This is a genomic window from Mucilaginibacter sp. 22184, from assembly GCF_052045695.1.
GTDB lineage: Bacteria > Bacteroidota > Bacteroidia > Sphingobacteriales > Sphingobacteriaceae > Mucilaginibacter.
This window is the reverse complement of record NZ_JBQEPI010000013.1, coordinates 115344-173014: the sequence shown is the minus strand read 5'-3', so window position 1 is coordinate 173014 and position 57671 is coordinate 115344. Positions and strand designations below refer to the sequence as shown.

Annotated in this window: 47 protein-coding genes (2 of these 47 cut by a window edge); 21 read left to right on the top strand and 26 right to left on the bottom strand. The window is 42.4% G+C overall.

All coding sequences use genetic code 11. The annotated features are described in order from the left end of the window. The 10 genes from ACTJKG_RS25320 to ACTJKG_RS25275 all read right to left on the bottom strand — a co-directional run. A protein-coding gene (locus ACTJKG_RS25320; protein ID WP_440740737.1) for a DUF6443 domain-containing protein crosses the window boundary here: on the bottom strand, window positions 1-1108 show its start. It extends 2831 nt beyond the left edge of the window; only the first 1108 of its 3939 coding nucleotides appear in the window; the start codon lies at window positions 1106-1108; its stop codon lies off the left edge, out of view. 13 nt (window positions 1109-1121) lie between these two features. After that, window positions 1122-5039, bottom strand: coding sequence for a PKD domain-containing protein (locus ACTJKG_RS25315; protein WP_440740736.1), 3918 nt, complete (start codon window positions 5037-5039; stop codon window positions 1122-1124). Between the two features lie 38 nt (window positions 5040-5077). Further along, window positions 5078-6049 (bottom strand): hypothetical protein, encoded by a 972-nt coding sequence (locus ACTJKG_RS25310; RefSeq protein ID WP_440740735.1) that lies wholly within the window; start codon window positions 6047-6049, stop codon window positions 5078-5080. 861 nt (window positions 6050-6910) lie between these two features. Further along, window positions 6911-7621: a hypothetical protein gene (locus ACTJKG_RS25305; RefSeq protein ID WP_440740734.1), complete on the bottom strand. Its 711-nt coding sequence runs from the start codon at window positions 7619-7621 to the stop codon at window positions 6911-6913. Between the two features lie 452 nt (window positions 7622-8073). Beyond that, window positions 8074-8907, bottom strand: a complete 834-nt coding sequence (locus ACTJKG_RS25300) for an IS3 family transposase (RefSeq protein WP_440740739.1) — start codon at window positions 8905-8907, stop codon at window positions 8074-8076. 56 nt (window positions 8908-8963) lie between these two features. Then, window positions 8964-9230 carry a transposase gene (locus tag ACTJKG_RS25295; protein WP_440740733.1) on the bottom strand — a complete coding sequence of 89 codons (267 nt, stop codon included), beginning with the start codon at window positions 9228-9230 and terminating at the stop codon, window positions 8964-8966. An 871-nt stretch (window positions 9231-10101) separates the two neighbouring features. Further along, window positions 10102-13578: a DUF6443 domain-containing protein gene (locus ACTJKG_RS25290; RefSeq protein WP_440740732.1), complete on the bottom strand. Its 3477-nt coding sequence runs from the start codon at window positions 13576-13578 to the stop codon at window positions 10102-10104. A 21-nt stretch (window positions 13579-13599) separates the two neighbouring features. Beyond that, on the bottom strand, window positions 13600-16854 hold the full coding sequence (locus ACTJKG_RS25285) for a hypothetical protein (RefSeq protein WP_440740731.1): 3255 nt from the start codon (window positions 16852-16854) through the stop codon (window positions 13600-13602). Between the two features lie 479 nt (window positions 16855-17333). Continuing rightward, window positions 17334-17630, bottom strand: coding sequence for a hypothetical protein (locus ACTJKG_RS25280; protein WP_440740730.1), 297 nt, complete (start codon window positions 17628-17630; stop codon window positions 17334-17336). A 451-nt stretch (window positions 17631-18081) separates the two neighbouring features. Further along, window positions 18082-18507, bottom strand: a complete 426-nt coding sequence (locus tag ACTJKG_RS25275; RefSeq protein WP_440740729.1) for a hypothetical protein — start codon at window positions 18505-18507, stop codon at window positions 18082-18084. A 290-nt stretch (window positions 18508-18797) separates the two neighbouring features. Here ACTJKG_RS25275 and ACTJKG_RS25270 point away from each other — a divergent pair, with 290 nt between their 5' ends. Beyond that, window positions 18798-20048 (top strand): TPR end-of-group domain-containing protein, encoded by a 1251-nt coding sequence (locus tag ACTJKG_RS25270; RefSeq protein WP_440740728.1) that lies wholly within the window; start codon window positions 18798-18800, stop codon window positions 20046-20048. A 307-nt stretch (window positions 20049-20355) separates the two neighbouring features. On the opposite strand, the gene ACTJKG_RS25265 is transcribed toward ACTJKG_RS25270, so the two are convergent. Then, window positions 20356-20865, bottom strand: a complete 510-nt coding sequence (locus tag ACTJKG_RS25265) for a hypothetical protein (protein ID WP_440740727.1) — start codon at window positions 20863-20865, stop codon at window positions 20356-20358. Between the two features lie 797 nt (window positions 20866-21662). On the opposite strand from ACTJKG_RS25265, the gene ACTJKG_RS25260 reads away from it, so the two are divergent. The 5 genes from ACTJKG_RS25260 (at window position 21663) to ACTJKG_RS25240 (ending at window position 29195) form a co-directional block, all read left to right on the top strand. Beyond that, complete coding sequence (locus ACTJKG_RS25260) at window positions 21663-22835, top strand: chondroitinase-B domain-containing protein (RefSeq protein ID WP_172335693.1); 1173 nt, start codon at window positions 21663-21665, stop codon at window positions 22833-22835. 120 nt (window positions 22836-22955) lie between these two features. Continuing rightward, complete coding sequence (locus ACTJKG_RS25255; protein ID WP_172335694.1) at window positions 22956-23132, top strand: histone H1; 177 nt, start codon at window positions 22956-22958, stop codon at window positions 23130-23132. A gap of 78 nt (window positions 23133-23210) precedes the next feature. Then, window positions 23211-23525, top strand: coding sequence for a DUF6660 family protein (locus ACTJKG_RS25250; RefSeq protein ID WP_172335695.1), 315 nt, complete (start codon window positions 23211-23213; stop codon window positions 23523-23525). Window positions 23526-23605: 80 nt separating this feature from the next. Beyond that, on the top strand, window positions 23606-27982 hold the full coding sequence (locus tag ACTJKG_RS25245; RefSeq protein ID WP_172335696.1) for a CusA/CzcA family heavy metal efflux RND transporter: 4377 nt from the start codon (window positions 23606-23608) through the stop codon (window positions 27980-27982). 1 nt (window position 27983) lies between these two features. Further along, on the top strand, window positions 27984-29195 hold the full coding sequence (locus tag ACTJKG_RS25240; protein ID WP_172335697.1) for an efflux RND transporter periplasmic adaptor subunit: 1212 nt from the start codon (window positions 27984-27986) through the stop codon (window positions 29193-29195). 372 nt (window positions 29196-29567) lie between these two features. Here ACTJKG_RS25240 and ACTJKG_RS25235 read toward each other — a convergent pair whose 3' ends face one another. The 4 genes from ACTJKG_RS25235 to ACTJKG_RS25220 form a co-directional block, all read right to left on the bottom strand. After that, complete coding sequence (locus ACTJKG_RS25235; RefSeq protein WP_172335698.1) at window positions 29568-30269, bottom strand: NUDIX hydrolase; 702 nt, start codon at window positions 30267-30269, stop codon at window positions 29568-29570. Window positions 30270-30464: 195 nt separating this feature from the next. Next, window positions 30465-31949: a T9SS type A sorting domain-containing protein gene (locus tag ACTJKG_RS25230; RefSeq protein WP_440740726.1), complete on the bottom strand. Its 1485-nt coding sequence runs from the start codon at window positions 31947-31949 to the stop codon at window positions 30465-30467. A 124-nt stretch (window positions 31950-32073) separates the two neighbouring features. Beyond that, window positions 32074-32421: a TfoX/Sxy family protein gene (locus tag ACTJKG_RS25225; protein WP_172335700.1), complete on the bottom strand. Its 348-nt coding sequence runs from the start codon at window positions 32419-32421 to the stop codon at window positions 32074-32076. Window positions 32422-32541: 120 nt separating this feature from the next. Then, entirely contained in the window at window positions 32542-33789 is a 1248-nt protein-coding gene (locus tag ACTJKG_RS25220; RefSeq protein WP_440740725.1) for an RNA polymerase sigma factor, read from the bottom strand. A gap of 170 nt (window positions 33790-33959) precedes the next feature. Here ACTJKG_RS25220 and ACTJKG_RS25215 point away from each other — a divergent pair, with 170 nt between their 5' ends. From ACTJKG_RS25215 to ACTJKG_RS25155, 13 genes are all read left to right on the top strand, one after another. Then, window positions 33960-34436: an RNA polymerase sigma factor gene (locus ACTJKG_RS25215; protein WP_172335701.1), complete on the top strand. Its 477-nt coding sequence runs from the start codon at window positions 33960-33962 to the stop codon at window positions 34434-34436. Then, window positions 34420-35025, top strand: coding sequence for a hypothetical protein (locus ACTJKG_RS25210; protein ID WP_172335702.1), 606 nt, complete (start codon window positions 34420-34422; stop codon window positions 35023-35025). The genes ACTJKG_RS25215 and ACTJKG_RS25210 overlap by 17 nt, the downstream gene beginning before the upstream one ends. An 80-nt stretch (window positions 35026-35105) precedes the next feature. Further along, a complete protein-coding gene (locus ACTJKG_RS25205; protein WP_172335703.1) occupies window positions 35106-35552 on the top strand; it encodes a nuclear transport factor 2 family protein in 447 nt (148 codons plus the stop codon). A gap of 75 nt (window positions 35553-35627) precedes the next feature. After that, complete coding sequence (locus tag ACTJKG_RS25200; protein ID WP_172335704.1) at window positions 35628-36530, top strand: helix-turn-helix domain-containing protein; 903 nt, start codon at window positions 35628-35630, stop codon at window positions 36528-36530. Between the two features lie 656 nt (window positions 36531-37186). Continuing rightward, the gene (locus ACTJKG_RS25195; RefSeq protein WP_440740724.1) at window positions 37187-38194 is read left to right on the top strand and encodes an aldo/keto reductase; all 1008 of its coding nucleotides are present in this window, start codon (window positions 37187-37189) and stop codon (window positions 38192-38194) included. After that, complete coding sequence (locus ACTJKG_RS25190; RefSeq protein ID WP_440740723.1) at window positions 38194-39162, top strand: zinc-dependent alcohol dehydrogenase family protein; 969 nt, start codon at window positions 38194-38196, stop codon at window positions 39160-39162. The genes ACTJKG_RS25195 and ACTJKG_RS25190 overlap by 1 nt, the downstream gene beginning before the upstream one ends. A 20-nt stretch (window positions 39163-39182) precedes the next feature. Beyond that, window positions 39183-39962: an N-acyl homoserine lactonase family protein gene (locus ACTJKG_RS25185; protein WP_172335707.1), complete on the top strand. Its 780-nt coding sequence runs from the start codon at window positions 39183-39185 to the stop codon at window positions 39960-39962. 103 nt (window positions 39963-40065) lie between these two features. Continuing rightward, window positions 40066-41094, top strand: a complete 1029-nt coding sequence (locus ACTJKG_RS25180; RefSeq protein ID WP_440740722.1) for a zinc-dependent alcohol dehydrogenase family protein — start codon at window positions 40066-40068, stop codon at window positions 41092-41094. 82 nt (window positions 41095-41176) lie between these two features. Next, window positions 41177-41581, top strand: coding sequence for a tautomerase family protein (locus tag ACTJKG_RS25175; RefSeq protein ID WP_440740721.1), 405 nt, complete (start codon window positions 41177-41179; stop codon window positions 41579-41581). Window positions 41582-41723: 142 nt separating this feature from the next. Beyond that, the gene (locus ACTJKG_RS25170; protein WP_172335710.1) at window positions 41724-42329 is read left to right on the top strand and encodes a hypothetical protein; all 606 of its coding nucleotides are present in this window, start codon (window positions 41724-41726) and stop codon (window positions 42327-42329) included. Between the two features lie 175 nt (window positions 42330-42504). After that, window positions 42505-42993 (top strand): OsmC family protein, encoded by a 489-nt coding sequence (locus ACTJKG_RS25165; RefSeq protein ID WP_172335711.1) that lies wholly within the window; start codon window positions 42505-42507, stop codon window positions 42991-42993. Between the two features lie 9 nt (window positions 42994-43002). Further along, window positions 43003-43377 (top strand): hypothetical protein, encoded by a 375-nt coding sequence (locus tag ACTJKG_RS25160; protein ID WP_440740720.1) that lies wholly within the window; start codon window positions 43003-43005, stop codon window positions 43375-43377. An 8-nt stretch (window positions 43378-43385) separates the two neighbouring features. Next, window positions 43386-43694: an isochorismate lyase gene (locus ACTJKG_RS25155; RefSeq protein WP_172335713.1), complete on the top strand. Its 309-nt coding sequence runs from the start codon at window positions 43386-43388 to the stop codon at window positions 43692-43694. A gap of 111 nt (window positions 43695-43805) precedes the next feature. On the opposite strand, the gene ACTJKG_RS25150 is transcribed toward ACTJKG_RS25155, so the two are convergent. Then, a complete protein-coding gene (locus ACTJKG_RS25150) occupies window positions 43806-44204 on the bottom strand; it encodes a nuclear transport factor 2 family protein (RefSeq protein ID WP_172335794.1) in 399 nt (132 codons plus the stop codon). A gap of 263 nt (window positions 44205-44467) precedes the next feature. Between ACTJKG_RS25150 and ACTJKG_RS25145 the strand changes: the two genes are divergently transcribed. Further along, entirely contained in the window at window positions 44468-45478 is a 1011-nt protein-coding gene (locus ACTJKG_RS25145; protein WP_440740719.1) for an AraC family transcriptional regulator, read from the top strand. A 4-nt stretch (window positions 45479-45482) separates the two neighbouring features. Here the strand turns inward: ACTJKG_RS25145 and ACTJKG_RS25140 are convergent, their stop codons facing one another. The 9 genes from ACTJKG_RS25140 to ACTJKG_RS25100 all read right to left on the bottom strand — a co-directional run bounded on the left by ACTJKG_RS25140 (window position 45483) and on the right by ACTJKG_RS25100 (window position 55736). Then, window positions 45483-46409, bottom strand: coding sequence for a hypothetical protein (locus ACTJKG_RS25140; RefSeq protein WP_440740718.1), 927 nt, complete (start codon window positions 46407-46409; stop codon window positions 45483-45485). Window positions 46410-46499: 90 nt separating this feature from the next. Further along, the gene (locus ACTJKG_RS25135; protein WP_440740717.1) at window positions 46500-47684 is read right to left on the bottom strand and encodes a M20 metallopeptidase family protein; all 1185 of its coding nucleotides are present in this window, start codon (window positions 47682-47684) and stop codon (window positions 46500-46502) included. Continuing rightward, window positions 47677-48138, bottom strand: coding sequence for an SPOR domain-containing protein (locus tag ACTJKG_RS25130; RefSeq protein ID WP_440740716.1), 462 nt, complete (start codon window positions 48136-48138; stop codon window positions 47677-47679). Before ACTJKG_RS25130 ends, ACTJKG_RS25135 begins: the two co-directional genes overlap by 8 nt. A 129-nt stretch (window positions 48139-48267) precedes the next feature. Then, complete coding sequence (gene secA, locus ACTJKG_RS25125; RefSeq protein WP_440740715.1) at window positions 48268-51576, bottom strand: preprotein translocase subunit SecA; 3309 nt, start codon at window positions 51574-51576, stop codon at window positions 48268-48270. A gap of 172 nt (window positions 51577-51748) precedes the next feature. Beyond that, a complete protein-coding gene (locus ACTJKG_RS25120; protein ID WP_172335718.1) occupies window positions 51749-52672 on the bottom strand; it encodes a bifunctional riboflavin kinase/FAD synthetase in 924 nt (307 codons plus the stop codon). Window positions 52673-52748: 76 nt separating this feature from the next. Continuing rightward, complete coding sequence (gene truB / locus ACTJKG_RS25115; RefSeq protein ID WP_216650574.1) at window positions 52749-53471, bottom strand: tRNA pseudouridine(55) synthase TruB; 723 nt, start codon at window positions 53469-53471, stop codon at window positions 52749-52751. A 217-nt stretch (window positions 53472-53688) separates the two neighbouring features. After that, entirely contained in the window at window positions 53689-54486 is a 798-nt protein-coding gene (locus ACTJKG_RS25110) for an undecaprenyl-diphosphate phosphatase (RefSeq protein WP_172335719.1), read from the bottom strand. 27 nt (window positions 54487-54513) lie between these two features. After that, a complete protein-coding gene (locus ACTJKG_RS25105) occupies window positions 54514-54771 on the bottom strand; it encodes a DUF3098 domain-containing protein (protein ID WP_172335720.1) in 258 nt (85 codons plus the stop codon). An 86-nt stretch (window positions 54772-54857) separates the two neighbouring features. After that, on the bottom strand, window positions 54858-55736 hold the full coding sequence (locus ACTJKG_RS25100) for a cell division protein FtsX (protein WP_172335721.1): 879 nt from the start codon (window positions 55734-55736) through the stop codon (window positions 54858-54860). A 328-nt stretch (window positions 55737-56064) separates the two neighbouring features. Between ACTJKG_RS25100 and ACTJKG_RS25095 the strand changes: the two genes are divergently transcribed. Then, a complete protein-coding gene (locus ACTJKG_RS25095) occupies window positions 56065-56298 on the top strand; it encodes a hypothetical protein (protein ID WP_172335722.1) in 234 nt (77 codons plus the stop codon). A 44-nt stretch (window positions 56299-56342) separates the two neighbouring features. On the opposite strand, the gene ACTJKG_RS25090 is transcribed toward ACTJKG_RS25095, so the two are convergent. Further along, window positions 56343-57671 carry the 3' portion of an ABC transporter ATP-binding protein gene (locus ACTJKG_RS25090; protein WP_440740714.1) on the bottom strand. 471 nt of this gene lie beyond the right edge of the window, so only the last 1329 of its 1800 coding nucleotides appear in the window; its start codon lies beyond the right edge, outside the window; its stop codon occupies window positions 56343-56345.

Sequence of the window (57671 nt, the reverse complement as noted above, 5' to 3'; positions counted from 1 at the left end):
CCGCGATCGTAGTGCTTACATAGTTCTGCATCGCCGCCCGGGTGGTATTGGTAGCATCAGTATAGATGCCCTGGCTGATGGCATGATCCTTCGCATCGTATTTAATATAGTTCCATTGATTAGAAGCTCTTAACTTTGCGTCCTGGATAAGCACCGGTCTGCTTAGGGTATCATACACCATATAAACCACTCCCGCGCCGGGCTGCGTTCTTTCCGCCAGCCTGCCATGGCGATCATACACGTATTTAAATACAAGTTTACTAACCACGGCCTGATTGGGATCGTAGTTCCCATTGGTGACCATAGTTTTAAGGGCTAATGGCGGGATAACATAACTGATCATCCCTCCATTATTGTAAACATAATAAGTATCCAGGTTACCGGATCCGTTTTTTTGCCGCTTGAGTACCGTTTGCCCTTGTAAATTGCTAAAACTGATCGTTTCTACGCCATCTTCGTCGGCGCCATCTGTAACAGAGAGGGCATTATCGGTATAATTGCCTGTATTACTGCCATCAGGACCCCACATGATAATATTGCCGTCGGCTGTATTGCTATTAGTCCGGTAGCTTATCGTTTTATAATGCTGGGTTCCTGTTGCCCCGGTTGGTTGAAAACCTGCTCCGACCATTCCTGATCTTAATGTTCGTTGTAAGGGACTGTTTTCAAAAACTTGCTGGCTAAAGGGAGAACTATCATCCGCCACTTTATCTGTATTTCCATTATTATAAAAGGCGGGCTGTTCAGTAACAACTGCATTGGGGCGGTAAGAACCACTGCCGTCGGTGCCTACATAAGGCAAAAGACTTTTTGTTTGTTGTCCCAGATTATTATAAATCACTGGCTGAATGATGTCCTTCTGATTTGGACTGGCTTTTAATGCTACAGTTTGAACCGGCCTGCCCATACCGTCATAGTATGTCGTTGTGGTTTGCTTGTCAGTTGCCGAAAGACTGAATATTTGTGCCTCGGTAACCCCTGCTTTCTTGATAATATCTTCCTGAATATAGGTCAAACTCTGTGCAAAAACTCTTACGGTTAAACCCCCCCACATAGCGATCAGCAGAATAATCCTTAATCTGACCTGATCTGATAATTTGATAATCATTTGTCTTATGATTTTAATGTGAACAGGTTTGGGATGCAAAAATCAGGGTATTAGATGTTCCTGTTTGCCCTAAACTTGAGGTGACAATACATCTGACTTGGTACGATTGGGAATGACGGGTACAAAGCACAGAAAATTGGTTTGAGTTTGTCCCACCATTTACCCAACCTCCACCCTGAAGATCATTTTCCTGCCATTGATAAGACAGTGTTGCTGATCCAGCATTTCCTACAGAGCTTACTGTATAATAACTTATATGGTTGCTGGTAGGGTTGGATCCACAGGTTGCTACTACGATGGCTGTATCCGCACAAGCATCCCAATCTGTTACACCAGATGCGCAAATAATCGGTGCTAATGGAAGTGGCTTAACTGATACAATCTCAGAAGATGATTTTGATCCAAAGGTTGGATGTGTTGCTGTAACGGTAACAGTATAGTTTCCAGAGTTGTTATATGTATGCGTCTGACTATTTACATCAATTGCAGATACAACAGCAGGGCTACCGTCACCGAAATTCCAGGTGTAGGTAATCCCTGTTATGCAGGGGATAGCTCCAACGTTAAAATTATAGGGCGTTGCTATGACGGGATCATTGGTTCCATAAATAAATGGTTCTGGGATTCCCTGAGCAATCCCACTGGATGTAACATACGTTCTTTTTAAGACAATGTTTTTATCCTGATCGTAGGCAAATAATAATCTACCCCAAGAATCATTTTTATAATAAGCAGATACACCATTTGTATTGGTCTCGGCAATTTTAAAATGATTGACCGGATCATACGCCACTGTAGAAGCCTCTGCCGTTTGCGGATAAAACAGGATATCGTCGATAAAGATCTGCTGACTGGTAGTCAGACTCATGGTAAAACCTGGCGTCATTGTATTCACCGGAACTTTCCATTCAAAATATTTGGATACTCCTCCGGTATTCGTAAACGGTTCGGTAAAAGTTGAAGTAGAATTGCTGCTGTTAGTTAGCGCCAGATTGATATTACCGGCTGCCGATGAACTGATCCAGGCTGACAGGATATAATAATTCTCCCCCACTTTTTTGGTCATGGATTTAGAAATGCTTTGTCCCGTATTGAAAGTATAGGCGTTACCGGTATGGCTGTTGGCGCTGACCATACCTGTGGAAACGGATAGCGTATAATTCGTACCTGACGGCAAACCGCTGTCAAAGTCCTCAAACCCAATATCGGATACCGCCGCATTTTTAAATGATGCTACTGTCTGATTGGATTTCTGATCAGTTATTGCCGTTTGTACATGCCTGTAATTATCATCTGCGGTTTGTAGTATCCCCTTCTGATCATAAGCTGTATAATTGGCCGATGGGATATATTGCGGGTCATTGGTAGCTATCCCACCCGTTACCGAAAATGGTGTAAAAGTAGTCCCGTTAGGTGCTATTAGCTTCAGTGACTGACTAGGCAGGTAAGCGTATTGTCCCGAAAAAGAAAACGTCTTGAATTTGGTCAGCTGTGCACTGATCGTTTTTGTTTGGCCAGCCCGTGTCACCTGAGTATAGGTTTCTATCGGCAGATCAATATTTTGATTCTGAAGATGATAAATAGCATTAACCGTTGAATCTGCACCAGGGGCCGGGATCACATAATCCTTGGTATAAGCGGTATTGACAGTGACTATACTGTTATCGCTATTGGTTGTTTGTTGTTTAATCAATTGATGATACGCATTGCCATAGGTATAATTGGTCGCACTGCTTTGTGCCTGGCTCAGCGTTGACGAATCAAACACTTTCCTGGTAACCTGACTGGTTAGTTCACTTGTATTGGCATAAAGATTGTATTTAGCATAGGCATTTACGCCGTTGTTGTCATCAAACTTCAATGCCGGAATAATGAGCGGCGGGCTGGTACGCTGATAGGAATATACTGCTTCACTGACTTCTGTTCCCGCATCATTATAATTGGTGATTTTTTGAACCAATCCTCTTTCCATATCATAATTAGCCGCAGGAGCAAATGGATAGGTATAAGTATCATTTCTTATAGGGCCATAGGACACACAGGTTGGCCTAGCCACATTGGTTAGGGTTGGTGTCCATTCCGCCGTGGTACAGGCTACGCATCCGGGTGTAGCGCTATTATCCCATACTGTGGCCGGGATATAATATTGATAAAGTATAGAGCCTGCCCCTGTTTTGCTTTCTTTACAGTATTTATACATGATCGTGTGATCGTCGTTGGATAGGTCGTTCGCTGATATGACTGTTGCGTTATCCCAATAACTACTACCTGTTGCTGTACCTGTGTAAGGAATAGTAAAGGCGTAAACGGGCAGGGTTACGGGCTTGCCGCTGGAAGTACCGCTGACAGGATCCAGATAGGAATAGCTCCTAAGTATACTGTTACCCGTACCATCATTGTCGGTGATGGTCTTAATCCTTATGCCATTACCCTTAATTACTGTATTTGTTGGCACATCGAGGTAATCATTAGGTTCATATGTCAAGGTTGTTATGCCTCCATTGACGTTGATAATGGAGTCCAGTGAGCCATAAACAATGGAATTGGAATCTACGAACTTGCCATTCCTTCCTAAAAGATAAATATATGTAGCACCTACTGATGCAGGGTCGATATAGTTGGTGTATCTCGGGTAAGCTGGGGTTGATGGGTTAACATAGATGATCGGAATTGGCGAGGTAAAACTGTTGGTGTTCTGATAGCCCCAGTAGTCTGTAAATGTAGAAGAAGAGTCAGAAAGCTTCGTTTGGTAATCATAGCCGGAAGATCCATTAGTGGGTGTTTCTCCATAATACTTAAAATTATAGTTCAAAGGAGAGTTGCAGCCGTAATTGTTAAAGTTTCGAAGAAATAACCTCTTGTACACATTTCCATTTGACGTAAGATACCCTGACCTGCTATAATTGAATATAAATGGTCCGCCTGTCCCATTAATTCCATTCAAAATAGGTGTGCTGGACCCGCCGGCACTAGCAGCATCATATGACCAGCTAAATGATAATACATCGCTTCCATTTGTGATAGAACTGAGGATTTTTTGCGCTACCAATTGCTGTATCGTATATTGTGTGGATTTGGTTGTAGAGCCACCAATATATAACTCAACGGGGTTGCTGCTAGCTCTAAGGGGGCCTTCGTCATAAGTCAACGAAACCGTGTTACCATTAACATCTGTGATCCCGGTAAGAAACCAGTTATCGTAAAAATTCACTCCGTTCTGGTATTGATTAAAAGCATTTTTGAAATAGGTTATGGCCGCACTATTATCAGTTATCGCTTGTTGGGTGACCATCTCAGGTGCGCCGAATACATAACGGGTGCCTTTGTCATTGATAATGGTAAAAGATGTAATCAAACCTGTACCACTATCGATTACATAAGATGCCTGAATATCTTGATAGGACAGTACCTGCAATTTCTTTGATTTATCAAATACCAACTGACAGGATAATCCGGGAGCGCTTACACTAAATATATCGGGTTCAGTATCCGAGTAGCCGGTAAAATTGGCGTTTATATAATTGATATCAGCTGTTTCATCCGGACATGTGGAAGTATTGTTATCATTCGCGATAGAAAAATTACTGATAATTGTACCATTGTTATTATTTAACCACCCAAGACGGGCGTTGGGAGTCTGTGCATTATCTTTCAGACAATCATCAGGCAGGCCCCTTAACTGCCTGCTGACCTGGCCACCAACTGAAAGATTCCAACCAATGCCCGCTGTACCTTCTACATCTTTCGGTTTGATACCCGTAGCACTGTAGTTCAGGCTTATGGGAACAGATACACTTCCTTTACTGATCTGAATAACCGGGATCGATAACTGAGCTGTACCTGTAAGTGGGTTTACGTTCACCGGGCCTTGAGCGTATAATAATGAATATCCGGATAGACATATGCCTAATAGTAAAAGTAGTTTCTTCATGTAAATGAGGATAGATATAAGATATTTAAACTGCTTCTTTATTCGTTATTGCTGTTTTTCTGTAATGAGGCTACGGTTCTGATCAAAAGATCGATCTGTGTTTGCTGTGTCTTCAGCAGTTTTTCCTGGGTCTCTTTAACTTTAGCGTTTTCTTCTTTTTGTTGGATCAGATACAAGGTCAGTTCTTCCACCTTCTTCATTAACAACTTATTCATCTCTCCCAAATTCAAGCCGTCCTTAGCAATTTGCTGTTCTGATGGAATTTCGGGTAAATGTTGATTTTGATCGATGTAGGCTTTTACCTCTTGAAGCGATGGTAACTGATAATCTTTTTTGAAAACATAATCTGGCCAGTTTGCTGCTAGTTTGACAGTCACAGAGGTGGCTATCATGCTACCATTTACAGCCAGCTTGTATCCACGCGGGTCGGTGGTGCCTATTCCTACGTTACCTAAAGCTTGTACTGTTAATGGGGCTGTATCAACAGAGGCATTCCAAAGTCTGAAATCTGAGTTTTGAGATACATCAAGCCTCCAGGCTTGTACGCCTGTTTTATCTAAGGTCAATACAGGACCGGCGGCCGCCGCTAAATGCAATTGTGTTGCCGGAGCAGTAATACCAATACCAACTTTACCGAGTGCCGTACCATCCGTTTTAGTTCCTAAAATGGTATTGCCATCCAGCGATTTAATAATATCCAGGTCGCCACCATCTGCATTGCCTAAAACACCATTTGGATACTGATATACCCCCCTAAGAGTCCAGTTTTGAGCTCCGGTTGCCCCCGAAAAACCAAGTTGTTTGATGGTAACCACGTTTTTGGCCGGATTATTCGTAGGATCCAATACGCTTCTGATGTTACCAGTCACTACTAGTTTTTCCGTAGGTGCTGTTGTACCAATTCCAATAGAATTAGTAGTTGAAGTAATGGTTCCATTAGTTGTCCATTGAGCGTGTACTAATGGTGAAAAAGCTAAAGATAAGGCTAATGAAAAGATGAGTTTCTTCATGATGCAAGGGGGTTAAAAGTTTAATTAAAAATATATGAGCAGGATCAATCCGTATAGATGATACTGAGTTGTTATGAAACTAATAAATGCTGTTTGACTAATGCCTTTCAAAAGGCTAAGGGCCGGGGGTTTTCTTACTGTGATAATTTCGTCATATACTGTTGTTCAGGTGCTTCAAATATAATTATTTATCATTTAAAATAAATGTTGTGTATAAAATATTCATATTGTTCACTGTAATAATTATCAAACACTTGTGAATTGTTCTGCGAGCCGTTTGTGAAGAAAGAATGCTATCCTTTATTTATAATTTCTGTGCATATTTCGTTGGACTATACAAATATCAATACTATTATTAATTCCGATGGTGACACTACTTTGTCAGTTAAACTTAATTGGGAAAAGTCAGGTATTGAATAATAAGAAGCCTGTTGTTAAGGCAGATTTCTTTGTACTCCATTTATTGGCTTTGATATACTGTAAGTTTGGCCCAATCAAACAAGAAAGAACATAGAGTAAGCAGCCTGCATAAAGATTTATGCTTTACTTGAGAAGCTTTTGCATGCTTCAGAAGCATCAGCCCTAACTTTGCCTAATAATTCATTCTTAACACTACCATCTACCTCAATTCAATTCTATAGACTAACTCATATCAATCCAGGAAAACCAATATTTTACTCTCTATAGGAGGCACTAAAACTTTGGATTACAAAATGAGAATGATCAAGTTCAATCCAAAGAATATTAACTTTTGGACTTTATAGAGGGTGTGAAAATGTTGGATTGGGGTATGTAGATTGGCTGTATGAGTATAGTTAGAATGCCATTTACCTTGACTTCTTAAAAGGTACTGATGTTATATCAAAATCGAGAAATTCCGGGAGCAAAGTGTTCTTTATTTGAGATACAGTATGAGTTAACAACTCTTCCTATCAAATGCTTTAGGTTCGGGTTCCTCTGATATTTGATAACGGCATCAAAGTCATTGCCAAATAAAGTGAAATATTGATACTGGCTCGCCCATCCCCAATACAACTCTATACAAAAGTATGCGCCTCTCGCCGTACGACTTACTGTGTGAAATACAACATGATTAACGATGTCCTGTTCAACTTTCATCTTACCAAGCACATTAGAATTAGGACTATCATGGTAAAACTCTACAGGATATTCTGTTATGTCATTACTGCTTATTGTAATTGAATCTATTGATTGATTATCAACCGATGTTAGTAGTAAGTCAGCATTTAAAAATTTGAAGCTATATGTGTTGGTAAGTATCGCGTCTTCAATTAAATCTGTCATTACTGATTGATGATTAGTGAAGTCTGGAACACCAAGTATATCTTTCATTTTCTCTATAGAGGTACCTGGAAGAAGGTGATCTATTATTCTACTTTCTACGTATTGCAAATGTCTGCGAGGCGAGATTATTAACTTCTTCTGCTCTTCTGTTGTTTTAATAGCATCCTCTTTCCTTTTATCATTGTAATCCCAAACCTTTTGAAATAATAAAACTATCAATCCGCCAACAGCACCCAGCACCTTGAATATTTTAAGCTTACTGTACAAATTACTACTAAGATGTGATGTGTTAATCCAAGGATCATTTCTTTTCGTTAGGGCTGCAAAATCCTATTGCTTTACAACAATCCGCTCGCCTGATGCTATCGACGGCGCGAACAAAGCCAAAGACACTATCTCTAGTCTTAGGATTAACTTTTTGCATCGATTCTATGTATTGCAAATCTGTTTTAAACAAACGGTAAAATCTATTCTTCTCAACAAATTCTTTATCGCAGGTAATCCAGGCCTTTCTCATATTGTGCTCTCCGTCATTTTTTCTCATGCAATCACAAAATTCTTTTGCGAATTTTTGGGGATCGTTTAGTTCTCTTCCATTCTTACACGATGACATCGCTGTGTAAACTTACCTTGACTACTCACGCTTAAAAATAGAGTTTTTTGTTTTGGATCATACTTTTTGCCCTATAAACCCTGGAGCCAGGGAAAAGAAAAATCTGTTATACTTTTGTGGCATTTACTAAGCTTTCCCAATTGCATTGCTCGTCTGCTATGAAAGTGGGGAAGTTTGTTTGCTTCTGATGTTGTACTAAAAAAGTGACCGGCGGCTTATAATTTAAGGATTGGTGTGGTCGTTGATTATTGTAGATCCACATCCATGCATGGGCCATTGCCTGGGCTTCTTTTATCCGGCTAAAACAATAGGCATCCAGAACTTCTTCCCTGAAACTTCGGTTAAACCGCTCCATAAATCCGTTTTGAAATGGTTTGCCTTTCTCGATAAATTTAAGTTCTATACCACGCTCGTTTGCCCATGAAGCCATAGCCTGCGCCACAAACTCCGGTCCGTTATCAACCCTTATCTTTCGAGGAACACCACGCCAGCCCACCAGTTGATCCAGTTGCCTGATGACACGTTTGCTGTTCAGTGTCGTGTCAATAGTAATACAAAGGCATTCACGGTTATAATCATCTATAATATTCAAAGACCGAAAGTTCACTCCCGTACTTAGCACATCATGCATAAAGTCCATAGACCAGGTGATATTGGGATGAATCGGCTGTAACAAAGGCTCCATAACTCTTGCAGGCAAACGCTTCTTACACTTCCGTTTCAAGTTTAATCCCATTGCTGTGTAGATACGGTATACCTTCTTATGATTCCAATGGTAGTTCAGATGCCGCAGGTGGTAATGCATCATCCAGAATCCCCAACGGTTATGCAGAATCGACAGTTCTGACAACAACACCCTTATCTGATCATCATCTTTAGGTTGTGGCCGGTAGTAATACACCGATGGCTGAATATGGAACCAATTGCAAGCCTGCCGAATACTGGTTTTATAATGCGTACGGCAATAAGAAACCAGTTCCCGTTTTTCGGCAGGCCCTAAAGCTTTTTTTCAATCACGTCTTTCATTACGGTGATCTGAAAAGTTTGCTCTGCTACAATCCGCTTGTATTGGGCCAACTCTGCTTCAAGCTCTTTCATACGCCTGAGCTGGTGGATTTCCAAACCCGAATATTTGCTTTTCCATTGATAGAAGGCAGCCTGGCTGATACCATGTTCACGGCAAATTTCAGCAACGGGTTTTCCCGTTTCCTGCTCCTTTAAAATGCCAAGAATCTGGCTCTCGGTGAATTTTGATTTTTTCATCGCTTCAACTTTAAAATTAGCATTTTTATCTACTTTTAAATGCTACGCTTTAAAGGTGAGCTTACAGCTGCAACAATGATAAATACCAGATAAAATCTTAATCGATTCATTTAATTACTTAATTAATGAATTATTTTTAACTAACATGGTAAATAAATCGTCTCACGATAATGGTTGCCATTCCGCTCCAGCAATTTTTAGTATTAATATCGCTATTCCTTTGGTTGATTATGGTTTTATTTCATAATACCAATGATCACTGAACTTTTTTGCTTTACTGAAAAAATTTAACCAGTATGGACTCAACCCGATTCGTTCTCGCAAATAAAAGCACCTGGTTTTGTCACTAAGTTTAAAAGTGATGAACTTACCGAGTGATGGATTCCCCTCGGTTGCAACGCTTTTATTATTGTAAAATGACGGCGTTTTTATATTATAGTACTCTTTCAATATTCTTTCAACGTAGTTTACATAAGAAAGAAATAAATCGGAATCAGATACGCTTTTGAATTTCTCTTTTAAATACTCTTTTACCTCCGTACTACATTTATTGAAAGCGATCTTCTTCTCGACATCATTTGACCCGCGGAAGAAAACTGGTATGGTTATAAATTGGCTCGCTTTTAGATCGTAATCTTCAACATAGTTAAATGATAGATTATATTGATTCGCAATTTTATCGAATTCACTATTATATCGTCCGCCTATATTTAAACTATATAGTTCTTGAAATTCAATGTCTTTGTTGAGTTTATAGAACTGATAGCATAATTCATTTTGACTAACTTGCGGTTGCTTACAATTCACATTTATGGTCAATGCAAAAAAACACATGGTTAAGATACAAATTGCTTTCATTTTATTTTATAATCTATTTATCTCCGGAAAACGATATTTTTAAAGCTCGCCATTTATATTTAAAATATCCCCCTGCATCATTATATCCTTTTAGAATTGCCCTTTGGTCTGCAACCGCGTCACCTGTCCAAGTTCTGTTTTCAAACCATCTAATCAAGCTATTTCGGGAAGTGCTTCCTTGTCCGTTGCTAGTCTTACCCGACCACCATGCGTTTACGTTTGAGGCAATAGCAGTAAGTGTGCTAGTGAACCCCATTCTGGCCATCGCAAATCCCCAAAGGTAATTTCCCGCGTCATCGCCATTGTAACCAACACCGTTGATTACATACATTGTTCCATCGTGATTAATGCCATGCCCGGCTCTAAAATCCAAAGTACCCTTCCCATAAAGGTTATTTCCGTTACTCTCATGTAAGGCATAACCCCATCTTCCGAAAAAACCCTGTTTATCAGCATCAGTGTTCTTCATGAAATTTTCTACATCACTCCGCGACAAAATTTTCAGTTTCTCATTTCCTGTTTTAAGATCGGCTTCATCTAACTTGATGTCATTAAACTCGAACGATTGACCACCAGTAAATGTTTCCTTACCGTCTTTATCTATTGTAGATTCTTGGTTAAATCCGGTAATTTCCTTCTTCCCATTATCTACGGTAAATTGATAAACTCCGTTCTTAAACATCATCAAACTATCACCATGTACATCAATATTTACTACGGGATTTACTCCTCCGTAACTGTAAGGACTTATACCATCATATCTTTCAGCGAAAGCGTCAATGCTTCCCCATCTTGCGATCGCCGGATCATAGAACCTTGCACCATAATCGTATAACCCCAAGTTCTCCTGTAGCTCTTTCTTATTGTAGAGGTATTCATTCTGAGGACTTATTCGTGCTGAACCAGTTGGGATAATATCCATTCCAAATGGATAATAATCATCTGTTTGCACTGATCTGGCTACTCCAGTAGCAGTATCAAAATTCACTCGACTGTTACCTAAATGGTCTGTAATAGAATATTCATAGTTGTATGGAGAGGAGCCGTTTGGCAAAGCCCTTCCTTCTTCAGTTTGAATAAAACTGATCGTGGTAGCCGCCGCTGTGCCATCGTATTGTATGCCCCCAATATAATCTGTTTTAGCAGTCCCGATCAGCCTCGATAGTTTTTGGCCTGCGGCATCGTAGGTATAGGTGGTATTCTTTCCCGTGATCGTTTGCGGCAGGTTAAGCAGATTGTAATTAATAGCGGTTATGCCTTTACTATCGTCACTTGTTAGGTTTCCATTTCCATCGTATGAATAGTTTGAGATCCCCCCCTTTTGCCCGGCAGTACCGGCGACTGCGTCGTTTACACTTTGCAACTTATTTGTACCAGCTGTATATGTATAGTCTATCTGGTCGATTAAAGTGTTAGCTCTATAGCGTATCAACCTGATTATATTACCCATTGGATCATAGTTGATCCCTAATTCATTATTTCCAGTAGTCGAATTACCTGATATCAACCGGTTTAATTGATCGTACGAATAAATATAGTAATTGTTTAGGTTATCCGCTGTACCCCAATACTGATAGGCGATATTACCATTGTATTGCTTACTACTGTTGGTGTTGTAGTACAAACGCTCTGCGAATAGAGGAGCGCTACTGCTCTGCAGCCAACCACGTTCATTATAACTGTAAGTAATTGATTGTTTAAAGGTTATACTGTCAGTACTATGCAGGTTTTTCTTCCATATCTGTCCTAATTCGTTGTATTCAATTTTGGCCAGAATCGGATTCATATCTGCTGCTTGGCCGATATTCTGAAGCTGCTCCCTGGTTGTCAATTTTCTGTCCATATGATCGTAGCTGTACTGATTAATAATAGTCAACCTAGGTGCAGTCGTCGATGCTTTGGTGAAATGCCTCCTGTTTCGGGTGGTTACTTGGTTATTAAAGTTGTAAGTATTAATCACTACGTCGAAGTTAGAAGAATCGACGGCACCGCTCAAGTAGTGTTGTTTATAGCTTCGGATGCTTCTTCCTTTATCATCATAATAATTTACCCCCCAAAGCATATCCGGACTATTGCCGGAGATCGTATTTAATACAGCGGTTTTACTGGCTGTTTGTAAGCCTTTAGTCATCGTGCTTACCCCGTTGATCACTTTGTAGCCGGACGGCAGCTTCGGGATGTTATAATCGTCAAAATAATTAATTGTCAACGTCTTAGAAAGTACCGGGTAACTCCCTAGTACGTATCCACTTGGATAACTATTTACATTGTTAGTCTGATCACGAGTATCCCATTGCGTGACCGCGTAAATATTTCTTTGTAAGGTGGCCAAAGGAATCACTGAACCCGCATTCCAAATTCCAGTCATGATGATCCGGCCAAATTGATCATACTTAGTGACCATCCATTGATTATTTTGTCTTTGCAAACTATCCTGAGTTAATACTGGCTGATCCAATTGGTTATATACCGTAAATTCCCATCCTTTGCCCGGGATTTTCTTTTGAGTCATCCGGTTACGTTCATCATATCGGTAGAGATAGCCGAGGCTTCCGGCAAAAGGTGGAACGCCCGCTGCGTCGGCATTGACACCTGGGGGCAATATAAATGCCAGGTTACCGTAATCATCATAAACATAATAAGTTGATAAGATTTGTAATTGCGCAGGGTTTGTTGAGACATAGATAAATGATCGTTTTAATACCATGCGACCCTGCTTATCCATGTATTCCTCAATAGTACCCCCTCGCCCTGTCTTCCAATTCTCATTCTTAGAAATGATAACGTTTAATTGTCCTGGATCGTAATTTCCACTCCGGATTAACGTTTGACTTTGATCTGCGTTAACGGTAGTTCTATAAAGGGCAACGAGTCTTGTGTGGGTGGTATCAGTTAAAACAGTATCATTATTTGTCTTGAAATCTATTTTTTGCGTATGTCCTGATGCCGGTTGCCAGTCAGTGCCTGGTGCTCCTTGTTCAATTATTCGATCCAGAGGAGATGGCTCAAAAAGTGTTTGGGAATACGGAGCGGTAATCACTGTGATGCCATTACTTTGTTGACTGCCACTAACGCCACTTCCAGTTGGATTATAAAAGGTATTTACTCCTGCGCCCGTGGTCAATGCGTCAATCTTATAACTTCCGTCGCCAGTAGTTGCGACATAAGGTAGATATTTTTGTGTCTCCCGTTCAAACTCATCATAAAAAAAAGGCTGAACGATGTCTTTTCCTAAAGGAGAGCCTTTTACTTTAATTGTTTGCAGCGGTCTCCCCAATCCATCAAAATATTGTATGCTGACTTGCACTTTCGCTTTGTCAGTTGCATTTGTAGTTAGTGAAGTATTGTTAGGTATTCCAGTATTGGGTAAAAATGTTATGATATAATTTTGGTTTGCCGTTGCACCGGGAATTGTCGACTGGCCGTAAGTCAAACTGCATACGAACAATAATACCAATAGCAGGAGTTTGATTCTAAGTAATGGTTTCATTTGATAAGGATTTATTGTTATCTATTGCCCCGCATAATGATAAGTGTAACTCTTAATGATATTCCCATCCTTATCCTTAATATTCATCAGCCGCTGGAAATTATCATATTCGTATGTCGCTCGCTCTCCTTTCGGATCGGTTACGCTTGTGACCCCATTGATTAAATTGTATGTATTGGTTGTTATCTGAGAAGTCTTTAATGCTGTATTTGTTCGGAGTGGCGCTAAAAAGCTATTGACCTGTGCGTCAGTAGGATTTTTTATATTTCTGAAACTTTCAATTGCGGGTAATCCCCCTAAAGCGGTGGTTAGAGTTGTGTAATCTGCGCTCTCAACCTTAGCGATTGGATACATCCCCCCATATCCCCATATATAGGAGGTCTTGGGACCATTTTCCCTGGAAACATTAAGTACATTGCCTGTTGTATCATATCCATAATAGCGCAGCCTAATTTCCGATAGACTTGCCCCCTTTTTGTATTCAACCGTTTGAGGAGCGAATACATTGTTGCCCCAATTATTGTAATTAGCTTTTGTTATATCTAAAATATTCCCATTTACAGATCTGGTCGTTAGTAAAATTGGATTGACAATATTCAAGCTAACCATGTTATTATAAGGCGCTGTAGTTGCGAAATCAGTTGGGTAATTATAGGTGGTTTTCAGCAAATCCCCATTACTAGCTTGGGTAGAAACAGCGGTAGGTTGCGCATTTGCCAAATTGTTATATTCATAGATGGTATTAACCTGTGAATAATTGGCTCCGTTTAGATCATAAGTCAGTGTTTTTACCGTATCAGCATAAATCCAGGCTTTGTGAATAAAATAATAGCTAGTGTTATAATTGCTGCCATACCAGGTTCGCGCTGCGCCGTCAAGTGGAGGGCCACAATACAATCGATAATGCTCTGTAGCAAGATATCCTGTAAAGTCAGCATTAGATTCCGGATGTTTTACAAAAGGAGGATAAATTCCATCATAATGCGTTAATATCTTCTTTGTATAAACACGCCGACCATTCAATATTTTAAATGTTCCCTGATATAATTCAAATCCATTTCTACAACTTTCATTACCGTTTGGTGCGCCAAATATTGCCTCTCCTTTAAATATGGATGCATCGTGGTCCTGGAAGACAGTAAAAGTGTGTTCAATACCGCCGTTTTCAAAATTTTCACCAAACCCTTCCGTCACATTCGCATAGGACACAGGAGTAGCTGTTTTAAAAAGACTTAACGGCGAATTGGAACTGCTGGTAACGAATGCAAAGGGTACGCCGTTCGAACAGGTACCACCAGCAGTACATGCTACCCATAATTTAATTGCCCTCTCAAAATAAGGGATGTTCACAGTGCCTGCTGAAGATTGATCTGGATTGGAGAATTTATTATAGTAAAATTTCTTGATGATGGGCGTACTTGATGCGCCGCTGTAAGTAAGAATCTTCGCAACCCTCACTCCTCCAACTGGTCTATTAATAATTTGATTGGTTATAGTGCCGGGATAATATGATAATTTAACTGTTGCTTTTACATGGTCGCCATATAAAAGAATACCCAATTTATAAGTGCCGGGATCTAGGCTACGGCTTTTTGTAAAACTTTTACCTGGAAGTATAAGCGCTTGATCAATCACATTGTTATTGGCATCCAAAATTTGAATGGAGGCTTGTCTAGTACTATTGGGATTGGTGGACAGTGCGGTACAAGTGCCCGAAAATGTAACTGATTGCTGGGCAGAAATTACAGCCAAATCAGTCCCAATAAAACTTTGCTCCGAGCCCGTTCCTGTATTATTTTCGGCAGAAAAATTTAAATCTTGAGTGTTTGGATAAATAGTTGTTGTTTGATAAGCTGTATTTCCTTCATATATAATACTATCCCGCCCGCCAGTAGGATAAAAGATAGAATTGAGCAGACCTTTTGCAGCAAATAATGGATCAGGATCTCTATTCGCAGTCGCTTTTGGCAGCATTCTTGCGAAATCAGAGTCTTTGGGCTTTGGGATAGCACTAGTGTTGCTTTTTCCGTTAAAATATCCCCAAATGTCCTGAGAGAAAGAAAGAGCACCAGGAACGGAAAACATATCGTTATATCCAAATTGGTGTTTTCTTAGTAACTGTCCTGCTCCGTTATTTTCGGTAAGGGAAATTAAATAGGGCCTGGACGCAGCATAGGCATATTCAAAGTTGAAAGCCTTATACAAGGTTGTTCGATCAGGGCCATAAATATTTATAGTAGAGACAAGCTTGTCATTATCATCTTGGCGATTCGTATAACTAAATTGAATCTTGTCCCCGTGGATTGACGTAATGCTATCTAACAACACACCCTCCGTTCTAAGTGAATTGGTGCAGTTTACGTCAAGCGGATTGGGGCGACCAACCCGATCGTTTGTAGTACAGGGCTTAGTGGATTGGGAGTCGGTAAAGGAATAGATCGTCTGTGAAATACCGATTGCATAGGTGTAAATCAGCGGAGAATAATAAAATGAAATCACGTCACCATTAGGATGAGCGATTTTTTTCAGATACCAGGCCGTTGAAGTGTTATCATAACCTGGCCCACAGCTACCTACATTTTGAGTAAACTCAGTCGCGTTATCGCCAAAAGTATATTGAATTCCATTGCCGTCTGTAATCTTAAATCCACCGATTAATTGACCGCTATTACCTCCCGATGTCAATTCTATTTTCAGTCCTGTATTAGTAAGCGGTACTGGACGAAGTGTTCTGTTTGGTCCTATGGTATCTAAAATGAACTTCCCATTATAACCGTTAAAACTATAGCTAAAAACATCCGGTTGAGCATCTATCGACCCACCTGGTCCCACTCCTTGCAGCGGTATCGTACTTGCTAAAGCAGCCTCAAACTCAAAAAGAGGAAAATCGTTATTTTGTCCTAAGGGAGGTATGGGTCGGACCCTGGTCGATTTTTCATCGATGCTCCCCAAAATAGTCCTCGTTATAACCCCACCAGAGCTCAGTGCCCACTGGTTTCCTACCCTTGAAGCAATTTCATCGATCTTAAATCCGGTAGTCGTGTAATTAATTGCAATCGGTATACTCAATTCTTTTGACTTATAACCCATCAATGAAATCGAGAAATTTGCGGCTCCTGAAGATAATCCGGTATTAACACCGGCATATTTTCCAAGTGATGCCGCGTTCGGGGCGGGTGGAAGAAGATTAACAAGACTATAGTCCTGGGCATTTGCCAGGTTTATCGTTATAAGAATAGCGGTGATAGAGGACAGGAACGCTTTGTTTTTTTTCATATGTTGATAAGGAATATTGGTGTTTTATTACATACAAGTAATACGCTTTGCGGACGCAATTCGAATTATGATTACAATTCATAATTTCATAAAGTGTTCCTAAAACAATTTAATTGACTCATTTTGTATGTCTTATATAATCAAATATAATATTTATTATAAATATTATATTATTTTAAATATTTTCCATGTCCAGAATTTAAATTTTAGGTAAAATGGCCTTTAACATTGGTGGGGATTTCTACGCATAATTCACTTCTATAAGAGACAGCCTAAAATGTGGGATAAAGATATTTGGAACAAAATCCTTATTGTTATCAGAGGCCTCTCTTAACTTAATCATTCTTATATAGGCAAGGACAATATTGCCTAGGGAGGTTTGTATCGAATGAGGCGAGGGGATAATTATTACGAACGAGGTAATAATGGTTTCCTTTACACAAGAAAAAGATTAGACACAGAATTTGATTTTTGAGATTTTAATCTTTCAAATTATCCAGCTTTTTCTGATCCTCTTCGGAAAACTTTACGTATTTAGATAAATCTTTCACCATCTTCCTCGCAAAAACAGCGCCTTCATCATTACTTTTCATCACATCATCTTCGCCAAGATCAGCATTCTCTCCGTATATTGCTTGCTTCAATTCTTTGCGATGATCTAACGCATTCATTTTTCCTCTCAGCTTATCCACCATAGACAGATCAGGTGTGCCTCTTAGCATCAGGTCTTTAAAATCCTTATAAGGAGCAAGGTTTACATTGATCACTTTTTGCATCACTTCTCCTCACTGAAGTACCTCAGTGGCTGAATATTGTTTGCTATTTCTCAACTGCATTTCCATGACCATCCCAAGAAACATTTCTGGCGTTCCATTCCAACTTGGCTTGAAACTAAAAAGCTTCTGAAAAAAAGTTCGTAAACCCATGATCTTAGATTTAAAACCGTATTATATAAAGTTAGTAAAGAAGAATTGTTATATCAATACTTATATTATAAACATCAGCAAAGGCATTGATATGGAAAAAGTGCTTAAAAAGGCACAACGAATTTTTGAATAACCTTAAAAGCGAAACTCCAAAAAGTTTCTTTGAACGTTGGCGAAAACTAAGACATCTGGCAATTATTTACTTGCTTAATGACGCATTTGTTGAAGGCGATAGTTGTCCTGCTTTTAAAAAGCGGCGAACCTAGCCTGTAAATCCTGTATCTAAACCAATATTTAAGTTTTATTGTCTGACCAATACAATATCAACAAAATGATCAATAGCTGTTATCTGGCTCACTATCATTTGCTTTGAGGAAATCGATAATATATGAAAATTATATGACCCTTGCGAACCTGTTGTAAATATTATCCCGATAGCCACATTGTATGTGATGGCCCCGTCAACACTGGTGGTGCCCTTTCCGTTCTGACCATAACTGTAAGTAATATTTTGCGTGGTTACGTCTCCGGGCGTGGCCGTTAACTTTCCGTTTTGATTAACGTAAGTGGTGTCAAGAGTTGCCTTCCAGGTTCCCATAATATCAGCGGCTGTTACAGTTTCGGGATTAAGACCTGAGGACGGTGGTGGAGATGCCGGCTTGCTGTCCTTTTTTGAACATGCAATCATTAATGAGGCAGCTAACAGTACGGTTAATAATTTCTTCATGCAGCAGTGATTAGTGTTTGAACAAGTGAAATTAGTTAAATGTTTTAGCAGTGCCGACTTAACCCTCGCCCATCAACTATTGCAAATTGCATAGTTCACATTTAAGGTCGGCGATTATTCCCTTTATGTGTTTTCCTTAAGCTGCAAAAGATTTGTCCCATCGCGGTGAAGCATTTAACGTTTTCAGTCGTTATTAATTAATATTCATAGATATTGGTGTTAGCGCTCGCAATTCAGCTAAATTTTTTTGATGCCTCCGGCTTTTTTCTTTAAGATATTTACTTTTGGATATGCTCAAACAAATCTGTTTACTACTGGCCTCATTAGCCGTTCCTGTAATTGTCCGTGCCCAGACCAATTGTAGTAAGAAAGCCGACAGTCTTTATGCAGCCAAGATATATGAAAGCGCAGGCCGCTATTACCTGCTTTCGGAACAGGAAGAGGATTTTTTAGGTGCGAAACAAAACGCATTATATAACGCCGCCTGCTCCTTTGCCCTGGCAGGCAAGGCCGATAGCGCTATGTTATTGCTCAGCCGATCGGTCAAATATGGGAATGATAATGTGGCGCACATAAAAACCGATAATGACCTAAGTTCACTGCATGATCGTGCTGATTGGCAAAAGCTGATAGCAAACATACATCCGCGCAAAAAAAGCACCAATATCCCGACCAAAGCAAAGTTGATCACCACCGACGTCCGCAATTTTTGGGATGCCTATGACCGTGCTCAAAAAGATACAATCAACCGTTTAGCTATTTATCGCAAGTACTATATTGACCGAGGTACACCTGGCCTGCAGGATTATTTTACTTACAAAATAACCAAACTCAAGTACTTTGTTAAAGGGCATGACAGTCGTCCGAAATTCTATGCTGCCATCCGCAAAAACACGTACCAGGTTGAGCAACAAAAACCACAGATGATAGCCAGCTTTGTGAAGCTGAAAGAACTTTATGACAAAGCCATGTTCCCGGATGTATATTTTATAATCGGCGATTTTTCATCAGGCGGTACTTCTACGGATAACGGCCTGCTCATTGGGCTTGATCAATGTGTGCGTACACCTGATATCCCGACGGATGAACTAAACTTATGGCAGCGCAATAACTTCAGTAAACTGGAAAATTTGCCTTATATGATTGCCCACGAGCTGATCCACTTTAATCAGGGCGGCATGGCGAGCGATACAACGCTGTTGCACGCGGTTTTAATAGAAGGCTCAGCTGATTTTATTGGTGAACTGATTTCGGGCAATATCATCAATCAACGGCAGCACGAATGGGCAAAGGGTAAAGAGAAACAAATCATGGCAGATTTTGAAAAAGAAATGTACCTGAATCGTACCCACAACTGGATAGCTAACTCTGATCAGGAAACGGAAGACAAACCTGCCGACCTGGGCTATTGGGTGGGCTACCAGATTTGCAAAGCTTATTACCATCAAGCAGCAGACAAGAAACAGGCAATAACCGATATGCTCAACATCAAAGATTACAGGGCGTTTTATAATAAAAGCGGTGTAAACCTATTGTTTTAAAGCTATCGAAACGTAAAGAAATTTTTTTATAATTCAACATTAGCACCTATCGTGATATTGTTTAGGTAAAACCGTTCGGTAGCCAGTGTTCGGGGGATTTTATTTTTAGATTACTAAATACCGCATTTTTTACAGTCATCAATCCAGTATATGTCTTATTCATAGTAATTGCAATAATGCATAAAACGGAATCTATAGCAAAACTCCTTATCAGCAATTTTAATTTACATATAAATGTGCGTAAGTATCATTGAAAAGCAAATAATTTCAGTATCTCGGCAAGATATTAACCTGTCTTTTATTTAATTTATGCCAGTAAATCCGAAGCAAATTTTTCAATTCTTAGTCGATTTCCTTCTAATAATGCATTATATAGTTGTTTATTTTTACGAGGTAAATCGTCAAACGTATTTAATCCATTTTGATTTAAAAACTCTGTCAAATATCTGACTTTGGCTCCTGATAGTTCATTTAATATAATTTCATCTTTATTGATGCCCACCTTAAAAAAATGGATCCATCTATCAATAGAAATTTTTCTCAACTCTGCTTCAGCTATTGAAACCGCATCCCAAGATCTACCATAGTTGTTTCCAATAAGAACGATTAAATATGCCTGAAAGCAGGGCATTAGTGCAGCGGGAGGAATAACTGTTCCGAGACTGGCAAGTCTTTTAACTACACCAGGTTTGTTGTAAAAATTATTAGATGCAAAATGAGTTTCGACAACCTGTTTCGCAGCCTTAATAAATGTTACAGACCTCAAATTTTCGGGTACATAATCAAACCCGCCAACTTTTAGTAAGGCATTCTTCACTCCAGAAATAGCGATCGAATTTCCGGCAGCAGTTACATCCCGATAAGTTGTTCCAATATTGTATTTATCGTTTTCACTGATTTTCTCCCAAATACTTGGTAAGACTACGTTAAGATTTGAAAGAGCAAACTCTAGTGTTACTCCTGATTCATTCTTAATTGCTGTTATCAGAATAGAAATAACCGTTCTTAAGTAAAATAGGTGGATATTTCAGAGCCGTTGATCAATCCGTTCTGGAAAAGAGTTCAGAGTGTTCCATTACACTTTGACCATGCTATCGTCCTGAATTAGAAATTCAAATTTGTTGTTCAATAACACAATTAATTGGTCTAATGAGCACAGAACAATATGGTCAAGCATTCCGGAATGTCCAGAAAAGGGGCCTAAGAAATTGGTATTTCAGAGAAGTTAAAATACCATGAAAGCTGATTTATTTTTCACAGACCTCTCACGTACCTCCAAAAGTAGTTTTAAAGGGTTTAAAATGGCGAATGCGAAACAAGAGCCGAACCATTAACTTATTGATAATCAAAGAGTCGAATTATAATTAAAACCTATTTAACCGTTGACCAGTTTTGATGGCATGCAAGAGGTCATCGGTTCGACTCCGATATTCTCCACCTTGAAAAAAGGCTTTACAATTTCTTGTAAAGCCTTTTTTGTTTCTATTAAAAATCTGTTTCCCAATACTGATTCAGCACCCGGTACCGCAATCGTTTTCGTAGATAATCCTGTATAAGTCTATATTTTTTTGGTTATTTATTGGTGAAATTCACCAACCATACACCAATTAAAACATGAAGAAAAACACATTAATTATATTATTGGCTTTGCTGTTCAGCCAGGCAGCCATTTGCAAAAACTTTACCGTTCGCTCACAGGAAGAGTTTAAAACTGCAGTCTCACAGGCGGTCGCAGGAGATGTAATCATCATCGCCAATGGTACTTATACCGGCTGGGCCGTAAAGGTGCCGACCGTAGCTAACGCAGCTCACCCTTTAAGCATTCGCGCAGAAACCCGCGACAAGGTGATATTTACAGGCGATACCGATCAGTCGGTATTCGAAATATCCGGGAGTTATATCGTATTACAGGGTTTAATTTTTAAGGGCTGCAATGTGCTTAAAGCCGATGGAAAAGTCGGTGTATTGGTAGAATTTAAAAATTCCACAGACTGTCGTTTAACACAATGCTTATTTACACAAAACGCGGCTAAAGCCCAGTTTACGCCACTGGTTATTGTATCTGGTACAGGGCAGCACAACCGGGTAGACAGTTGCCGTTTTATCTCCAACATCGATAACCAGGAACTACAAATAAAGATCACCAAAGAGGCTTGCCCGGTAAATACCCTTATAGAAAATAATATATTTGAAAACAAGGCAAAGGTTAACTGGAAGGTATTTAATGGCGGCGAATGCGTGCAGATAGGTCAGGATCCGGTATTGTTGGGAACTTCCATTGCCAAATCTATAGTGCGTTACAATCGTTTTATCAATTGCAATGGCGAACCCGAAGTGATCAGCAATAAAAGTTCTGGCAATAGTTATATCCATAACTATTTTGAAAACTGTGAGGGCGAACTGGTTATGCGCGGCGGGCACGACTGTGTGATTGATAGCAATGTAATTAATGGCGGCACCGGCGGCATACGCATTAACGGCACAGGTCATATCATTACTCATAATACCATCAGCAATGTTAAAACCGGCATCAGGTTGATGTACGGTATGGGCAGGGGGAAATCGGAGATTGGCTTTTACATAGCAGCCAGCAATTGTGTTATTAAAAATAACCATATCGAAAAAGCCGCTACAGGAATACTGGTGGGAGATAACAAAAATGCCGATTGGACGGGCAAGTTTAATACTACACGCTACCCATCGCGGGTAATACAGGATGTGGCACCCTTTGACAATACAATTGGTGATAATATTTTTACCGATTGCGGTCAAACGATCAAAGAATGATAGTTCGTTTTAAATAAATGTTAACCTAAGAACACTTTATTGAACTTGATGTCGATAGAAACAAAGTTCAGGTATTTTATTTGCATAAATTTTTTAGTTTAGCCAGCTCAAATAATAATTATGGAAAATTTTCAAAAATTAAAAGAATTAATCGCTGCGGCCGAAGCTGATGCTGCCAGTTTTTATGAAAAAGGTAACAAAGCTGCCGGTACCCGTTTAAGGAATGCTATGCAGGCTTTAAAAGTTTTAGCGAGCGATATTCGTAAAGAAGTAACTGAGAAAAAAAACGCTCAATAATCAAACAACGATTTAAAAAACCCCGACCAAATTGGTCGGGGTTTTTTGTTTGCCCTAAATAGCCTAACTTTGTGCCCGATGAAATATATCGCCATCATCATAAGCTTATACATCTCCCTCCTGTCGGTAATGCCGTGCCAGGACAGGGACGATGCGGCATGGGCTCAAACACACCTGACCATCAGGCAGGCTCATGATGGCAATAAGGATTGCACCCGCGAAGCCTGCACACCGCTTTGCTCCTGCTCCTGCTGTTCAAGCGTTCGGGATATCGACTCACAGGCGCAAGTTCCAACCTTTCAGCAAAACACTTTTGTTCCATATCCCGATCTCATCATCCCTGCCTTATCTGAGCAGGATATAGCAATCTGGCAGCCGCCGCAATTAAGTTAATTCGAATTTCCTTTTTATTTTTTTTGCCTGTCATTACCAATGACGAGGCATGGATTGTCGCATTAATTTAATAAAATTTCATGTTTGATCATATTATCGCGTTCTCTATCCGGAACAAGGTAACTATCGGAATCATGACGTTGTTGCTGGTGATTGCCGGAATTTATTCCGCTGCCCATTTACCGGTCGACGCGCAGCCTGATATTACCAACAACCAGGTACAGATCATTACGCAGGCACCCAATCTGGGTGCACAGGAAGTGGAGCAGTTTATTACTGCTCCTATTGAACTATCCATGGCCAATATTGCCGGGATAGTTGAAAAACGATCTATCTCCCGTTCGGGCATCTCCGTTATAACCCTGGTTTTTAAAGACAATATTGATATATACTGGGCACGCCAGCAGGTAACTGCCCAGTTAAAAGAAGCCGAAAGCAGTATACCAACTGATCTTGGTCAGCCCACACTTGCCCCAATAACTACCGGCCTTGGCGAAATTTATCAGTACGTGATCCATACCAAAAAGGGTTATGAGCAAAAGTACACAGCTACCGATCTGCGGACCATACAGGATTGGCTGGTACGCACACAATTAGCTGGTACAGTTGGCGTAGCCGAAGTAAGTGGCTGGGGTGGTTTTGTTAAACAATACGAAGTTGCGCTGGATAACGACAAGCTCAATTCACTGGGACTTACTATACCCGATGTGTACTCCGCTCTACAAAAAAACAACGAAAACACAGGCGGCTCCTACATCGAGCAACTCAACAACGCTTACTTTATCCGCGGCCTGGGGCAGGTAAAATCACTGGATGATATCAAAAAGATTGTTGTAAAAAATGTAAAAGGCTCGCCCGTTTTAATACGCGATATTGCCATGGTGCAGTTTGGCAGTGCCACCCGCTACGGCGCAGTAACCCGGAATGGCGAAGGCGAAGTTGTTGCCGGTGTTACTTTGATGCTCAAAGGCGAAAACTTTAGCCAGGTGATCAAAAATGTAAAAGAGCGCATGGTGCAGATCAAAAAATCATTGCCCGAGGGTGTAACCATTGAGCCTTTCATTGACCGCACCGAACTGGTTAACCGGGCCATCGGTACCGTAAAGCGTAACCTATTAGAGGGTGCGCTGATCGTTATTTTTGTGCTGGTGCTCCTGTTGGGCAACTTCAGGGCAGGCCTGGTGGTGGCTTCGGTTATTCCGCTGGCTATGTTGTTCGCGTTTCTGATGATGAGGCTGTTTAATGTTTCTGGCAACCTGATGAGTTTAGGAGCTATCGACTTCGGACTTATTGTGGATGGCGCGGTAATTATTGTGGAAAGCGTGGTGCATCACATTACGAGCGGTCGCTACCAAAATAATACTATCGAAAAGCTGAGTACCGAACAAATGGATACGGAGGTACAAAACAGCGCTGGCAAGCTCATGAAATCGGCGGCTTTCGGGCAGATCATTATCCTCATCGTTTATCTCCCCCTATTGTCGCTCATCGGTATCGAAGGTAAAATGTTCCGGCCGATGGCGCAAACCGTGGCCTTTGCCATTTTGGGTGCGTTCATCCTTTCGCTTACTTATGTACCGATGGCCAGCGCCTTGTTCCTGAGCAAAAACACGGTACACAAAACCAATATTTCAGATCGTATCATCACTTTTTTACAGCGTATTTATCAGCACGCGCTGGTGGCTGTATTGAAAGTAAAAACGCTTATCGTTGTGGTGGTTTTTATATTATTTGGTATCTCGATATGGGCATTCAGTCGCATGGGTGGCGAATTTATTCCTACACTGGAAGAAGGCGACCTCACCGTGGAGATCTCGATGATGCAGGGCACCTCACTTTCCGAAGTGGTTAAAACCTTCGGAAAGGCCGAGAAATTATTGAAAGCTCGTTTCCCGGAGATCAAACAAGCGGTTACCCGGATAGGCAGTTCGGAGATACCGACCGACCCTATGCCTATTGAAAAAGCAGATATGATGCTGGCGATGAAACCAAAGAGTGAATGGAAAAACGCCGCGACCAGGGAAGAAATGTCAGCAAAAATGGAAGCCGTACTGGAGGAAATTCCCGGTATCCATGCCTCTATCTCGCAACCCATGCAAATGCGTTTTAATGAATTGATGACCGGCATCAGGCAGGATGTTGCCATTAAGATTTATGGCGAAGACCTGGATGTACTGGCTGATGAGGCTGGCAAGATCGCAAAAGAGATATCGACAGTAAAAGGTGTAACCGAGCCCTATATCGAAAAAGTGATCGGTTTGCCTCAGATCCAGGTAGCCTATAACCGCGACAGGATGGCCCAATACGGCTTAAATATCAGCGATGTGAATATGATACTCAAAACCGCCTTTGCCGGCAATGTGGCCGGTGTGGTATTTGAGGGCGAAAAACGTTTTGATATGGTGGTGCGCATGGACCGCAACCTGCGCGAAAACATTGCCAACGTGGAGAACCTACTCATCCCACTCCCCTCGGGCAATAAAGTTCCGCTGAACCAGGTGGCGGATATCGGTATCAAAGATGCCCCGGCCCAGATATCCCGCGAGGATGGTAAGCGCCGTATCTATGTAGGTTTCAACGTAGAAGGCCGCGATGTGGAATCAACCGTAACCGAGATCCAGAATAAACTGGCTAACCGGATAAAATTACCCGGTGGTTATTATATGACCTATGGCGGGCAGTTTCAGAATCTGCAGGCGGCAAAAAGCCGCTTGGCTATTGCCGTGCCTGCTGCTTTGTTGTTTATACTGGTGCTGCTGTATGTTACCTTTCGCTCGGTTAAGGAAAGCCTGCTCATTTTTACGGCTGTACCTTTGGCTTCTATGGGTGGTGTAGCAGCATTACTGCTTCGCGGAATGCCGTTCAGTATTTCGGCGGGGGTTGGCTTTATTGCCCTGTTTGGTGTAGCGGTGCTCAATGGCATTGTGCTCATTGGCTATTTCAATCAACTGAAAGAAGAAGGCATGAGCAATATTTACGATCGTGTACTCGAAGGCACCAAAACACGGCTGCGCCCCGTACTGATGACGGCCTCTGTTGCTTCGCTGGGCTTCCTGCCTATGGCGCTGTCATCAAGTGCGGGTGCCGAAGTGCAAAAACCACTGGCTACCGTAGTGATAGGCGGCTTGGTTACTGCCACGTTTTTAACCCTGTTTGTATTGCCTTGCCTGTACCTGCTATTTAACCGGAAAGAGGTAAGTAAAATAAAACTACCCAAGGCAGTGTTAACTATTTTGATCATGGGCATGCTGGCAATAGCCGGTGCACCCAAAGCAAATGCGCAGCAAAACGCACCATTAACACTGGATAGCGCGATAGCCAAAGCATTAAATCAAAATCTGAAAGTGCGATCTGCCGGGCTATCGGTTGAGCAGGCCCGGGCTCTACAAAAATCATCGGCCGATTTGCCCAAGACCGAGTTTCTGCTTACGCAGGATCCTACCAGTGGGGGTAACATTGATAACAGTATCGCCGTAACCCAAAACATTGCCTGGCCGGGATTGTACAAAAACCAACGAAAACTGCTGAACCGGCAAACTCAACTGGCCGAAAGCTCGGGCGCTGTAACCCGTGCCGATATCATTAAACAGGTACGTAGTGCCTGGTATGCTTACCTCCTGAACCGGGAAATGCTGCGGGTTTTGGACCACCAGGACAGCATCTACTCAGGCTTTGTAAAAAAGGCGGAGATTCGGCGCAAAACCGGCGAAACATCCGCTCTGGAAGTGATCAGCGCCCGTAATAAATACCAGGAGATTCAAGCGATACGGATCGGCACCCAAGCTGATCTGCGCAGTAATGAATTGGCCCTCCAGCAATTATTGAATATGGATGAGCCTGTGACGGTAAGCGAAAGCGCCTTACCGATACTGCTTGATCTGCGGTCTGATGCCGCTAATGTGGCCGATAACCCGCAGGTAGGCATGGGACTTCAGCAGATTGAGGTGGCCAGGGCAAAAGTGGCCGTTGAAAAATCGCGATTGATGCCCGATTTTACTTTGGGCTATAACCAGCAGCTGCTTATTGCTGGCTTCAATCCGGCCAATATCAACCGGAGCTACTCGCCGGGTACACGCATTGGTGGTTTCCAGGTGGGGGTTGCCGTACCAGTTTTCAGTAAGGCTTATACGGCGCGTATCCGGTCAGAAAAACTGGGGGCACAGGTGGCCGAGATCAATTACCGCCAAACCCGTCAGCAACTCAGCACCCAATATGAACAGGAACTGCAGCAATATCAAAAATTCAGACAGGCGGTGGATTATTACACCTCCGGTGGATTAAAGCAAGCCGATGAGCAATTACGAATAGCACAGGTATCCTTCAATCTGGGCGAGATAGGCTATATCGAATACATCCAGAATACATCCGCGGCTATACAAACCCGGTTGGCTTACCTCGACGCAGTGAGTCGCCTGAATCAATCGGCTATACAAATTCAATATATCAAAGGGAAATAAAATGAAAACTCAACAATATAAATATGCTATACCGGTACTGATTATTTTGGGTGCCGGTTTGCTGGCTGCCTGTTCGGGCAATTCGGCAAAAAAAGAAAATGACAGCCCGCAGGAGGCTGCCAATGTAAAAGCTGTCAAACCGGATAACTTGATACTTACCGAAGCACAAATGAAAAATGTGGGTATTGAAGTAGGTGTTATCCCGCAAAAGAATCTCGACGCGGTGATCAAAGCAAACGGTCAGCTGGCCGTTCCGCCGCAAAACAAGGCGGATGTGAGCATCCTTTCAGGTGGGGTTATCGGCCATATCAGCGTGCTCGAGGGGCAGCAGGTAAAACGCGGGCAGGTGCTGGCTACCATCAGTAATCAGGACCTTATCAAAATACAGCAGGATTACTTGGCTGCAAAAAGCAATTTTACTTATGTACAGGCAGAGTTTAACCGGCAACGCCAGTTACAGGATGCAGGCGCTGGAACCGGCAAATCATTTCAATCGGCGCAGGCTACCTATAATGCGGAGCTTTCGCGCATCAACGCTTTTGAAAGCCAGCTCAGACAATTAAGTATCAATCCTGGCAGGATCAACAGCGGTAATATTGTTTCCAGTTTCCCGGTGGTTTCGCCCATTACCGGAACCGTAGGTAAAATATCTGCCAACACCGGGGCTTATGTTCAGCCGGGTACATCGATTATGGAGGTGGTTGATAACTCCAAGATCCATTGTGATCTTACCGTTTTTGAAAAAGACCTGATGCAGGTAAAACTTGGTCAAAAAGTAAATTTTCAGCTCACCAACCAGGGCGATATGATGATCACAGGTAAGATCAATGGTATCAACAAATCGTTCGAGAACGAAAGCAAAGGCGTTATTGTTCATGCTGAGATCGATAACCGGCAGCACAAAAACCTGATCCCGGGAATGTATGTTACCGCCCTCATCAATATAGGCAGCCACATGGTACCGGCAGTGCCGGTTGAAGCGGTGGTTCGCTCAAGCGGCAGACAATACATTTACATCGTAACCAACGAACAAACAGGCGCAGGTAAAACAACCAGTTACAGCTTTAAAAAAGCAGAAGTAGCAACCGGTGTAATGGAATTGGGCTATATAGAAATTAAACCCATGAGCAATTTACCCGCCAATGCCAAAGCGGCACTAAAAGGAGCGTTCTACCTGGAATCAAAAGCCGAAGGTGGATCGGATGATGATTAATTATTTGGCCTAAATAAGAATAGCTCAGCTGCCGCGGGCTTTCAGCCCGTGGTATGCATGGCTTCAGCTTTCAGCTGAAAGCTTTAATCATGCCATCCACGAGATACGCTAATCTCGCGGAAGCAAAAGAATTTTTCAACCCCCATCGAGGTTAAAGCTTTGTAGAAAAATTCAGCTCAAAATCCAGTGCCGTAGGTACTGCACACAAATGGCATGCTAAATGTTTATTCTCTTTGTTTACTACAAAGCTTTTATTCCTCCAGAGTATCCTTAAATTACCTTTTACAGCTAATAATTGTAGAAATCACTTTTATTCATTTCTTAAAAAGAGTAGTCTCTAATTAAAAAACTTTAAAAAGTATACATATTAAATTATAGCGTATCCGGGTTTGGGATAAAATTCATGAAAGCCTGGAACTTGGCGTAGTAATTTTGCATGTTAAGCTGGTAATAATACGCGCCTCTTTTTGAGCCCGCTTTATCCTTATCGGCCAGCTTAATCAACAAGCCGGTTGCCAATACCCTTTTGCTGAAATTGCGCTTATCAATGGTGGTATTAAAAACACATTCATAAAGTGTTTGCAACTGCGGAATGGTAAACTTAGTAGGTAGCAGCTCGAACAAAATAGGGTGCATAGCGGCCTTATAACGGATGCGCTTTTTGGCCTGCTCCAGCATTTCCTGCTGGTCAAATATCAATTTGGGGGTACGCTTGAGTTGGAACCATTCGGCATGATAGTCTGAACTGATCTGGGTTTGATACTTCTGTATATCAATAAGCGCGAAATAGGCTACAGAAACAGTACGTTCCATAGGGTCGCGGTTAGGTTCGCCAAAAGTATAAAGCTGCTCCAGGTATACACCTTCCAGCCCGGTTAATTGTTTGAGGATCCGGTTTGCTGCCTGATCAATACTTTCATTGCCCTGCACAAAACCACCCATCAGGCTCCAGTTTCCCTTCTCGGGCTGAAATCCTCTCTTGATCAGTAATAGTTTTAAAACCTCTCCGTCAAACCCAAAAATAATGCAGTCCACAGCCAGCAGTAACCTGGTCTGTTTAGAGTATTTTAGCATCTTATATAATCCGAATTATAATAAAAAACAAATATAGAATTACATTCGATATAAGCATAAATAAAAGGATTTCCAAGAAAAAAAATAAAAGGACAAATATTGATTGCAAAAATAAAGTAAGGTCTGTGATTTTGATACGCCACATTAATTGTTTATTAAACGATTAATGTGGCGTATTTTAAACCGACTTGTGAATTAATGTTTGATAAAGATAGGCTTCCTGATGGTTTGATTGCTGTTTTTTATATGAAGGTAATATATGCCATCAGGAATATTCTGAATATTCATTGTTAATGTTCCTCCATTTTTCTTGGAAGAAAAAAGTAAAACTTTCCCTTTGTCATCATACAATGTTGTCGAGAAATCATTGTGTTGATCTGACGATGATGCCTGTTCTTTTATTTTACTTTGATTACTGGCGGTGTTGGTTGGATTGTAAGAAACATTTAGTACGGAATTTGAAGGATTAGGGTAGACAGTAAAATTAGCGCTGCCACTACCACACGCTAACGGATCGGGTGCTAAAGTATATGATTGCGCAGATGTACCGCAGGTGCTAACTGCTTCCGCGGCAAAATAATAATCGTTTCCACATGCTAAATTACCGTTTATGGGCAAAACTATGCGAGGCAGGGTTGTATTGCCTTTATAAACTGCGTTTACGTACCAATTATAAGATGTAGCATTTAGTACCGGGTCTACAGATATCGAAAAACGACCGGGAGGAGCATTTACACCATAAGAAACCAGGCCGGGTACTTGAGTCCCAAAATATAAGGGTATGCTTATCGGGTTTGAATTGCCACAAGATCCTGATAAACCAGTAACTGTTACGGCGCCGTTGGCCGTTGCCGTTGGGCTTGTTATCGTTACAGAGTTTGAAGCGGTTGTAGCGCTGGTGCCCGAGCCATTGACCAGATAACCGGGAGGCACTGACCAGCTATACGATGTCGCCTTGGTTGATGAAACAGTTACCGTATTGCTACTTGTTGAATTACAAAATATAAGATTCGGATTGTTTTGTGTCAGATCAATAGGAGGAAAACTGAGGGAGGGTGATGTTGTCCATTCACCGTAACCATTATAACCACCATCGCAAGCGCTTTTAACCCTAAATTTAACATTGCCCGCATGCACACCATCCGTATGTACAGATATGGTTACACGTGCATAATCTGTGTTAATACACGTAGCATTAGTGTTTCGGGTAACACTATTTACAGACCAACCGGTGGGCAGTGAAATAGTACTACTTGAATTAACTGCAGACCAGAGATTATCATTATAGTTTGAATAAGACACTGGTAGCCAAAATGTTATAGATATGTTTTGGGCCACTCCACAACTCAACGGGGCGATGGCCTGGTCACATGCATTGGTGCCGCCATTGGCAAAACCGGCTGGATAAACGTATTTCTGTATATATAAAACAGCAACCGGCGATCCGCTTATGGCTGTATTGCAGCTGCCCGTAATTGGAAAAACCTCCAGCATACCATCATTACTCATATTTGTATCCCAGGTAACACTTATTGTTGGTGCGGTACATACTTGTGTCTGCCCGCTTACATTACCTTTTGTAATCCTCCATTTATAAAAACTATAAGGGGTACCCTGGTGAATAAAGCCATACTGCACGGTTGACCCGGGACAGGCAATAGCATGTGTTTGATCAGTCATATTTCCTCCCGTTATACGATCCTGAGCCTTGACAATTTGAACCAGAAATAAAAAGAATAAAATAATGTAGATTTTTTTCATGGCAAGTTAGGTTTAGTTTATTTAGTATAATATTACGAATATTTTACTTATTTTTCTTCTTTTTGGATAGTTTTGCGATCTTATTAAATTGCAGACAAAGACTTATCCAATGGTCAAAATCTTTTATCTTCTGCAGGTTTTCCGCTTCCACAAAAACAAAATCTTTCATTACCCGGTTGCCATTTACCATCTGGCGGCAATTATCGTTTTCCAGCGCAATAGCGGCCTGTTCCCTACCTATGCGGCATAACATATCCTTATCGCGAATGCAAACACACATTTTATCGTTAACCATAAAGCATAGGCCCTGAAACATTTTTACTTCATCAACCTGCCCCTGATCGCTAAGAGCCTCGCGGATGCGGTTAGCTAACAATTCGTCGTATGCCATAATGGAGAGTCAAGATATTAAGAGTCAGGAATCAAGATTAAAACCAAGGGGCTAATCATCGCATCACTGGCTGCATTTAAATCAGCTCTTGATTCTTGATTCTAATATCTTGATTCTTTTTTAAAACTGCTCCAATTTTTGCAGATCCTTGCGTATCCGGTTCTTTTCGGTAGTTGTTTTGGCCTGTTTCAGCGCGATCTGTAAATGTTTTATAGCCTCATCCTGGTTAACCCCGGTATACAGATGTCCCAGTAACACATGATATAAATGGTTGTCACCCAACTGCAGCTTTTCGGCTTCGGCTATAGCTTCCTGATTGCCCCGGGCTTTAAAAAGGGCATAAGTTCGGTTTAGCGCTGCAATAGGCGAATACGCGATTTGCAGCAGGCCGTTATATAAGTGTAATATATTCTCCCACTTTTGGGGCGTATCAGTGTTGATGGTATGCCAGTAGGCAATGCCCGCCTCCAGGTGATATTTGCCTAATTGATCACCGTGCGATGCCCGGTTCAGGTAATCATTCCCCCTTGCTATCAGCTCGGCGTTCCATAAGCTGGTATCCTGTTCATCATAGCGTATCATTTCGCCATGCTCATCGGTACGTGCTTCAAAACGCGAGGCATGAAAGCACATGAGGGCAATAAGCGCGTTGGTATCGGGCAAATTGGTGCTTTTGTTTTCGGTTAATAAAACGGCCAGGCGCAATGCCTCCAGGCAAAGGTCTTTACGCAGGGTAGTGTCTTTACTGCTGGAATAATAGCCTTCGTTAAATAATAGATAAAGGGTTGTTAAAACAGGTTGTACCCGGGTACCGATCTGCGACGGTGGCGGAAACTCAATCTTTACATTTTCCTCACGCAGTTTTTCTTTCGCACGGAAAAGCCTTTTGTTGATGCTCTCTTTATTGGATAAAAATGCATCGGCTATTTCGTTAATACCAAAACCGCAAAGGATGCGAAGCGCCAGGCCTATCTGTGCTTCGGGTGGTAGTATCGGCTGACAAATAGCGAACATCAATTGTAGCTGACTATCACGGATGTGCTCGTCCGACAGATCGATCACCATTTCTTCACTACCTTCATAAGCCGCCTGCAAGTTGCCCCTTATTTTTTGGGCAAACAGTTTGTCGCGCCTCAGATGGTCTTTGGCCTTGTTGCGGGCCACGGTATATAGCCAGGCCACCGGATTATCGGGCAAGCCTTTTAAACTCCATACTTCCGATGCTGTTAAAAAAGTGTCGCTGGCAATATCTTCGGCAATTTCGGGGTATTCAAAACCAAAATGCTTATAAAGCACCGAGGCTATTTTACGGTATTCGGTACGGAATAAATGGGGTAATAACTCTTGTTTATTGATATCGGCAGCCATATTGGTTTATCAGGATCCTAATATAAACGGAATTTCTGCACTGCTGTTTAAACTTTTAAAAGCATGGCACAAACTTTACAATCTATCATTAATACTTTTATACAAGTGTAGCATTTTAAAAAAGCCCGTATCTAACAACGCATACGGACTGGCCCAGGGAGTTTCAAAATATGTCATTCGAAGAAATATACGATACTTATTACAGCAAGATATTCCGCCTGTGCATGGGGTATATGAACGATCATGGCTGGGCGCAGGATGTTACGCAGGAAACATTTATTACCGTATGGCAAAAGCTATCGCAGTTTCGTAACGAATCGGCCCTGGGTACCTGGATATATCGTATAGCGTCCAACCATTGTTTAAGGCAGTTGGAAAAGCAAAGTAAAATGCCCAAAGGCGAAATGCCTGTTCAACTGGAAGATAAACCACCACCAGATACCGGCAATCAGGTAGCTTTGCTGTACCGATGTATTGCCGAGTTACCCGAGATCGATCGTATTATTATTTCATTGGAACTGGAGGATGTTAAACAAGCCGAGATAGCCACTATAGTAGGCCTTTCCGAAACCAACATCAGGGTAAAAGTTTACCGCATAAAAGAAAAGCTCTCACAAAAATTTAAAAAGTATGAGCACCAATATTGATTTTAAAGCGCTTTGGCAGCAACAGCATGTTGATGTTAAACCCGATATAAAGGAGGTTATTAAAAAAGCCGGACGGTTAAAGAAAAAGGCCAGAAATAAACTACTTTGGACAAATGGCGTGCTGATAGCAGTAACTATTTATTATATCCTTTTTCTGTGCTGGAGCAACCACCAGATCACCACGCTTATGGGGGGTACGCTTGTAATTATTGGCTTTGTAGGCTATCTGGTAATTTCAAACGGTTTATTAATAGATCTGTTCAAAAGCCATACAGAGGTAGATAGTTTTGCTTATTTAAAAAAACTATTGGCTATCAACCGGAAACAGGAGTTTATTCAAACTAAGGTATTAAAATTGTATATCATAACGTTATCCATAGGCGTAACTCTGTTTATGATAGGGCCGGCTATAAAAATGGGTGTTATTTGGGGAAGTGTTGTGTATATTTGTTTATTCGCATGGATGGCTTTCGCTTATTTTTACCTAATACCGCGGAAAATTAAAAAACAACGCGCCGAATGGGCGGCTATTATCGAAAAACTACAGACTATTAACGATCAGTTAACTCAAACGGGGCATCTGGAATGATATACTGCCTATATTGATAAATTATTAATTAATTAGGCTTAAGTTTGAAACAAATTCAGTATTTTAACATCTAAGGGGTTATGGAAGGTAACAAAATAATACAGGCAATTACACATTTATTCAAAAGCGTTGATAACCGCGATTGGGAATCAGTGCACAACGTAATGGCAGAAACTGTTTTGTACGACTATACTTCGATGATAGGCGGTGAACCTTCTGTACAAACTCCTCAGGAAATTACAGATCTGTGGTCGCATTTTATGCCGGGCTTTGACTCTACGCATCACCAGATTTCCGAGTTCAGGGTAAAATTGCACGGCAACCAGGCCGACGCGGATTATGTAGGCAAGGCCGACCATTTTCTGGACGATGATGTGTGGACAGTTTCCGGATCTTATCATACCAAACTGGAAAAACGAAACGGCGTTTGGCTGGTCACTCATCTTCAATTAAACTACGATAAGCAAAGCGGTAATACCGGACTGCCCCAACGGGCCAAAGAACGGTTAGCCAAGCTGCAATCTTAATGTAAAAATCTATGGTGATGGCTGCATATAAAGTGCGGCCATTTTCGTGCTTATTTGAATTTCATAACTTTGAGTATGCAGCCTACCGAAACAATCGAAGAATTTTATGAAGGTCATCCCGGCATGAAGATGAAGCTCCCGGGCGATAATCAGCGTGGCGCCGGACATTTCAATGTATACCCGAGGGGCGAGATCTGCCATAATCTTACTAGCTATCACCGCCGCGATTTTTATAAAATATCGCTAAGCATTGGTGGCGGTACTTTGTATTATGCCGATAAGGGCATCACGTTTGATAAATGCGCCCTGGTATTTTCAAACCCAACCATCCCCTACTCCTGGGAGGCAGCCCCGGTTGAGCAAACAGGCTATTTTTGCCTCTTTACCGAGGACTTTATCAGCAGCAACAACCGCAGCGAAAGCTTTATCGATTCGCCGTTATTTAATGTGGGGGGTAGCCCGGTTTATTTTGTTAATGATGAACAGGTAACGATCATCAGCGATATATTTTGCAAAATGCTGGATGAGATCGATAGCGATTATATATACAAATACGATCTGCTCCGTAATTACGTAAACCTTATTGTACATGAAGCACTTAAACTAAAACCGGCCGATAATTTCTTCAAGCACAGTAATGCTTCATCGCGTATAGCCAACTTATTTATGGAGTTACTGGAGCGCCAGTTCCCTATTGATTCGCCCAACTATGCTTTGAAGCTGCGTACTCCTGCCGATTATGCCAATCGCTTATCGGTACATGTAAACCACCTGAACCGGGCAGTAAAAGAAATCACCGGCAAAACTACGAGCATGCATATTGCCGAACGTGTGGCCAAAGAAGCCAAAGCCCTGCTACGCTATACCGACTGGAACGTGGCCGATATTGCCTATAGCCTGGGTTTTGAATATCCGGCTTACTTTAACAATTTCTTCAAAAAACAAACCGCGCTCAATCCAAAAGCCTACCGGGTTTAAATTAAGGGCTTCACATTCTCCTCAGTTAAAAGTACTCCGGAGGCGTAAAAGCTTGTAGAAAGCAAAAGCATAAGATTTAGCATGCCGTAGGTATGCAACCTGAGTGCAGTACCTACGGCACTGACCCAGAAATCGTTTTTTCTACAAAGCTTTAACCCCGATGGGGTTAAAAGTACTCCGGAGGAGTAAAAGCTTTGTAGAAAGCAAAAGCATAAGATTTAGCATGCCGTAGGTATGCAACCTGAGTGCAGTACCTACGGTACTGACCCAGAAATCGTTTTTTCTACAAAGCTTTAACCCCGATGGGGTTTACATAAAACCCTAACTTAATTACATTGCTCCCTTATAAGAAGGAGCGTTGAAGCCCTCTCCTTTGGAGAGTAATAGCCCATGGTTAAACAGATACATCAATACTATCGCAAAAAGGGGCTGTCACCCTGAGCGCCGTCGAAGGGTCAAGCGCAGAGGCCTGCCCACCATGCTTCGACGGAGCTCAGCATGACAGCCTTTCTTGGCAAATGTCTAATCATGCGCTATTACTCTTTGGAGAGGATTTAGGTAAGGCGCATTGTTTGAATTTTATAGGTTTTGGTTTGATATGTGTAAACGGTGCAGTTATTGTGTCCATATATTTGTATTATCAAAACAGAAATACCATGGAATACAGAAATTTGGGAAATACAAACGAAAAACTATCGGCCATTGGCCTGGGTTGCATGGGCATGAGCTTTGCCTATGGCCCCGTAGATAATGAAGAATCAATAGCCACGCTTAATCTGGCGCTCGACCTTGGTATCAACTTTTGGGATACTGCCGATATGTACGCCAACGGCAAAAACGAAGAACTGATATCAAAGGTACTTAAAACCAATCGGGATAAAGTATTCATCGCAACCAAATTTGGGTTCAGGTACCGCGACCCGAATGCTCCTTATGCCGGCAGCGGAAACTCAAATGTTTATTTCGACGGATCGCCCGCGCATATCAAAAACGCTGTGGAGGGAAGCCTGAAACGTTTAGGTATCGACACCATCGATCTGTACTATGCTCACCGCATCGACCCTAACGTTCCCGTTGAGGAAATGGTTGGTGCGATGGCCGAGTTGGTTAAAGAAGGCAAAGTGCGTTACCTGGGTTTATCAGAAGCATCTGCAGCCAGCATCCGCAAGGCACATGCCGTTCACCCTATAGCCGCCTTGCAAAGCGAATACTCTTTACTGAGCCGCGAAGTAGAAGGTGAGATCCTTTCTACTCTGCGCGAACTGAATATTTCATTAGTGCCTTACAGTCCGCTGGCTCGTGGCCTGGTGACCAATGCGGTAAGTAAAGACGAATTAGCTGCCGATGATTTCCGCAGGACACTGCCTCGCTTTAGCGACGATAATTGGGACAACAATCAAAAACTAGCGCATGCCTTTGCCGATATTGCCCAACAAAAAAACGCATCCCCGGCACAGCTGGCTTTAGCCTGGGTATTGGCACAGGGCAATGATATTATACCAATACCTGGTACCAAAAAACGTAAATATCTACAGGAAAATGCCGGCGCTGTTGATGTGAAACTGTCCGCGGCTGATTTAGAAGAAATAGGCGCCTTGTTGCTAAAATACCCGGATACCGGTGGTCGTTACAATGAAGCTTCTTTAAAATTGACTAACCTGTAATGAAAGCCATTTATTTTGAAGAAACAGGCGAGGCTCAAAATGTGCTGTTATTAAAGCAATTTGAGAAACCCATTCCAGGAGCCAACCAGGTAATTGTAAAGCCCTTGGGCTGCCCTATAAATCCTTCAGATTTTTTCTTCATCAGTGGTACATACCGGTTTAAGCCCGAGTTTCCGCAAATAGCTGGGCTGGAAGGGGCCGGCATTATTGAAAGTACAGGCCCGGGTGTCGACTTACCGGTTGGCACTCTGGTATCTTTTTTCAGTCGCAATGCATGGGCCGAGTATGTATTGTTGTCAAAAGATGATGTGCTGGTATTGCCCAATGATTTTCCGGTAGATAAAGCCAGCCAGTTTACCCTCAACCCTATTACCGCCTGGGGTTTACTGGAGCGGGCTGATCTGAAGGCCGGCGACTGGCTATTGATCACCGCAGGTGGTTCCGTTGTATCAAGACTCATCATACAAATGGCTAAACTGCGCGGCATCAATGTGATAGCTACCGTACGTGATGATAAAAACACAGCTACCTTAACATCTTATGGAGCCCATGTGACCAATATAAGTAAAGACAACCTGGTTGAATATGTGCAGCAGATAACCGATGGCAAAGGCGCTCATGTGGCTCTGGACGCGGTGGGTGGCAACACCGGCTGCGATGTTTTAAAATGCCTCCAACCTGGCGGCCAGTTAATTATTTACAGCCGTTTAAGTACCGACCCTATACAGCTTTATGGCGCCGATGTACTTTACAAAAATATATCCATCAACGGCTTTGGTATCAGGGCCTATCTGGAAAGCAAAACAGTCGAACAAAAGTCCGGTATTATACAATCGCTGGTAACCATTATTGGCCATCCTGATTTTAAAATGGAAGTCGCCGCAAGCTTTCCGCTTGATGATTACCAGGAAGCCATCAAAACCGCTGTTGAGACAAAAAAAGAAGGAAAAGTGTTGTTTAAATTTTAAACATCTCAATACACCAATGTATGCTAAGTAAAGATCTTGCAGTAAATAAGTTATATATCATCCCGGCAGGTCATGGGATGTTAAAAGCGTTTTTCTTTAATACTGATTTGGGGGCCGATAACCCGCAAATGCTTTATTCGCCGCTTTGCGTGTATTTACTGGATACCACCGACGGGCCAATCCTGGTAGACACGGGCTTTGCCGAAGTTTTCCTCAACAATCCAGATTATTACAAGGGCACGCCGCTCGATGGCCTTTTGTATATGCACATGAAGGAAGAACATCGCTTGCCCGAACTACTTAAACGAGTAGGTTACCGGCCCGAGGATATCAAACTGGTAATAGCTACCCATTTTCATAGCGACCACTCCGGAGGTAATCCTTATTTTTTGGAAACCCAAACGCCAGTTCTGGTACAGAAAAAAGAACTCACTGTTTTAGATGATGATGATTATTCGCCACCGGCATGCCGAATTAAGGATTTGAACTATCAGGTAATTGATGGCGACTATCAGCTTTGCGATAACATCCGCCTGATATCAACACCCGGTCATTCCCCCGGCCATCAGTCGATACTGATCAATACGGCAAGTTCAGGCTATGTGCTGCTTTGTATCGATGCGGCGCTCACAGAAGCTAATTTCAGGAACAATGCGCCTTATGCTGCTGCCGATCCGGAACTGGCGGCCGCGTCATTAAAAAAAATACAGACTACCGCCGCGGAGTATGACGCCTTTCCCATTTTTGGGCATGATGAAAAGCAGGCCAAAGCCATAAAAGTATACCCGGAGTATTATTAATTATCGGGGTCCATTTTGTCGCGAAGTGGTAAATCGCTGTCGTGAAATGGTTGCTGTTTGGTGTGTTGACCAGGGTAGGTTTACATCATCAAACAAAAACACCATGAACGCGTATATTATTGAAAATTTTGGCTCTATCGACGGGATTACCTTAACCGAACGTCCTGTACCAACACCAGGCCCAAATCAGGTTTTAATCAAAGTAAAAGCCGTATCCATTGCCCGGCGGGATATTTATATACTCAACCAGGTTTACCCGCTGCCCCCTAAACAAGGCATTATACCCCTGAGCGATGGCGTGGGCGAAGTAATATCTACCGGCGCCCAGGTTACCCGTTTTAAAACCGGCGACCGTGTTGCGGGTAATTATTTTGCCAACTGGCGCGACGGACAAATTGATATGGATATTATCGATCAGTTGGGTTGTACATTGGATGGCATGCTTGCCGAGTATGTAATATTGAACGAAGATTGGCTGGTCAGTATCCCTGCTAACCTGAGTTGGCAAGAAGCAGCCACATTGCCTTGTGCGGCTCTAACGGCGTGGTCGGCATTAACAGGGCCAAAGCCGGTCTTGGCTGGCGATACAGTACTTACCATTGGTAGCGGCGGCGTGGCTGTGTTTGCCATTCAGTTTGCAAAAATGATGGGGGCCCGCATTATCGCGTTAACATCAAAAGATTCAAAATTTGAAGCCTTGCATAACCTGGGTGCCGATGAGGTGATCAACTATACTACCCATGCCGACTGGCATCAGCAGGTAAAAGAATTAACAGGGGGTAATGGCGTGAGCCGGGTGATAGAAACCGGGGGTATTGACACGTTTGAACAGTCGGTAAAATCAGCAGGCTTTGGCGCCGAAATTACGCTGGTAAGCAGCGCGGGAGTGTTGAACAATTCAACAGTGCTTTTAAAAAGCGTGCTTGCCCCCTTGTTTGTTAAAATGATTAGCATACGACCAATTTTTGTAGGCAGCCGTTTAAGCTTTGAAGCCATGAACCGGGCCATCGAAGTATTCGTCATTAAACCGGTTATTGATAAAATTTATACGTTTAAACAAGTAAAAGAGGCATTCCATTATGTAGCGGCAGGTGAACAATTAGGCAAGGTAATTATCGTGCTAAATGAGTAAGCTTTTGTCATTATGAAGTAACAAAATGCTAAAAAAATTATCTGAAATAAGTTAGTATAATATTTATCCATAATTTAGTTTTATGCCTTTTGTACGAATAAGCTTATTGAAAACATTGGCTGCTGATGCCAAGGATAAAATATCTAAGGCGGTACATGAATCATTAATGGCTGAATTTAATGTGCCCCTTGACGATTACTTCCATGTTATTGAAGAACTGGAGGCATCGCAATTATACTACCCCAAAAACTACCTTGGCATAACACACAGTGGCAATATGGTGTATGTGCAAATAACTGCAGGCTCGGGCCGCACCTATCAGCAAAAAGAAAAACTATACGCAGCCATTGCCGGTAAAATAGCAGCCGAAACCCCGGTACTGATCAACGATGTGATTATAACCCTGGTAGAAAACGGCGGTAAAGAAAACTGGTCATTCGGTGAAGGTAAAATTCAAAACCTGAGCCATATAAAAGCTGCGGAGTAAAATATCCCGTATAATAACGGTCGCCAGTTGCTTAGTTGTCGTTTTTATACAATTTTTTACGATCTGATAATTGCAGTTTTGTAAAGAGCAACCCGTTTGTTGTATCTCTTTGTAACTAACCTGCGTAAAAAAATTGGAAGCCATGACAAAAGAAGCACAAATTTTACCCAGAATAGCCGTTCGCAGTATTGGTGGGGGCTTACTGCTCATGGCGCTTTTTACCATGATGTGGGCGGGCATAGCGCAGGGTGGCCTACAACGGCATGACCATCACGTGGTGTTGATCCTTTTTTCGGCTTTTAGTATCACCTTTGTGATGTATGGCATTGTGGTACTGATAGCAGCACAAAGATTTCCGAAGTTTACCAGCGATAGTGATGCCGCTGAAGGTAAAATGATGGCTACCCGCTTCGGGATCATTTTTGGCATCGAAGGCACTGCCATACCCGTTGTTTCGGTGATCTTGTTGGTTACGGGATATCAACAGTATACTTTACCTGCCATTGCCCTGATCGTTGGTTTACACTTTTACCCGATGGCCAAAGTGTTCAACAGAAAAATTGATTACTATTTGGCTACATGGACTTGTCTGGTAGCTATCGGTGGTATTATTATAACGGCCGGTCATCAATATACGCAGGCATTTGCTTTAACTATCATGGGTATCGGCGTGGCTTTGGCCACTTCTGCTTATGGTTTTTACATGCTGGTTAATGCGTTCAACTTAATTAAAAATAATAACAGGTAAGGAATTTATAATAGGCCAACCTGCTTTATATTATATCTATGAAACCATCATGAGCTAAGCTCTTCAACCGGAATGTATAATACAGCTCATGATAGCTTCATTACCTTTAAAAAACAAATTGCGAAGCACTCACGAGTACTGTTGAAAAACAACTTATTAACGAATAATTATACCAATGAAAAATCATCATTATCAAACAACCGTAACATGGACCGGCAATACGGGTTGTGGGACCAAAGATTACCGGGCTTATGAACGATGTCACGAGATCAACATTGATGGTAAGCAGTGCATTCTCGGTTCATCCGACCCGAACTTCCGTGGCGACCGGTCAAAACATAGTCCTGAGGATCTGTTGGTTGCTGCGGTTTCATCATGCCATATGCTGTGGTATCTGCATTTATGCACAACAGCCGGTGTTGTGGTAACGGCCTATGAAGACAGCGCCGAAGGCGTAATGCTCGAAAACACAAACGGAAGTGGTTGCTTTACCGTGATCCTGCTAAGACCGTTGATCACCGTTACCGACGGAGCAATGATAGACAAGGCCAATGAGTTGCACAAAGAGGCTAATAAAATGTGTTTTATTGCTAACTCCTGCAATTTCCCGATACTGCATGAACCGCGCTATCAGGTGTTAGCGGAAGAAGACCTGGCCGTATAAAACATCATTATGAACGAACTGAAAGATAAAGTTGAAGTTTTTAACCGGTTAATCACTACCGATCAGACGGTAAAGGCTATGGAGCTATTTTATGCCGAAGAGGTAGAACTACAGGAAAACGAAGCCGTCCCAACCACCGGGAAACAAAACTGTATAAGCCGCGAAAAATTTCTGTTGGGTAAGTTTGGGCTGGCATTGGTGATAACCAAGCAGGCTATTGATGAGGCAAACCAGGTGGTTTTTAGCGAGTATGAAATGACCATTACCAATAAGAATAAGGAAGACCAGAAACTTATATACAGAACCGAAATTTCGGTACAGCAATGGGAGAACGGCCGGGTAAAAAAGGAGAAGTTTTATTACAACGAGGCTAAGTCATTATAAATAGGAACATGACCACCACCAGTAACCAACCGGAAGAATGCCGGGACATGACCGATATACGGCGGGAAATTGATGCCATAGATCGACTGGTGATTGCGTTGATTGGCCGGCGATTTAAATATGTGCAGGCAGCAGCCAAATTCAAAAGAAACCCAACAGATGTAGCCTCACCAGAGCGCTTTAAAGCCATGCTCGCCGAAAGAAGATCATGGGCACAAGCCGAAGGGCTTTGCCCCGATGCCATAGAGAAAATGTACGCCGACCTGGTAAACCATTTTATTGCCGAGGAATTGAAAACCTGGAAGGCGAATCATTAAGATTCTTATTTTGTAGATACACACTACATGAGTCTCTGATCATATGATACGTACAATGCAAAAAGAGACGCATGTGATGCGTCTCCGTATATAACAAATTGTACAACTATCTCAATCGCCCCAAAACATTTCTTCTTTGGATTCATCGGCAGTAAATACTTCTACTTTGATGATCTTACCGTTTTCAACCGTGTACACATCAATATTATCCACATCCAAAATACCACCGGCGGGCTGGGCGGCATTCCAGTGCAGCAAACAGGCTACTTTGTTACCGCTAACACAGATAGATTTGATATCCGTAAGCTTTAGCGTATTGGCCGATAGCTCAAACATCTTCCCTACCATCTGGAACACTTCGTTACTGGAGTGCTTGATGCCAGAAATGCGGCTGTTGCCGGGCTGGCTCCATTGTACATCGGGATGCAACAGGGCGTTTAGCTGCTCAATATCGGCTACTTGTACGGCGTTTAAGAAATTGGTTACTACTTGTTTTGCTTCGTTTTTCATGTTACTTGTTGTTTGATGAATAGTATGGGTTAATTGTGCCTGGCTATAACCGGAGGTAGCCAACAGACATAGTACCCCGGTAAGTTTGACAGATAAATGTTTTGCTTTGAATAGCCTCATGGTGTTTTCCTTTCATTTTGATAAACCAAAGGTCGGCTGGAGACACTGCTCATAACTTACCATTACACGACATGTACTTATCACATTACGCCATTTTTTGGCGAAGCCATTTGCTACAGGTACATTAGTACAGCAATCAAAATATGATGGAAGACCAGCTTAAAAAACTAACGATAAGCTTACTGGCTTACGCCGTACAGCGCGATTTGTCGGCCGGAACACTGTGCCGTTTATCAAATATATCTATGCCCCAGTTGCAAAATGATAAACAGCCGTTCACCCCCAAACAAGTCGGCGACTTGTGGCTCAACGCTATCCATTTAAGTAAGGATACGTTGTTTGGCCTGCACTTTGGCGAGTCGTTACAGCTATCGGCGCTGGGTATTGTTGGTGAGATCATTAAAAGCAGCGAAACCGTTGGCGCCGCTTTAACCATTGCCGCGTCATTAACTCATTTAATCACCACGGCTTTTACTTTGGAGGTACAGCAGAATGATGATACATTTTCGGTAGCATTTATTCCTACAGCGCCCGATTGGCAAAGCTCCACTACATCGGTACAAACGCTCGATCTGCTGATGGTTTTTGTAGTACATGAATTGGATGGGCTGATGATGAAAAAGATAAGTCCGCGGGCTGTTAGCTATGGCAGGCCGATTGATAACCCGGCAGAATATGAACGCGTAATGCGTTGCAAACCGGTTATGAACGCAGCCACGAACACCGTTACCTTCGACAAAAAATACTGGAACGAGCCGATCATTACCGCTAATTACGAACTACAACAAACCCTGCTGCAAAAGGTAAACCCGTTAAAAGATACGCTGGCCGAAAAGCAAACACTCGGAAACCGCATTCACAATTATTTGATAGCCAATTCTTACCTGGGTCTCGTATCATTGGAGGATATCGCAGCCAACTTTAACATCAGTGTGCGAACTTTACAACGGAAACTTAAGGAAGAAGGCATCAACTTTCAACAGGTGGCCGATGGGGCACGCAAATCATTGGCCATTAATTATTTAAAGGCGGGCTCTTATCCGGTAAAGGAAATCTCTTACATGCTTGGCTATAACGAATTAAGCGCTTTTACCCGCACGTTTAAACGATGGACAGGCATTACCCCGGCCATTTACCAAAAGAATTATAATTAACCGTTTATTCCTTTTTGTAATCTTTATGCACAATTAAAAAGCTGGCGCGTTCTTCTTTGTGGAAAGGGATGTTCCAGTTACCCTGGTAGGTTATTTTGGTAGGCAGTAGTTCGCCTTCAAAGCTGTTGAGCTCGATGTTCATCTGCACATTAAAATCAACAAACATATTGCTGAATTTCATGTCAATATAGCGGCCCAGGATCTGGAAAGTGCGCTCATCAAATATGGTAGTCATCTCCTTGATCATAGTGTCACCGTCTGACGTACTGGGTTTGCAACGCACCCGGAAACGGTAAACCGGGATGGTATCCAGGTACTTACCACGCGCGAATTCATAATAATAATACCCGCGCATATCACCCGCGAATATCTCGGTTTTGCTGCTGATGAAAGGGATACCTTTTACCCTGCGTCCTGGAGTGAAGATGAGCGTCTTCAGCTTGTCTTTATAGGATTCGTTCTTCCCTCCCGCCCCTGGCAGGGCATCGCCCTTAGTAAAATCCGAGTTGTAAGCATTCATGAAAATATAGTCGAACATCTCAACCGTATACAGCTGGTATTTCCCGTTCTTTTTAAACATGTTGCCGCTATCCGTTTTGGCTACATATTCCATCCTGTGCTTGCCGGCGGCGTTGCTGTGGATAATTTTGCGATAGATCTTACCGTCAACCTTGTTCTTTTTGTCGTAGGTAAAAATGCGGTTCTCGGCGGTAAAACCGTAACGTTTCATGTTTTGAAACGCTTTGTAAAAGCTGGTATCGGCCAGTACGGCATCAATAAAATCCTGCGCGTTTAACCTGTGCGATTTGATATCAACCAGCGAGTCGATAACAATGGTTTTAATGGTATCCGGATTAAAACGCTTGATCTGCTGTGCGAAAGTAACAGTGCTTATAATACAGAAAATAAATAATAGCAGAAGTTTTTTCATAGATAGTTCATTGGTTCACTGGCCCATTTGTTCATTGGTCGCATTTTTACTAATGAACCAGTTGAATAAATGAACCAATGAACTTACATATTAGTTTCCCAGCTGTTTAATAGCCAGGTAAGCCATCAGACCAGTGCTGATCTTAAACGCGTCCTCTTCCACATCAAAAGTTGGCGTATGTACCGATGAGGTAATACCACGGCTTTCATTACGGGTACCCAGGCGGTAAAAACAACTGTCGGCTACTTGCGAGTAGTAAGCAAAATCTTCGGCGGCCATCCAGATATCCAGGTCGAGTACATTTTCTTTACCCAGGTAATCTTCGGCATGGCCACGGGTTGCGGCGGTCAGCACCTCTTCGTTGATCAGGAAAGGGTAGCCGCGCATAATGTTAAAATCGCAGCTGCCGCCCATGCTCTCGGCAATGCCTTCGGCCATTTTTTTCATGCGTTTATGGGCCTCGTCGCGCCATTTTTCGTCCATGGTGCGGAAGGTGCCTTCCAGGTAAACCTCGTTCGGGATCACATTGGTAGCGCCATTGGCAATCACTTTTCCAAATGACAATACCGATGGACTTTTAGGATCGGCAAAACGGCTTACTACCTGTTGCAGCGCGGTTAATATATGAGCGGTAATAATTACCGGGTCGATGTTTTGTTGTGGTTGCGCACCGTGGCCGCCTTTACCTTTTACGGTAACATAAAGCTCATCGGTTGAGGCCATATATTTGCCTGCGCGGAAACCTACTTTACCCGCATCGATCAATGGCATTACGTGCTGTCCCAATACGGCCTGTGGTTTAGGATTTTCCAGCACCCCCTCCTTAATCATAAGGCTGGCACCACCGGGAAGTTTCTCTTCGGCAGGCTGAAATATCAGCTTTACCGTACCTGCAAACTGACTTTTCAGCTCGGTTAAGATTCGCGCGGTACCCAATAACGATGAAGTATGCGCATCGTGACCGCAGGCATGCATTACGCCAACGTTTTGCGATTTGTAAGGTACATCATTGGCTTCGGTAATCGGCAACGCGTCCATATCGGCACGCAGGGCAACTACCTTATCAGATGGCATATCACCTTTGATCAAGGCTACCAGGCCTGTATCGGCCATTTTTTCGTAGGTTAAACCCAGCTCGTCTAACTTGCCGGCTACAAAAGCCGATGTTTTTTGTTCGTGAAATGACAGCTCCGGATTGGTATGCAAGTGGCGGCGATTAGCCACTACATCATTAAATATTTTTTGGGATAGTTCCTGTATTTGTTCTTTAATCATTGGTATCCGTTTTGGGTAGATTTATTTTTTCTGAGATGATGAACAGGCTCGGGAATGAAGCACGCAGTTCCTGCATCAGCTTCTGCGCTTCCAGGCGGGTCCTGAAATCGCCGGCACGCACCTTAAAATTGGGTTCGTTATAAATGATGTAGGTACGCAGCTCTGGATATTCGCTTTGCAGGCGCGCCTGGGCGTTGTAAGCATCCTTGCGGTTGGAGCCACTGAAGAACTGTACCCTATAACCGTAAGATGAAGAGGCAATGGAAATCCCGCTCGCACTGCTCATCTCATAACGTTTGGCTATCAGCGTATCCACAAGGGGATCTCTAATTACCTCTACCCTGCCGCGTGCTTGCTGCGCAAATGCCTGGGTTGATGCTATGAAAAGCACAAAAAAAATGCAGTATCTGATAACCGCTGGTTTAGCTTGATGATCAAATACTGCTTTTTTCATTTGGTAAATTTTCTTTAAGCTGTCATTGCGAGGAACGAAGCAATCTCTATATAAGCAGGTCAAACAGGTAAGTTCGCTCTGTATAGTATAGAGATTGCTTCGTTCCTCGCAATAACGTACTGTATATTCTTAATTCTGCCCTACGCCGTGGCAGTTTTTGTATTTTTTACCGCTTCCACATGGACAAGGATCGTTACGACCGATCTTGTTTTCAACCCTAACCGGGGTAGCTTTCTGCTGCTCGCGGAAATCATCCATCGGTATGCCATTGCTTTCGCTAACCAGCTCGGCTTTGGTGGTTTTCATTTTACGCAGATCCAATTTTGGTTCTGGTCTGGCTTCTTTGATTTCATCTGGCTGCTGCTGAACCGGGATACCGCCCCTGAACAGGAAGCTCACGATCTCTTTATTCACATTGGCCAGCATGCCTCTAAACAGTTCAAAAGCCTCAAACTTATAAACCAGCAGCGGATCCTTTTGCTCATAAACCGCGTTCTGTACCGATTGTTTTAACTCGTCCATCTCGCGCAAATGCTCTTTCCAGGCATCATCTATCAGGTACAGGGTCACGTTCTTTTCAAACGATTTAAATACCTCCACCCCATGGTTCTCTATCGCTTTTTTCAAGGGTACAGAAACCTGTATACCGTGGATACCATCGCTAAATGGTACCACAATATTTTCCACATACTGCCCACGGGTATCAAACACATCTTTCAATACCGGGTAAGCCTGTTGTGCAACGGCTTCCTGTTTGCGTTTGTAAAAGTCCATTACCGTTTGGAAGGTCCTGTCGGTAAGGGCCGCTATATTTTTCGATGCGAATTCGTCAATACTCAGTTCAATATCAACCGAGAACAGGCGGATCACTTCCAGCGTAAAGCCTTCGTAATTGTTCGCTTCTTTGTATTCGGTCACAATATCTTCAACCACATCAAATATGGTATTGCTCAGGTCAACATCCAAACGTTCGCCAAACAGCGCGTTTTTACGTTTGGTATAGATCACCGTACGCTGTGAGTTCATCACATCATCATACTCCAGCAAACGTTTACGGATACCAAAGTTGTTTTCTTCTACCTTTTTCTGGGCACGCTCTATTGATTTGGAGATCATAGAGTGTTGGATCACTTCACCCTCTTCAATACCCATACGTACCATCAGGTTAGAGATACGCTCTGAACCGAATAAACGCATCAGGTTATCCTCCAGCGACACGAAGAACTGTGAAGAACCGGGGTCCCCCTGACGACCGGCACGACCACGCAGCTGTCTATCTACACGGCGTGACTCATGGCGTTCTGTACCTACAATGGCCAAGCCACCTGCATCTTTAACACCCGCACCCAGTTTAATATCCGTACCACGACCGGCCATGTTGGTAGCGATGGTCACGGTGCCTGTTTTACCGGCTTCGGCCACGATATCGGCCTCTTTCTGGTGCATTTTGGCGTTCAGTACGTTATGTTTGATACCGCGCAGCTTGAGCATACGGCTCAGTAATTCCGAAATTTCAACCGAGGTTGTACCTACCAGTACCGGGCGCCCGGCCTCTGTCAGTTTCACGATCTCATCGGCAACGGCGTTATATTTTTCACGAACGGTACGGTAAACCAGGTCCTGCCTGTCTGCACGACTGGCCGGGGTATTGGTTGGTATCTCTACCACGTCGAGCTTGTATATTTCCCAGAACTCACCTGCTTCTGTAACGGCAGTACCCGTCATACCGCAAAGTTTGTGGTACATACGGAAGTAGTTTTGCAAAGTAATGGTAGCGAAGGTTTGTGTGGCATCCTCTACCTTAACGTTTTCTTTTGCTTCGATAGCCTGGTGTAATCCATCAGAGTAACGGCGACCGTCTAATACACGACCGGTTTGCTCATCCACAATTTTCACCTTGCCTTCGTCCAAAATATATTCCGTATCTTTTTCAAACAGGGTATAAGCTTTTAATAGCTGATTTACGGAGTGGATACGTTCAGACTTGATGGAGAAATCACGCATCAGCTCGTCCTTACGGGCAATTTTTTCTTCGGCGCTCAGGCTTGATTTTTCGATCTCGGCAATCTCGGTACCTACGTCAGGCATCACGAAGAAGTGAGGATCCTCGCCCGATGAGGTGATCAGTTCGATACCCTTTTCGGCCAGTTCAACCTGGTTATTTTTTTCGTCGATCACGAAGTAAAGTTCCGCGTCAACCTTTGGCATATCCTTACCCTGATCCTGCATGTAGTGGTTTTCCACTTTCTGCAAAATTGTCCTGTTACCGCCTTCGCTCAAAAACTTAATTAAAGCCTTGCTCTTTGGCAAACCGCGGTAAGCGCGTAATAAAGCTAAACCGCCGCCATCAACTTCGGCATTACCATCGTTAATAGCTTTTTTGGCTTCGTTCAGCACGCCGTTAATGTAGGCTTTCTGCGCGTTAACCAAACGCTCAATGCGTGGTTTCAGCTCATAAAACTCATGCTCGTCACCACGAGGGATCGGACCAGATATAATTAAAGGTGTACGGGCATCGTCAATTAAAACGGAGTCAACCTCATCCACCATGGCATAATGTAACTTGCGTTGCACCAATTCTTCGGGGCTACGTGTCATATTGTCACGCAGGTAGTCAAAACCAAATTCGTTGTTGGTGCCAAAAGTAATATCGGCCAGGTAAGCATTGCGGCGTTCCTCAGAATTTGGCTCATGTTTATCAATACAATCAACAGATAAGCCGTGGAATTCATACAAAGGTCCCATCCACTCACTATCACGACGGGCCAGGTAATCATTCACCGTTACGATGTGTACACCTTGTCCGGCAAGCGCGTTTAAGTAGGCAGGCAGCGTAGCTACCAGCGTTTTCCCCTCACCTGTGGCCATTTCTGATATCTTGCCCTGGTGCAATACAATACCACCAATCAGCTGTACATCATAGTGTACCATATCCCAGGTAACCTCATTACCTGCAGCAAGCCAGGTATTGTGGTGTATTGCCTGATCGCCTTTGATCACCACGTTATTCTTGTGAGCGGCAAGCTCACGGTCGAATTGGGTAGCGGTAACTTCAATGGTTTTATTGCCGGCAAAGCGGCGGGCAGTTTCTTTTACAACCGCGAACGCTTCGGGCAGTATATTTAATAATATATCTTCCAGCTCTTTGTTGCGGTCTTTTTCCAGTTTATCCAACTGGGTGTAAAGCTCCACTTTTTCGCTTACATCCATATCCAGTTCGGTTTCGGTGCGGTCTTTAATAGCTTTTATTTCGCTATCAATGCCCGAAAGCCCCTGGGCTATGGTTTCTTTAAAATCTATGGTTTTAGCTCTAAGCTCATCATTGCTGATGTTTGAGAGTTTTGCAAATTCAGCCTTAATTTTTTCAACTATAGGCTGTATTGCTTTTACATCCCGTTCTGATTTGCTTCCAAAAAGCTTACTGATAAAATCTAACATATTATTTTGATATAATCGAACAAACTCAACAATTGCGCCAAGGCAACTAACTGAGTCATATTGACAGGTAAAGGTACAAAACCCCCTCTAAATCTCCCCCGATTGGGGAGACTTTTTAAAAAAACATGGATTATGGCTTAAAGCCCTCCCTCTCGTGGGGGGTTGGATGGGGTTACAACAACGCCAGCACGTCTTCCTTATCTTTGGCCAGCTGTACTTTAAGTTCATCTAACGAAGCAAACTTCACATCGCCGCGTACATAATGATGAAATTCCATGCGGATGGCCTGATTGTAGATCTCCTGATCAAAATCAAAAATATTCACCTCAATGTTACGGGTGAGGCCATTAACCGTTGGCCGGCTGCCTATATAGGCCATGCCTTTGTACTTATTACCCGCTACAACAACCGTTACGGCAAAGATACCATCACATGGGATAAGCTTATATTTTTCTTCAACCACGATGTTGGCCGTAGGATAACCCAATTGCCTGCCAATCTGGTCGCCGCGGATCACAGTACCGGTGATAAAGAAAGTATATCCCAGGAATGAGTTAGCCAGATCAACCTCTCCGTTTAATAACGCGTTGCGGATACGGGTGGAGCTGATGGCTACCTCGTTGATATCCTGCTCGGGTATTTCAACTACCTCAAAACCATAAACCGGACCAAGCCTTTGCAGATCTTCCAGACCGCCCTGACGGTCTTTACCGAAGCGATGATCATACCCGATCACTATTTTTTTGGTACCTATTTTATTCACCAGTACATCGCGGATATAGCTTTCGGCGGTCTGGTTCGAAAAATCTCTGGAAAACGGAGTGATGATCAGATGATCCACACCCAGGTCTTCCATTAGCTGTGCTTTTTCGTTAATGGTGGTGATCAGCTTGAGACTTTCATCCTCGGGCTGCAGTATCATGCGCGGATGCGGAAAGAAAGTTAAAATTACCGTTTCACCATCAATGCTATCGGCAATCTCCTTTATCCCTGATATAATTTTACGGTGACCGATGTGTACCCCATCAAAAGTACCGATGGTAACCACCGCGTTTTTTACCGCTGTAAATTCGTCGATATGATTGTAAACCTTCATGATATGCGTAAAAACACAAAGTTAATTTTTTGACCGTTACTACTATAAAAGTCAGTTATTTTGACTTTGGGATGTATTATTCAACAGGCGCCCCATCGCCGGTCTTTAGCTCCCTGATCATGGTTACCAGTTCCATTACTTCCCATGCATCAGCCACCTGAAAATTGCCGCTGCGTGTACGCCTCAATCTGGACAGATAGGCCCCATTGTTCAAAGCCGCGCCAAAATCATTTACCAGCGACCGGATATAAGTCCCTTTGCTGCAAACCACCCTGAAATCAACTTCAGGTAGCTCGATACGCGTCAGTTCAAATTCGGTGATAGTGACGTTGCGCAGGCGTAGTTCCACATCCTCGCCCCTGCGGGCTTTTTCGTACAGACGCTCGCCGTCAACCTTTATGGCCGAATGTGCCGGTGGGTATTGTTGTATATCGCCGGTAAACTGTTTGCAATTATTACGCAACTTTTCTTCGGTAAGTTGGCTGATGTCGAATTTATTATCGGGCTCGGTTTCCATATCGTATGATGCCGTGGTGGCGCCCAGCGTCATGGTTCCCGTATATTCTTTTTCTTCGGCCTGGAAGGTATCGATCTGTTTGGTCATTTTGCCGGTGCAGATGATGAGCAGGCCGGTAGCCAGCGGATCGAGCGTGCCCGCATGCCCTACTTTGAGCTTAAGCGGTTTAAATGCGTTGCGAATTTTGCCTACTACGTCAAAGCTTGTCCATTTGTAGGGTTTATTCACCAGCAATAACTGCCCTTCGGCAAATTCCTGTATATGTGTGTATATTTTCTTCAATGAGTGCAATTAAAGCGGCAAAGGTAGGGAAATAGTCTGAATCAGAATTTCCTGGATTTTAGAATGAACAGAATTACTATATACCGTCGATTCACCCGACTATTGCTACGCTTGGTCACCCTTTGTTTGCGGTGGAATGAAGGATTGAATTCATTATCACCCCCTCCTCACAGCAAACTCATAGTAAAGGTGCCTTGGTTGAGAAATTTGAGGAAAATTATAAGATTTCCAATGTATGCCCGCTCAATATTAAACCGATAATAACAGCACCAACTACTATACGATACCAGCCAAACAATCTGAAGCCTTTACGCTCCAGGAAAGTAATGAACGATTTAATAGCCAGCATAGCTACAATAAAGGCAATAATGTTGCCGATGACTAAAAACTTAAGCTGCTCGCCTGTAAAAAGCGGCGTATGGGTTTTATGAAAATCCCAAATTTCTTTCAAGGTTGCACCTAACATAGTGGGCACGGCTAAAAAGAAAGAAAATTCGGCAGCCGCGGTACGGGTTAATTTCTGACTCATACCACCCACAATAGTTGCAGCAGACCGTGACACTCCCGGAATAACAGCCAGGCATTGAAAAATACCGATCTTTAAAGCCGTAGGATAGTTGATCTGAGCCTCTTCTTTAACCGTTGTTTTATTAAACCACTTATCAACAAATAATAAGACAACACCACCAATTAACAGTGAAAAAGCCACAATAAGCGGACTCTCCAAAAATTGATCAATGTGTTTTTTAAACAATACCCCTACAATAACCGCCGGTATAACACCAACAACAAGTTTGAAATAAAATCCTATAGAACGGAAAAATCTTTTGAAATACAAAACAACTACCGACAGGATAGCCCCCAGCTGGATCACTACTTCAAATAGTTTTACAAAATCATCTTTACCAATGCCCATTAAAGATGATGCAATAACCATATGTCCGGTTGAGGACACAGGCAAAAATTCTGTCAGGCCTTCAATTATAGCCAGGACAATAACGTGGATGATGTTCATTAGGGGTAGATTGAGTTGGATTAGCTATTAATTGGTTGCTGGCTTTTTTAATATAGCGAAAAAGCCTAAAGCAAATCCAGCTAATACAACAATTGGTGCTATCACAATTTTGGTTGTGCTATAAATGTCAGTTGTGCCTGCCATCAATACAAAACCAAAGGCTACTACGGCAACGCTAATGATCAGCAACCGGTAATTACTTTTATCAAATATAAACTGTACTGGCTCGGTACTGGTTGCTTTTGTTGTAGGTTTAGCTGCGGTTGGTTTAACTTGTTGTGCCATATCTTTAATTAATGAATTGTTGAATTAGTTATTTAGTGAATTTTCGCGCCCAGGAGGTTTTGAATTTTGACTTATTAATTTTTGAATTACCTATATAGATCGTATATTTTTAAACGTAAAAATTTATTAACGGCCAAAAAGGTACTGAAACCCGATATAAAGATACCCAGGCCAATGACTCCCAAAAACACGATACCAAACTCGGTATAGTTTTGCAGGAAAACCAGGTCGGGAATATTCCTATAAGCCACATATAGCGTACCCACCAGTAAAATAATAGCGATCAATCCACCCAAAAGGCCATGCCATATGCCATATAGCAAAAATGGCTTGCGGATAAAGCTTTTGGTGGCGCCTACCAACTGCATGGATTTGATGAGGAAACGTTGGGAATAAATAGCCAACCTGATGGTATTGTTAATCAACGCAACTGACAATACCACAAATATGCCTGCAAATATTAAGATAATCAAACTGATAGAAGTTACATTCTGATTCATCTGGTCAACAAGTGATTGCTGATATTTAACCTCTTTGATCAATGGGTTTTTGAGCAATTCGGCCTTAAACTTCTCAATGTCTTTATTATTGGTATAATCGGCCTTCAGGTAAACATCTATGGACTGCGACAAAGGATTATAGCCTAAAAATTTAACAAAATCCTCGCCCAGGTCTTTTTGCAGGTTTCGCGCGGCCAGCTCCTTACTCACATACTGTGTTTGTTTTACCATAGCATTGCCTTCCAGTTGCTTTTGCAGCTGCAATACATCGGTTTCGTGCGCGGCATCGTCAACAAAAATATTCAGCACGATATTTTCTTTTACGTAGCGTGAAATATTATTGGCATATACCAAAAACAGGCCTAAAAGTCCTATCATTAACAATACCATGGCAATACCGAATACGGTTGATATGTATATCGTTTTTGTTTTTTTTGCTGACGCGCTTGCTTCAAATTCTTCCATTCTTGTGAGATGTTAGATATGAGATTTGAAATTTGAGACATTACCCGCATTTCTCTTTTTACATATCTGGATTTGTGCGAAATTAAGAAACCCGCTTTAAAGGTAAAAGTTTATTAGTTATAAATATAGTTTAATAGCTTTTAGGGCAGTCAGTTTTAACATTTATTAACTATTTGTCTGAACCCGAATTTGTCGAATTAAGGAGTTTTTTGAATTTGTTCGGCAATTCTGTCCATTTTTCTAATTCAATAAACGGCGCAACTCTCAACGGAGTTAATCCGGGTTCAGACAATCGTAAACAAAGCATTCTATCACTTGTTATCACTACATGACAAAGCCAGCAAATTCACCCAATAAGCCTTCGCCTGCCGACACGCCAACTAAAAGGCCGAATGACAATGGCGGTAAAAGCAAAGTGCGCAAGGAAGACAAACAATATCATGCCGATAAACCGCATGGCGGCGACATCGCCAAAAAACACGAGAAAGAAGAGCAACCTGTTGAACCGATAAAGACTGCGCCGACCTCTCCTAAATCCTCTCCAAAGGAGAGGACTTTTTAAAAATGTTTTTGTAGTCCTCTCCTTTGGAGAGGGTTGGGTGAGGTCTATCTCGCTATCCCAGCCGAATTAAACTGCAGATCATACAGCTTGCGGTAATGCCCGTTCTCAATTTTGAGGAGTTCCTGATGGGTGCCGCTCTCCATAATCTCGCCGTGATCAAGTACAATAATACGGTCGGCGTTTTGGATGGTGGAAAGACGGTGAGCTATTACAATAGCTGTACGTCCCTGCATCAGTTTATTGATGGCATTCTGGATCAGCATTTCGGTTTCAGTATCTACAGATGAGGTGGCCTCATCCAAAACCAAAATAGCAGGATTATACACCAGTGCTCTGATAAAGGAGATCAACTGCGATTGCCCTGCCGAAAGTGTAGAGCCTCTTTCCATTACGTTATAGTCGTAACCACCAGGCAAGCGTTCAATAAATTCATGCGCGCCAACATCTTTGGCCGCAGCTATGATTTGTTCACGTGTTATGGAATGATTATTCAGACTGATGTTATTGGCAATGGTATCGGTAAACAAAAACACATCTTGTATCACGGTTGCGATCTGCGATCGTAAAAACTCCACCTGGTAATCGTGAATATCGTGGCCGTCAACTTTTACGCTACCTGCCCCTATCTCGTAAAAGCGGTTCAGGATATTAATGGTTGATGATTTACCTGCGCCAGTGGCTCCTACCAGCGCCAACGTTTCACCTGGTTTAATGTGAAAGTTGATATCTTTTAAAACCCAGTTCTCGTCATTATAGGCAAACCATACTTTGCTAAATTCAATATCGCCCTGCAGCCTGCCGGTTTTAATCTCGCCGGTATCTACAGCAACTTCATCGGTATCAAGCACTTTAAATATCCTGTCGGCACCCACCATACCCATTTGCAAGGTGTTAAACTTATCAGCCAGTTGGCGTATTGGCCTGAACAACATGTTAAGCAATACGATAAAGCTGGTAATAACACCAGGGGTGATACCGCCCGGTCTTGCCGAAATAGCAGCCAGCTGACTATCAGACAACATTCTTTTACAACCATACCATACCAGCAGACCCATACAAATGGCAAACAGAATTTCGACCACCGGAAAAAATATAGAATAATACCAATTGGAGCGGATGTTGGCATCACGATATTTCAGGTTAACTTCCTTAAACTTCCGCATTTCCTGATCTTCGCGGGCAAACAATTGAATGATACCAATACCCGAGATATGTTCGGCCAGAAAAGTATTCAACCGGGCCACTTGAGTACGTACATCCTGGAAGGAGGATTTAATAGCCTCCTTAAAAACATAGGTTGATGCAAACAGGAACGGCATAGGGATCAGTGTAATGAGCGCCAGCTTCCAATCCTCATATAACATAAAGCCGAT

Bases quoted from the DNA above. Each gene is read 5' to 3' on its own strand.
- secA (WP_440740715.1), bottom strand. From the start codon at position 51,576: ATGTTAGATTTTATCAGTAAGCTTTTTGGAAGCAAATCAGAACGGGAT.
- ACTJKG_RS25255 (WP_172335694.1), top strand. From the start codon at position 22,956: ATGGAAAATTTTCAAAAATTAAAAGAATTAATCGCTGCGGCCGAAGCT.
- ACTJKG_RS25230 (WP_440740726.1), bottom strand. From the start codon at position 31,949: ATGACTGATCAAACACATGCTATTGCCTGTCCCGGGTCAACCGTGCAG.
- ACTJKG_RS25180 (WP_440740722.1), top strand. From the start codon at position 40,066: ATGAACGCGTATATTATTGAAAATTTTGGCTCTATCGACGGGATTACC.
- ACTJKG_RS25135 (WP_440740717.1), bottom strand. From the start codon at position 47,684: ATGATTAAAGAACAAATACAGGAACTATCCCAAAAAATATTTAATGAT.
- ACTJKG_RS25175 (WP_440740721.1), top strand. From the start codon at position 41,177: ATGCCTTTTGTACGAATAAGCTTATTGAAAACATTGGCTGCTGATGCC.
- ACTJKG_RS25150 (WP_172335794.1), bottom strand. From the start codon at position 44,204: ATGAAAAACGAAGCAAAACAAGTAGTAACCAATTTCTTAAACGCCGTA.
- ACTJKG_RS25190 (WP_440740723.1), top strand. From the start codon at position 38,194: ATGAAAGCCATTTATTTTGAAGAAACAGGCGAGGCTCAAAATGTGCTG.
- ACTJKG_RS25100 (WP_172335721.1), bottom strand. From the start codon at position 55,736: ATGGAAGAATTTGAAGCAAGCGCGTCAGCAAAAAAAACAAAAACGATA.
- ACTJKG_RS25235 (WP_172335698.1), bottom strand. From the start codon at position 30,269: ATGCTAAAATACTCTAAACAGACCAGGTTACTGCTGGCTGTGGACTGC.
- ACTJKG_RS25160 (WP_440740720.1), top strand. From the start codon at position 43,003: ATGAACGAACTGAAAGATAAAGTTGAAGTTTTTAACCGGTTAATCACT.
- ACTJKG_RS25220 (WP_440740725.1), bottom strand. From the start codon at position 33,789: ATGGCTGCCGATATCAATAAACAAGAGTTATTACCCCATTTATTCCGT.
- ACTJKG_RS25290 (WP_440740732.1), bottom strand. From the start codon at position 13,578: ATGAAACCATTACTTAGAATCAAACTCCTGCTATTGGTATTATTGTTC.
- ACTJKG_RS25205 (WP_172335703.1), top strand. From the start codon at position 35,106: ATGGAAGGTAACAAAATAATACAGGCAATTACACATTTATTCAAAAGC.
- ACTJKG_RS25210 (WP_172335702.1), top strand. From the start codon at position 34,420: ATGAGCACCAATATTGATTTTAAAGCGCTTTGGCAGCAACAGCATGTT.
- ACTJKG_RS25110 (WP_172335719.1), bottom strand. From the start codon at position 54,486: ATGAACATCATCCACGTTATTGTCCTGGCTATAATTGAAGGCCTGACA.
- ACTJKG_RS25155 (WP_172335713.1), top strand. From the start codon at position 43,386: ATGACCACCACCAGTAACCAACCGGAAGAATGCCGGGACATGACCGAT.
- ACTJKG_RS25185 (WP_172335707.1), top strand. From the start codon at position 39,183: ATGCTAAGTAAAGATCTTGCAGTAAATAAGTTATATATCATCCCGGCA.
- ACTJKG_RS25250 (WP_172335695.1), top strand. From the start codon at position 23,211: ATGAAATATATCGCCATCATCATAAGCTTATACATCTCCCTCCTGTCG.
- ACTJKG_RS25140 (WP_440740718.1), bottom strand. From the start codon at position 46,409: ATGAAAAAACTTCTGCTATTATTTATTTTCTGTATTATAAGCACTGTT.
- ACTJKG_RS25200 (WP_172335704.1), top strand. From the start codon at position 35,628: ATGCAGCCTACCGAAACAATCGAAGAATTTTATGAAGGTCATCCCGGC.
- ACTJKG_RS25145 (WP_440740719.1), top strand. From the start codon at position 44,468: ATGATGGAAGACCAGCTTAAAAAACTAACGATAAGCTTACTGGCTTAC.
- ACTJKG_RS25260 (WP_172335693.1), top strand. From the start codon at position 21,663: ATGAAGAAAAACACATTAATTATATTATTGGCTTTGCTGTTCAGCCAG.
- ACTJKG_RS25225 (WP_172335700.1), bottom strand. From the start codon at position 32,421: ATGGCATACGACGAATTGTTAGCTAACCGCATCCGCGAGGCTCTTAGC.
- ACTJKG_RS25245 (WP_172335696.1), top strand. From the start codon at position 23,606: ATGTTTGATCATATTATCGCGTTCTCTATCCGGAACAAGGTAACTATC.
- ACTJKG_RS25170 (WP_172335710.1), top strand. From the start codon at position 41,724: ATGACAAAAGAAGCACAAATTTTACCCAGAATAGCCGTTCGCAGTATT.
- ACTJKG_RS25120 (WP_172335718.1), bottom strand. From the start codon at position 52,672: ATGAAGGTTTACAATCATATCGACGAATTTACAGCGGTAAAAAACGCG.
- ACTJKG_RS25310 (WP_440740735.1), bottom strand. From the start codon at position 6,049: ATGAAGAAACTCATCTTTTCATTAGCCTTATCTTTAGCTTTTTCACCA.
- ACTJKG_RS25095 (WP_172335722.1), top strand. From the start codon at position 56,065: ATGACAAAGCCAGCAAATTCACCCAATAAGCCTTCGCCTGCCGACACG.
- ACTJKG_RS25275 (WP_440740729.1), bottom strand. From the start codon at position 18,507: ATGAAGAAATTATTAACCGTACTGTTAGCTGCCTCATTAATGATTGCA.
- ACTJKG_RS25215 (WP_172335701.1), top strand. From the start codon at position 33,960: ATGTCATTCGAAGAAATATACGATACTTATTACAGCAAGATATTCCGC.
- ACTJKG_RS25285 (WP_440740731.1), bottom strand. From the start codon at position 16,854: ATGAAAAAAAACAAAGCGTTCCTGTCCTCTATCACCGCTATTCTTATA.
- ACTJKG_RS25130 (WP_440740716.1), bottom strand. From the start codon at position 48,138: ATGAAAAAAGCAGTATTTGATCATCAAGCTAAACCAGCGGTTATCAGA.
- ACTJKG_RS25315 (WP_440740736.1), bottom strand. From the start codon at position 5,039: ATGAAGAAACTACTTTTACTATTAGGCATATGTCTATCCGGATATTCA.
- ACTJKG_RS25240 (WP_172335697.1), top strand. From the start codon at position 27,984: ATGAAAACTCAACAATATAAATATGCTATACCGGTACTGATTATTTTG.
- ACTJKG_RS25195 (WP_440740724.1), top strand. From the start codon at position 37,187: ATGGAATACAGAAATTTGGGAAATACAAACGAAAAACTATCGGCCATT.
- ACTJKG_RS25105 (WP_172335720.1), bottom strand. From the start codon at position 54,771: ATGGCACAACAAGTTAAACCAACCGCAGCTAAACCTACAACAAAAGCA.
- ACTJKG_RS25295 (WP_440740733.1), bottom strand. From the start codon at position 9,230: ATGAAAAAATCAAAATTCACCGAGAGCCAGATTCTTGGCATTTTAAAG.
- ACTJKG_RS25270 (WP_440740728.1), top strand. From the start codon at position 18,798: ATGCTCAAACAAATCTGTTTACTACTGGCCTCATTAGCCGTTCCTGTA.
- ACTJKG_RS25280 (WP_440740730.1), bottom strand. From the start codon at position 17,630: ATGCAAAAAGTGATCAATGTAAACCTTGCTCCTTATAAGGATTTTAAA.
- ACTJKG_RS25165 (WP_172335711.1), top strand. From the start codon at position 42,505: ATGAAAAATCATCATTATCAAACAACCGTAACATGGACCGGCAATACG.